The organism is Flavobacterium ginsenosidimutans (assembly GCF_003254625.1).
Classification (GTDB): domain Bacteria; phylum Bacteroidota; class Bacteroidia; order Flavobacteriales; family Flavobacteriaceae; genus Flavobacterium; species Flavobacterium ginsenosidimutans.
This window is the reverse complement of sequence record NZ_QJRJ01000073.1, coordinates 115343-173013: the sequence shown is the minus strand read 5'-3', so window position 1 is coordinate 173013 and position 57671 is coordinate 115343. Positions and strand designations below refer to the sequence as shown.

The 57671-nt window shown below is 34.4% G+C and carries 48 protein-coding genes (2 of these 48 running past the window's edge); 21 read left to right on the top strand and 27 right to left on the bottom strand.

The annotated features are described in order from the left end of the window. Nucleotides 1-433: the 5' portion of an Lrp/AsnC family transcriptional regulator gene (locus DM444_RS08145; protein WP_111285467.1), read on the bottom strand. It extends 20 nt beyond the left edge of the window; 433 of the gene's 453 nt are visible here — the first part of the coding sequence; the start codon lies at nt 431-433; its stop codon lies off the left edge, out of view. A gap of 224 nt (nt 434-657) precedes the next feature. Here DM444_RS08145 and rocD point away from each other — a divergent pair, with 224 nt between their 5' ends. Next, entirely contained in the window at nt 658-1911 is a 1254-nt protein-coding gene (gene rocD, locus DM444_RS08140; protein WP_111285465.1) for an ornithine--oxo-acid transaminase, read from the top strand. A 136-nt stretch (nt 1912-2047) separates the two neighbouring features. Here rocD and DM444_RS08135 read toward each other — a convergent pair whose 3' ends face one another. The 14 genes from DM444_RS08135 to DM444_RS08070 all read right to left on the bottom strand — a co-directional run bounded on the left by DM444_RS08135 (nt 2048) and on the right by DM444_RS08070 (nt 23302). After that, nucleotides 2048-3988 (bottom strand): family 2A encapsulin nanocompartment cargo protein cysteine desulfurase, encoded by a 1941-nt coding sequence (locus DM444_RS08135; RefSeq protein ID WP_111285463.1) that lies wholly within the window; start codon nt 3986-3988, stop codon nt 2048-2050. Further along, complete coding sequence (locus DM444_RS08130; RefSeq protein ID WP_111285461.1) at nt 3972-4892, bottom strand: family 2A encapsulin nanocompartment shell protein; 921 nt, start codon at nt 4890-4892, stop codon at nt 3972-3974. The genes DM444_RS08135 and DM444_RS08130 overlap by 17 nt, the downstream gene beginning before the upstream one ends. Before the next feature lie 64 nt (nt 4893-4956). Then, a complete protein-coding gene (locus tag DM444_RS08125) occupies nt 4957-5841 on the bottom strand; it encodes a serine O-acetyltransferase (RefSeq protein ID WP_111285459.1) in 885 nt (294 codons plus the stop codon). Nucleotides 5842-6376: 535 nt separating this feature from the next. Further along, on the bottom strand, nt 6377-8059 hold the full coding sequence (locus DM444_RS08120) for an arylsulfatase (RefSeq protein WP_239455623.1): 1683 nt from the start codon (nt 8057-8059) through the stop codon (nt 6377-6379). A gap of 6 nt (nt 8060-8065) precedes the next feature. After that, nucleotides 8066-9502, bottom strand: coding sequence for a YeiH family protein (locus DM444_RS08115; protein WP_239455622.1), 1437 nt, complete (start codon nt 9500-9502; stop codon nt 8066-8068). A 28-nt stretch (nt 9503-9530) separates the two neighbouring features. Then, nucleotides 9531-11147 (bottom strand): sulfatase-like hydrolase/transferase, encoded by a 1617-nt coding sequence (locus DM444_RS08110; RefSeq protein WP_111285457.1) that lies wholly within the window; start codon nt 11145-11147, stop codon nt 9531-9533. A 203-nt stretch (nt 11148-11350) separates the two neighbouring features. Next, a complete protein-coding gene (locus tag DM444_RS08105; protein WP_111285455.1) occupies nt 11351-12064 on the bottom strand; it encodes a rhodanese-like domain-containing protein in 714 nt (237 codons plus the stop codon). Between the two features lie 83 nt (nt 12065-12147). Beyond that, nucleotides 12148-13215 (bottom strand): sterol desaturase family protein, encoded by a 1068-nt coding sequence (locus tag DM444_RS08100; RefSeq protein ID WP_111285426.1) that lies wholly within the window; start codon nt 13213-13215, stop codon nt 12148-12150. A gap of 241 nt (nt 13216-13456) precedes the next feature. Then, nucleotides 13457-14050 (bottom strand): DUF1214 domain-containing protein, encoded by a 594-nt coding sequence (locus DM444_RS08095; protein ID WP_111285424.1) that lies wholly within the window; start codon nt 14048-14050, stop codon nt 13457-13459. An 18-nt stretch (nt 14051-14068) separates the two neighbouring features. Then, the gene (locus tag DM444_RS08090) at nt 14069-14620 is read right to left on the bottom strand and encodes a DUF1254 domain-containing protein (protein WP_111285422.1); all 552 of its coding nucleotides are present in this window, start codon (nt 14618-14620) and stop codon (nt 14069-14071) included. 55 nt (nt 14621-14675) lie between these two features. After that, nucleotides 14676-16601, bottom strand: coding sequence for an arylsulfatase (locus DM444_RS08085; protein ID WP_111285420.1), 1926 nt, complete (start codon nt 16599-16601; stop codon nt 14676-14678). Between the two features lie 135 nt (nt 16602-16736). After that, nucleotides 16737-18659 carry an arylsulfatase gene (locus DM444_RS08080; protein ID WP_111285418.1) on the bottom strand — a complete coding sequence of 641 codons (1923 nt, stop codon included), beginning with the start codon at nt 18657-18659 and terminating at the stop codon, nt 16737-16739. A gap of 31 nt (nt 18660-18690) precedes the next feature. Beyond that, complete coding sequence (locus DM444_RS08075; RefSeq protein ID WP_111285416.1) at nt 18691-20163, bottom strand: RagB/SusD family nutrient uptake outer membrane protein; 1473 nt, start codon at nt 20161-20163, stop codon at nt 18691-18693. Nucleotides 20164-20179: 16 nt separating this feature from the next. Beyond that, entirely contained in the window at nt 20180-23302 is a 3123-nt protein-coding gene (locus DM444_RS08070) for a SusC/RagA family TonB-linked outer membrane protein (protein ID WP_111285414.1), read from the bottom strand. Nucleotides 23303-24263: 961 nt separating this feature from the next. Between DM444_RS08070 and DM444_RS23865 the strand changes: the two genes are divergently transcribed. The 19 genes from DM444_RS23865 (at nt 24264) to moaA (ending at nt 41760) form a co-directional block, all read left to right on the top strand. Next, complete coding sequence (locus DM444_RS23865) at nt 24264-24854, top strand: MFS transporter (RefSeq protein ID WP_239455621.1); 591 nt, start codon at nt 24264-24266, stop codon at nt 24852-24854. After that, nucleotides 24751-25746, top strand: coding sequence for an MFS transporter (locus DM444_RS08065; RefSeq protein ID WP_239455620.1), 996 nt, complete (start codon nt 24751-24753; stop codon nt 25744-25746). The genes DM444_RS23865 and DM444_RS08065 overlap by 104 nt, the downstream gene beginning before the upstream one ends. 217 nt (nt 25747-25963) lie before the next feature. Then, nucleotides 25964-27442 (top strand): MFS transporter, encoded by a 1479-nt coding sequence (locus tag DM444_RS08060; RefSeq protein ID WP_111285412.1) that lies wholly within the window; start codon nt 25964-25966, stop codon nt 27440-27442. 19 nt (nt 27443-27461) lie between these two features. Beyond that, a complete protein-coding gene (locus DM444_RS08055; RefSeq protein WP_111285410.1) occupies nt 27462-29054 on the top strand; it encodes a magnesium transporter MgtE N-terminal domain-containing protein in 1593 nt (530 codons plus the stop codon). A gap of 29 nt (nt 29055-29083) precedes the next feature. Further along, nucleotides 29084-30133 (top strand): MFS transporter, encoded by a 1050-nt coding sequence (locus DM444_RS08050; RefSeq protein ID WP_111285408.1) that lies wholly within the window; start codon nt 29084-29086, stop codon nt 30131-30133. Nucleotides 30134-30283: 150 nt separating this feature from the next. Further along, nucleotides 30284-32500 carry a molybdopterin oxidoreductase family protein gene (locus tag DM444_RS08045; protein WP_111285406.1) on the top strand — a complete coding sequence of 739 codons (2217 nt, stop codon included), beginning with the start codon at nt 30284-30286 and terminating at the stop codon, nt 32498-32500. 17 nt (nt 32501-32517) lie between these two features. Further along, entirely contained in the window at nt 32518-33087 is a 570-nt protein-coding gene (locus tag DM444_RS08040; protein WP_111285404.1) for a 4Fe-4S dicluster domain-containing protein, read from the top strand. A 10-nt stretch (nt 33088-33097) separates the two neighbouring features. Continuing rightward, entirely contained in the window at nt 33098-33610 is a 513-nt protein-coding gene (locus tag DM444_RS08035; RefSeq protein WP_111285402.1) for a QcrA and Rieske domain-containing protein, read from the top strand. A 15-nt stretch (nt 33611-33625) separates the two neighbouring features. Continuing rightward, nucleotides 33626-33874 carry a DUF6755 family protein gene (locus DM444_RS08030; protein WP_089059585.1) on the top strand — a complete coding sequence of 83 codons (249 nt, stop codon included), beginning with the start codon at nt 33626-33628 and terminating at the stop codon, nt 33872-33874. A 170-nt stretch (nt 33875-34044) separates the two neighbouring features. Then, nucleotides 34045-35217 (top strand): molybdopterin molybdotransferase MoeA, encoded by a 1173-nt coding sequence (locus tag DM444_RS08025; protein ID WP_111285400.1) that lies wholly within the window; start codon nt 34045-34047, stop codon nt 35215-35217. A gap of 127 nt (nt 35218-35344) precedes the next feature. Further along, on the top strand, nt 35345-36091 hold the full coding sequence (locus DM444_RS08020) for a sulfite exporter TauE/SafE family protein (protein WP_111285398.1): 747 nt from the start codon (nt 35345-35347) through the stop codon (nt 36089-36091). Nucleotides 36092-36261: 170 nt separating this feature from the next. Further along, a complete protein-coding gene (locus tag DM444_RS08015; RefSeq protein WP_111285396.1) occupies nt 36262-36834 on the top strand; it encodes a molybdenum cofactor guanylyltransferase in 573 nt (190 codons plus the stop codon). Nucleotides 36835-36840: 6 nt separating this feature from the next. After that, on the top strand, nt 36841-37629 hold the full coding sequence (gene cobA, locus DM444_RS08010; RefSeq protein WP_111285394.1) for a uroporphyrinogen-III C-methyltransferase: 789 nt from the start codon (nt 36841-36843) through the stop codon (nt 37627-37629). Nucleotides 37630-37631: 2 nt separating this feature from the next. Further along, a complete protein-coding gene (locus DM444_RS08005) occupies nt 37632-37871 on the top strand; it encodes a MoaD/ThiS family protein (RefSeq protein ID WP_111285392.1) in 240 nt (79 codons plus the stop codon). A gap of 10 nt (nt 37872-37881) precedes the next feature. Further along, nucleotides 37882-38967, top strand: coding sequence for a HesA/MoeB/ThiF family protein (gene moeB, locus DM444_RS08000; RefSeq protein WP_111285391.1), 1086 nt, complete (start codon nt 37882-37884; stop codon nt 38965-38967). A gap of 1 nt (nt 38968) precedes the next feature. Further along, complete coding sequence (locus tag DM444_RS07995) at nt 38969-39262, top strand: DUF7677 family protein (RefSeq protein WP_111285389.1); 294 nt, start codon at nt 38969-38971, stop codon at nt 39260-39262. A gap of 148 nt (nt 39263-39410) precedes the next feature. Further along, nucleotides 39411-39842 carry a molybdenum cofactor biosynthesis protein MoaE gene (locus tag DM444_RS07990; RefSeq protein WP_111285387.1) on the top strand — a complete coding sequence of 144 codons (432 nt, stop codon included), beginning with the start codon at nt 39411-39413 and terminating at the stop codon, nt 39840-39842. Between the two features lie 9 nt (nt 39843-39851). Continuing rightward, on the top strand, nt 39852-40766 hold the full coding sequence (gene moaCB, locus DM444_RS07985; protein WP_111285385.1) for a bifunctional molybdenum cofactor biosynthesis protein MoaC/MoaB: 915 nt from the start codon (nt 39852-39854) through the stop codon (nt 40764-40766). Next, nucleotides 40753-41760 (top strand): GTP 3',8-cyclase MoaA, encoded by a 1008-nt coding sequence (gene moaA, locus DM444_RS07980; RefSeq protein WP_111285383.1) that lies wholly within the window; start codon nt 40753-40755, stop codon nt 41758-41760. Before moaCB ends, moaA begins: the two co-directional genes overlap by 14 nt. Before the next feature lie 212 nt (nt 41761-41972). Here the strand turns inward: moaA and DM444_RS23595 are convergent, their stop codons facing one another. The 3 genes from DM444_RS23595 to DM444_RS07965 form a co-directional block, all read right to left on the bottom strand. Further along, entirely contained in the window at nt 41973-42593 is a 621-nt protein-coding gene (locus DM444_RS23595; RefSeq protein WP_162614939.1) for a hypothetical protein, read from the bottom strand. A 140-nt stretch (nt 42594-42733) separates the two neighbouring features. After that, nucleotides 42734-44164: a rubredoxin gene (locus tag DM444_RS07970; RefSeq protein WP_111285379.1), complete on the bottom strand. Its 1431-nt coding sequence runs from the start codon at nt 44162-44164 to the stop codon at nt 42734-42736. Between the two features lie 93 nt (nt 44165-44257). Beyond that, the gene (locus DM444_RS07965) at nt 44258-47773 is read right to left on the bottom strand and encodes a nitrate reductase (RefSeq protein WP_111285377.1); all 3516 of its coding nucleotides are present in this window, start codon (nt 47771-47773) and stop codon (nt 44258-44260) included. Nucleotides 47774-47950: 177 nt separating this feature from the next. Here DM444_RS07965 and DM444_RS07960 point away from each other — a divergent pair, with 177 nt between their 5' ends. After that, nucleotides 47951-48655 carry a Crp/Fnr family transcriptional regulator gene (locus DM444_RS07960; protein WP_111285375.1) on the top strand — a complete coding sequence of 235 codons (705 nt, stop codon included), beginning with the start codon at nt 47951-47953 and terminating at the stop codon, nt 48653-48655. Between the two features lie 135 nt (nt 48656-48790). Here DM444_RS07960 and DM444_RS07955 read toward each other — a convergent pair whose 3' ends face one another. From DM444_RS07955 to DM444_RS07915, 9 genes are all read right to left on the bottom strand, one after another. Then, nucleotides 48791-49063 (bottom strand): hypothetical protein, encoded by a 273-nt coding sequence (locus DM444_RS07955; RefSeq protein WP_239455618.1) that lies wholly within the window; start codon nt 49061-49063, stop codon nt 48791-48793. 68 nt (nt 49064-49131) lie between these two features. After that, nucleotides 49132-49752: a class I SAM-dependent methyltransferase gene (locus tag DM444_RS07950; RefSeq protein WP_111285371.1), complete on the bottom strand. Its 621-nt coding sequence runs from the start codon at nt 49750-49752 to the stop codon at nt 49132-49134. Between the two features lie 3 nt (nt 49753-49755). Beyond that, nucleotides 49756-50469: an exonuclease/endonuclease/phosphatase family protein gene (locus DM444_RS07945; RefSeq protein ID WP_111285370.1), complete on the bottom strand. Its 714-nt coding sequence runs from the start codon at nt 50467-50469 to the stop codon at nt 49756-49758. A 121-nt stretch (nt 50470-50590) separates the two neighbouring features. Beyond that, nucleotides 50591-50956 (bottom strand): hypothetical protein, encoded by a 366-nt coding sequence (locus tag DM444_RS07940; RefSeq protein WP_111285368.1) that lies wholly within the window; start codon nt 50954-50956, stop codon nt 50591-50593. A 137-nt stretch (nt 50957-51093) separates the two neighbouring features. Then, complete coding sequence (locus tag DM444_RS07935) at nt 51094-52368, bottom strand: alginate export family protein (protein WP_111285366.1); 1275 nt, start codon at nt 52366-52368, stop codon at nt 51094-51096. A 95-nt stretch (nt 52369-52463) separates the two neighbouring features. Continuing rightward, nucleotides 52464-53948, bottom strand: a complete 1485-nt coding sequence (locus DM444_RS07930) for an MFS transporter (protein WP_111285364.1) — start codon at nt 53946-53948, stop codon at nt 52464-52466. A 98-nt stretch (nt 53949-54046) separates the two neighbouring features. Then, a complete protein-coding gene (locus DM444_RS07925; RefSeq protein ID WP_111285362.1) occupies nt 54047-54706 on the bottom strand; it encodes a response regulator transcription factor in 660 nt (219 codons plus the stop codon). 689 nt (nt 54707-55395) lie between these two features. Further along, nucleotides 55396-57207, bottom strand: coding sequence for a PAS domain-containing sensor histidine kinase (locus tag DM444_RS07920; RefSeq protein ID WP_111285360.1), 1812 nt, complete (start codon nt 57205-57207; stop codon nt 55396-55398). Nucleotides 57208-57214: 7 nt separating this feature from the next. Next, a protein-coding gene (locus DM444_RS07915; protein WP_111285358.1) for a DUF4202 domain-containing protein crosses the window boundary here: on the bottom strand, nt 57215-57671 show its 3' portion. The gene runs 128 nt beyond the window's last position; 457 of the gene's 585 nt are visible here — the last part of the coding sequence; its start codon lies beyond the right edge, outside the window; it ends in the stop codon at nt 57215-57217.

The following is a 57671-nucleotide window of genomic DNA, read 5'->3' as shown; positions in this document are numbered from 1 at the left end:
TAAAAGCACAGCCTAATTCTACAATCGAATCGGTTTTTGCAATTCCAGGTATTCCATCAATTTTTTCATAAAGAATACGGCGCATATGTTCGTGATTTTTAGCTATTATTTTGATGTAAAGCGTAAAAGAACCTGTTACATAATAACATTCTGTGATTTCAGGAATTTCTTTAAGCGCTTCAATAATACGGTCAGAATCAGAATCTTTGTTTAATGTAATTCCAGTAAAAGAAGCCCAATCGTAACCAATATTCTTTTCTTGAATAATAGGTTTTATCCCACCAATTACACCTTGTTCAATCATTCTGTTAATACGCTGATGCACCATCGTATTTGATATTTTCAGATTAGCAGCGATTGCAGAAAAAGCCATTCTTCCGTCTTTTTCTAATTCTTTAAGGATGCTAATATCAAATTCGTCTAATAATTCCATTCAGTAAAAATCGTTTAAAATTGAGTTTTTTGCGATTTATAAAAGTAATTCTTTTTTTTAAAAAACAGACATGAATTTAAAATTCTCAAAAAAATAAAAATGCCTTTTTTATGGATTTAAAATTTAAGTTTTGACTTTGATTTTGTTATTTTTAAGTCAAAACTTTATTTTTTGAATTGTTATTTGTTTAATTTTAATATTTTTGTGGAAATAAAAAGCATATTATGATAAGTACAGAAAAAACACTTTCGTCAAAATCAGAAGTTTTGATTGAAAAAGAGAATAAATATGGAGCTCATAATTATCATCCGCTTCCAGTTGTTTTAGAACGAGGAGAAGGAGTATATGTTTGGGATGTTGATGGAAAGAAATATTACGATTTTTTATCTGCTTATTCTGCAGTAAATCAAGGGCACTGTCACCCGAAAATTGTAAATGCAATGGTAGAACAGGCTCAAAAACTGACTTTGACTTCTCGCGCTTTTTACAATGATAAATTAGGAAACTACGAAGAATACGTAACCAAATATTTTGGTTTTGATAAAGTTCTTCCAATGAATACTGGTGCTGAAGCGGTAGAAACAGCTTTGAAAATTTCTAGAAAATGGGCTTATGAAGTAAAAGGAATTCCAGAAAATCAGGCGCAGATTATTGTTTGCGAAAATAATTTTCACGGAAGAACTACTACAATCATTTCATTTTCAAATGATGAAACGGCACGAAAAAACTTTGGACCTTTTACAGATGGTTTCATTAAAATTGAATACGACAATTTAGAGGCTTTAGAAAATGCTTTAAATTCATCAAAAAATATCGCTGGATTTTTGGTTGAACCAATTCAAGGCGAAGCGGGAGTATATGTTCCTTCTGAAGGTTATTTAGCGAAAGCGAAAGCGCTTTGCGAAAAGCACAATGTACTTTTTATTGCAGATGAGGTTCAAACAGGAATTGCCCGTACAGGGAAATTATTAGCCGTTCATCACGAAAATGTACAGCCAGATGTTCTGATTTTAGGAAAAGCAATTTCTGGCGGTGTTTATCCAGTTTCTGCGGTTTTATGTAATGATGAAATCATGAACGTAATTAAACCTGGACAACACGGATCTACTTTTGGAGGAAATCCTGTTGCGGCAGCTGTTGCGATTGCAGCTCTTGATGTTATTAAAGACGAAAAATTGGCTGAAAACGCAGAACGTCTTGGAGTAATTTTAAGAAAAGGATTAAACGATATTGCGGCTAAAAATGATCTAATCACTTTAGTTCGCGGAAAAGGTTTATTGAACGCAATTGTAATCAATACAGATGAAGATTCTGATTTAGCTTGGGAAATTTGCCTGAAATTTAGAGACAACGGATTATTGGCAAAACCAACTCACGGAAATAAAATCAGATTGGCACCGCCTTTGGTAATGACTGAAGAGCAAATTCAAGAATGTCTTGAGATTATCGAGAAATCTTTGAATGAGTTTAAAAATTAATTATTTCTCCGTAACTTTAATCATATAAAAAGGCGATTGCATAAACAACCGCCTTCTGGTTATAATTACTTAAAATATCAAAAAAAGTAACTATTTCTTTGAGTCAATGTTTTTCTAAGCATTGACTCATTTTATTTTAGAATCTAACTTTTTTCAATTCCCACAATGTTTTGATAAAAGTATCAACATCTTGCGTAGTGTTGTAAAAAGCTAAAGAGGGACGAACTGTTGTTTCAACTCCCATTCTTCGCAAAATGGGTTGTGCGCAATGATGTCCTGTTCGCACTGCAACACCTTCTTTGTTCAATGCTTGCCCAACTTGATCGTTAGTATAGCCTTGCAGTGTAAATGATAAAACGCTGGCTTTATCTTTGGCAGTCCCAATCAAACGAACGCCAGGGATTTCCTTTAAAAGACTTGTAGCATATTCTAATAAATAATGCTCATATTGTCCAATAGCTTCGATTCCTAGTTTGGTTACATAATCAATTGCTGCTCCAAGTCCGATAGCGTCTGCAATGTTTCCTGTTCCAGCTTCAAAACGATTCGGAGCTTTGTGGTATTTTATTTCCTCAAAAGTCACATCCTGAATCATGTTTCCGCCAGATTGATAAGGCTCCATTTCATTCAGTAATTCTTCTTTACCGTATAAAGCACCAATTCCTGTTGGTCCAAAAAGTTTATGCCCAGAAAAAACAAGCCAGTCTGGATTTAAATGCTGAACATCTACTTTCATGTGTGAAACAGATTGTGCGCCATCTATCAAAACTTTAGCTCCAGCTGAGTGTGCCAGTTCTACTATTTTTTTAGCAGGCGTAATTGTTCCAAGAGCATTCGAAACTTGTGTAAAAGCAACCAAACGTGTTTTTGGATTTAGCAGTTTTACATATTCATCTAACAAAATTTGACCGTCATCATCAACTGGAATAACGCGAAGTTTTAAACCTTTTCGATCTGCCAGACGTTTCCAAGGAACAATATTCGCATGATGTTCCAGATTACTCACAATGATTTCATCGCCAGCAACTAAATTATTTTCTCCCCAGCTTTGTGCAACGAGATTGATTCCTTCAGTGGCTCCGCGCACAAAAACAATTTCGTTTACCGATTTGGCATTCAAAAATGCTTTTACTTTTTCACGCGCAGCTTCATAAGCATCAGATGCTCTTGCAGCCAATTCATGTGCGGCACGGTGAATGTTCGAATTTTCATGTTCGTAGAAATACGCAATTCTATCAATAACCGATTGCGGTTTTTGAGTCGTTGCGGCATTATCAAACCAAACTAAAGGTTTTCCGTTTACAGTTTCTCTTAAAATCGGAAAATCTTTTTTCACTAAATCTGCATTAAAATGTGGTCCTGAAGTGCCGTAAATTCCTTTAGGATTAAAAGAGTTTCCAACAATTGGACTGCTATTTTTTTGATCTAAAGCAAACGGATTCTGTTCTAAAAAATAATAAGAGTTTTGAAGATCACTTCCGCTTGACGGAAAATCAATTCGTTTTTTAAAATGAGTATCAACACTTTCTAATGCGGCTTTAAGTTCTGCTTCAAAAGAAGAATTTCCGCCTTGAAAAGGGAGATAATTATTATTTAAAAAGAATTGTGAAAAGAAAGTCTCTTCATTAAGCTGTGGTACACTATTGTTTTTTAAATTAATATCATGAAAACCTGTATGCGGATCATCGATGTTGAGTGTCTCTTCTTTTGGAACTTCGTATGAAAACTTTTCATTTTGCGGAGAAAATCCTGCGCCAGCATTTGGATACAAAGCTGAAGATGAAGCTGTATTTCCATAATTAGCAGCACTTGGAGATGCTCCGAAACCACTAAATGAAGATTGCGGAACGGATAATACCTGTAACGGACTTTGCTCAGAAAATGAAGATAAAGGTTCTGCATTTCCGGCATTCAACAGCGTTTCTGCAATTTTAGTCGCACGAGGATGTTCGCTTTTGTCTGGACTCAACGAAATTTCTTTTGGAAATTCATTGGGCAAGGCACTAAACAGTTCGTTTGCTAAATTTTGCAAATCTTCTATGTTTGGTAAACCGTTTATGTTAGTATTTATACTCATGATACTTTCCTATTTCTACGTCTTCTAAAACTGCTATTGCATCATCAACTAAAATAGCCAATGAGCAATAAAGTGAAACTAAATAAGAGGCAATTGCTTTTTCGTTAATTCCCATAAAACGAACAGATAATCCTGGTGATTGTTCGCCTTGTAATCCTGGCTGAATCAATCCAATTACACCTTGGCGGCTTTCGCCTGTGCGTAATAAGATGATTTTTGATTTTCCGTTTTTAATTGGTAGTTTATCTGATGGAATAAGCGGAATTCCTCTCCAAGTTAAAAACTGAGATCCGAATAAAGAGGTTGTAGGAGGAGGAACGCCACGACGTGTACATTCGCGTCCAAAAGCAGCAATTGCTAAAGGATGCAGTAAAAAGAATCCAGGTTCTTTCCAAACTTTAGTCAATAACTCATCTAAATCGTCTGGAGTTGGAGCGCCAGTTCTTGTTTTTATAATTTGCGATGGCACAACATTGCTTAATAAACCATAATCTTTGTTGTTAATTAATTCGCTTTCTTGGCGTTCTTTAATAGTTTCAATAGCCAGTCGCAGCTGTTCCGAAATTTGATTGTAAGGTTTGCTATATAAGTCAGAAACACGAGTATGAACGTCAACAATAGTTTGCACGGCAGCAAGATTATATTCTCTTGGATTATCAATATAATCGACAAAAGTGTTAGGTAAAACTCTTTCGTCACGAGCAGAACAATCTACTTCGATATGGTTGGCGTTTTTTACTTTATTTAAACGAAATACACCCGATTCTACTGGTGTCCAATGTAATAGATGCGTTAACCATCTTGGGGTTACAGTTCCAATTTGTGGAACGGTACGAGTTGCTATTGCGAGCTGTCTTGCGGCAACATCGCCTAATGCGGTCTGTTGTGGTTTTGTTTCTGCCATTTTTTTGGTTTTTAAATTGATTTAATAATTTACTTTTTTGATACCTTAAAGTTATTCATAAATTTTAATCAAATGACTCGTTTATAGATAAATATCTTTCTGTCGTTCCATAATTAAGAGTTAGAATTGCTGTGTTTTTAGGTATTTCTTTTAGTTTTTTTGATAAAGTTTTAATTTTAATTTCGTTTTTATTGTAAACAACAGAATTAGGAGGAATACTGTATGTCAGGCAGACATTTCCGCCAATTATGGAATCTTTTCCAACTATTGTTTGACCGCCAAGAATGGTGCTATTGGCATAAATTATTACGTTGTCTTCAATTGAAGGATGCCTTTTGGTAAATGCGTCTTCTTTTTTCACAGTTAATGCACCGAGGGTAACACCATGATAAATTTGTACATTATTGCCAATAATTGTGGTTTCTCCAATTACAACTCCTGTTCCGTGGTCAATTGCAAAGTCATTTCCTATTTGAGCTCCAGGATGAATATCTATGCTTGTTTTGATATGAGCATATTCTGAAAGTGTTCTTGCTAATATTCTTAGGTTTTGTTTCCATAACTGATTTGAAAATCGGTACATCGAAATAGCAAAAAATCCTGGATAAGAATACAATACTTCTTCTATTGATTTTGCAGCAGGATCTTTGGCAAAAATGGTCTGTGCGTCACTTAAGGCTGTATGATGTAAATGCGGAATGGCGTTAAAAAATATTTTTGTCTGCTGTTTTTGATCTTTTTTGGATGAAAAATTCGAAACCAATTCGTCAAACTGTTTTTCGAGCTCATTGAATTTAAATTTGATTGTTTCTTCAAATTCAAATGATTTTGACGTATTTGAAAACAATATCGCAAACAGATTATCTATAAACTCATATATTAATTTTTTCTCAGGAAGAATCGCTAATTCTTGATGCTGCTTTGCTATTTTCTGGTAAAATAAATTCATGTCAGAATGTTTTTGGTTGGTAATTAAATCTCAGGGAGATCAACTTAAAATCTTTCTGACAAGATGCTATCATTTTGACGCAGAAATGCCTCAAAACAATTTATAATGTTCAGTAAGAAAATGTTTGAATGAAAGAAATTCGTTTTGCAATCCGATTTTATGAAATGGATAATCGGCTACACGAAGGTTTGGAAGTATTAACAACAGAAACACATATAACAAAACGTGCTATATGTATAGTTTTTAGGAAAAATGTGAGATGATATTTTTTCTGCTGTTTTCAAAATGTAGTTCTTTAATTGTTTAAACTCTACTAATTCTATAGGCAAAGTTAAATTTATTATGTTAAAAACCAAACGAAATGATATTTTTATTTAAAACAGAAATAAGAATTTTTGTTTTATTGTTTTTAAATGTTTGATTATTAGTTGTTTATTTGTTTTTTTTGAAATTAAAAAAGACAGAGAAACAAGTGTGATTATTTTTTAACACTTATTTTTCTGTCTTTTAAAATTCGAATTACAGGAAATTTATATTACTTTTTTAAAGCTGCTCCACCAGGCATTGTTTCAGGTTTTAATTTGAATTTGCTGTATTCTACAACTCCTGTTTTATCTGCCCAATCAAAATATTTCGCAGAAAGCTCATTTACAATTCCAGGATTTTGAGCTGCCACATTTGTAGTTTCTCCTCGGTCTGTTTCAAGATTGTAAAGTTCCCATTCATAAGAAGGATAAATAGAAACCAGTTTCCATTTTCCTTCACGAACGGCTCTGTTTCCAGCTCTTTCCCAAAATAAAGGCGCGCCACGGTTTACTTCGGAAGCATTGTCGAATAAAACAGGCAATAAACTTTTACCAGGAAGCGGATTAGAATTTATGCCATTCAAATTTTTAGGATATTCAATTCCGGCCAATTCGTAAAAAGTAGGAGCAAGGTCTATAATATGTCCAGTTCCTTTATCGATTCTTCCCGCTTTAATTTTGGATGGAAACCAAGCAATAAACGGAGAACTGAATCCGCCTTCGTGCATATTATTTTTGTATTGCTGTAAAGGGGTATTCGATAAATAAGCCCAGTTTTGCTCCTGATAATCAAATGATCCAGAAGTTCCTACGGGGCCGTCATTTCGAACCAAACCTCTTCCTAAGGGATTGTAAGTATTAAATCCGCCTTGAGCACCATTATCAGATATAAAAATAATTAGTGTGTTTTTATCTTTTTTAAGCGCCTTTAATTTATCTAAAACTTTACCCACGTTCTGATCCATATTGTCTACCATTGCAGCATAGACTTCCATTTTTGCTTTCCAGAATTGTTTTTCATCATAGGTCAGTTTGCTCCATTCTGGAACTTCAGGATCTCTTGCCGAAACTGTTTGATTTGCTGGCAAGATGCCATTAGCTTTTAATTTCTCAATTCGTTTTTCTCTTAAAACATCCCAGCCTTCGTCAAATTTGCCTCTGTATTTTGCAATATCAACATGTTTTGCCTGCAATGGCCAATGTGGTGCTGTAAATGCCAAATACAAAAAGAAAGGTTTGTTTTCTTTGTTTTGCTCGTCTAAGAAAGTCACGGCATTATTTCCGATTTCATCTGTAAAATAATAAGAATCATCTTTTGGGTGTAACTCTTCATTATTGCGAATTAATTTTACTGGATAAGGCGTTTTTCCAAAAGGCAAAGGCTTGGTGTCAAAATAATTAGAAGCTCCTTTTAAGATGCCATAAAATTTATCAAAACCTCTTTGGTTAGGCCATTGCGCTTGATCTTCAGAACCAACGTGCCATTTCCCTGATAAAAGCGTGCTGTATCCGCCTGAACGAAAAACTTCACCTAAAGTTAGAGATTCTTTATTTAAATAACCTTGATAAGCTGGCAAACCCAGATTGACATCAAAAAAGCCAACGCCAGCTTTATGCTGATATTGTCCAGTTAATAAAGAAGCTCTTGTGGGCGCACAGATGGAATTATTGTAAAATTCGCGAAGACGTGTTCCTTCTTTCGCCAATCGATCTAGATTTGGAGTACTAATTTCTGAGCCGTAATTTCCTAAATCTGAATATCCCATATCGTCCACCATAATCAAAATGATATTTGGTTTTGATGAATTATTCTGTGCATTCGATTGGTAAAAACCAACCGTTCCAGATACAAGAAAAGACAGTAAAATGTTTTTTAGTTTGGTATTCATGGTATTTTTGATGTTAATTTTCATTGGTCTTTATTTATTGAAAAGTAAAAAAGCAATGAAAAGGGTAATAATAATATTGAATAATTGTGCAATTAAGAAGGCAAATAAAGGTTTCTTGCTATTATTTTGAAGTAAATCTTTAAAATTGGTTTCTAAGCCTATACTTGTAAAAGCTAGTGCAAACCAAACTCCCTGTAGATTTTTCAAATTGTCTTTGACGGTGTCTCGAACTTCTGGATTTATAAAAAACGAAAACACGACAGAGGCTAATATAAAACCGATAACAAATTTTGGAAAACGTTCCCAAATGACTTTTAAAGTCGGTTTAGATACTACTTCTGACGAATTGTTATGCGTATAAGTCCAATAAATTGAAATAACAAAAGCGGCTAATCCTAATAGTACATTTTGCGAAAATTTTACAATTGTACTAATTTTTAATGCTGTTTCTCCAACCAAAGTTCCAGATGCAACAACTGCTCCAGAAGTATCAATGCTTCCTCCGAGCCAAGCACCAGTTACTTCTTCAGGGAAATTAAAATATTTAGCAATAATAGGCATAAAAATCATCATTGGAATTGCAGTGACCAAAACGATCGAAATTACATAAGATAATTTTTTGGAGTCGCCTTTAATCGCTCCCGAAGTTGCAATTGCAGCCGAAACGCCACAGATAGAAACAGCACTTGAAATCATCATCGTTAATTCGTCGTCGACTTTTAATTTCTTGCAAAGCCAGAAGGCAAAATACCAAACTGACAAAACCACTATTAAAGCCTGAATTAAACCTAATGAACCTGCTTTTAGAATATCAGAGAAAATAACACTGGTTCCCAATAAAACTAATCCGATTTTGACAAATAATTCGGTTGATAAAGCAGCACGAAACCATTCTGGAAGTTTAAAGAAATTACCAATTGCTAAACCAATTGTCAAACTGAAAATTACGGCTTCTAAATTGATGGATTTTATTGCCGAATTTCCTGCCAGAATAAGTGCAATCAATGTTAATAGATAAACAATTGGAAAAGTAAGCAGAAAATATTTGATTGATTTTCCAATTAAAAAAACACCAAAAGTCCCGATAGCAATCAGATATAAAAATTGTGTAAAAAGGATTTTTAGATTATTGAAATCAAATATATTTTTCAATAAATCAGAAGTATTTGACCAATTGAAAACGGGTACTTCTGGAAGAAATATAAAAAGAGAAATTCCGATGATCAGAAATCCTAGAATAACAACTGTCCAATCTTCGTGAATATTAAATTTTATTGAGGTTGACATTAAGGGGTGAATTAATTCTTTTTCAAGAATGTTAGTTGAATTGCCTCCAGCTTTAGCTGGAGATAAAAAAATGTGAGCAAGTAAATAGGCTTTAGCCGAATAAAAAGTTTGGCTAAAGCCTTTTTCTATTTTGAATTTTAAACCTCCAGCTAAAGCTGGAGGCAATTGATTCTCAAACATAAACCTGTCAGGTTTGTGCGATGTTTAATTACAAATCAACAAAGTACTTTTGTTTCCCAAAATCGAATTCATAATAGGTTAAATTTGGCCAAAGCGGTTTGATTAAACCTTTTTCCCAAGTTTGTAAAGCAGTTTCTAATTCTTTTACTTTTTCAGGATTTTTAGACGCCAGATCTGTAGTTTCCGATTTATCTTGAGCAAGATTATAAAGCCATTTTTCATGCGTTTTTCCGCTAATGATTAATTTCCAGTCACCGCTTCGAACTGCTTTTGCATCTCCAGAACGCCAGTATAAATCTTTATGGGCGACTTTATTTTCATTTACTGTTTTAACCAAATCAACACCATCATAAATTCTATCTTTTGGTAAATCAGAACCAATCGCCGCTGCAATGGTTGTAAAAAAATCTAAAGTACTTACAGGCTGTTTATAAACCGTGTGAGGTTTAATTTTTCCTTTCCACGAAAGTGCAAAAGGAACATTGATTCCGCCTTCGAAATGAGAAAATTTCCCGCCTTTAAGTGGAGCATTTGTTGTAGCAAAAGTATAATCGGCACCGCCATTATCACTTGCAAAAATGATTAAAGTATTGGCTTCTAATCCTTCTTTTTTGACTTTTTCGCGAATTCTTCCAATAGCATCATCCAATGCACTAATCATAGCAAAATAAACACGCTTGTTTTCGTCTTTAACCTTTGGGAAACGATCGTAATATTTTTTGCGAACCTGAAACGGCGTGTGAGGCGCATTGAACGGAATATAAAGTAAAAAAGGCTTGTTTTTATTTTTATCAATAAAAGCCTCAGCTTCTTCAGCGAATTTTTCTGTTAAATAGGCTTTTTCATCAATAATTGTGGTATCTCGGCGAATTTGTCCAATTCCAACTCGACCTTTCCCCCAAATGGTTTTGTCGGTAAAATCTTTATGATGATGATTGATAATATCTGGATTATCATCTTCTGGAGTATAAAGCGAGAAAGCCTGATAAAATCCGTAATGATAATCGAAACCGCGATCTAAAGGAAAAAATCCTTTGTTATGGCCCAAATGCCATTTTCCAATTATTCCCGTGCTGTAACCTTGTCTTTTTGCCAAATCTGCAAAAGTGATTTCTGATTTTGGAAGTCCTTGCGTTGCAATAGAAGCATCATTTGGATAATCGATTTTGTCGTTCAATCTCCAATTATCTGTTTCAATTAAATAATTAAAAGCATAATATTCCAGATTGTTTTTAGGATAGCGATCGCCTGGCTGATATTCATGTCCAAAACGTTCCTGATATCTTCCTGTAATTAATCCCGCTCTAGATGGCGAACAAATTGATGCCGAAGCGTAACCGTCTGTAAAAGTTGCACCTGATGCCGCCAATGAATCGATTTGTGGAGTTGGAGTCGATTTTCCGCCGTAGAGCGAAATATCATATTTTCCTAAATCATCTGCCAGAAGGATAATGATATTGGTCTTTTTTCCATAAATAGAATCTTTAGGTTTTGAAGCTAAAAATTCTTTTTTTCCTTCTGCTAATTTTGGATCTTCTTTGATTAAGATTCCATAGGTATTAATCGGCCAGAATAAAAAAGCCGCAATCAGAAAAAGCAGGAGAATAGGAATTATAAATTTTTTATTGAATTTGAAGTTTGCCATATTTTGGTAAGTTATTTTTTGAATTTTGGTTTTGCGTTGTTTAATTTTTTCATGTACGGTTTGTCAGGCTGAGCGAAGTCGAAGCCCACACAAGTAGCTCCGTCACGAAAAAAAAAAATCAATCTTTGTGGAGTTTTTAGCGCGGGCTTCGACTTCGCTCAGCCTGACAAAATTGTATCCAACTTTGCTCTCAAATTAGATTATCATTTCGAAGCCAAAGCCAAATCAACATCATTTTTAAGATCTCCTAATCCATCTTTTTTGAAAACGATTTTGCCATTTTCATAAAGAATTAGAGTAGGGAAGACTTTTACTGTTTTTAGATCGGCAATTACCTGCGGACTTTCTTCTAATTCTATTTCAATGATTTTTAATTTTTCTCCATATTGAGATCTGATCGATTCCAAAATAGGTTTTACTGTTTTGCAAGTAGCGCAGTATTTTGAACCAATATCTACTAATACATAATTATTGTCCGCTAGGATTTTTTTGTATTCTGGCAATGATAATTTACTTTTTAAATTGCTGTAAAAAGGTTTTCCTCCACCAATCCAGCTTGCAATTCCACCTTCTAGAATATATACTTCAGAGAATCCTCTTTTAGCTAAATCGGTTGATAAAAGCCCGCTTCGATAAGCTGCAATGGAGTAAATAAATACAGGTTTTGACGGATTTAAAGCAGCAACGTGTTTTTCGTAATCTTCAGATTTCAGATTAAAATTTAGAGCACCTTCAATATGGTTTAACGCAAATTCATCTGCACCTCTGGCATCAATTATCTGCGGATTTTTTTGGCTTTTGATTTTAGAATAAAAAGCATCCAGCAATATATTTGCACTTTTTCCCTGTGAAAAATTTACAATCGTAAAAAGCAGAAATACAGCTGTAAAAGTCTTTTTAAGTATTTTATTTTTCATATAAATTTATTTAAAAAGCCAGCTTACATTCAATTAAGTTAGATTAAATGTAAGTTGGCTTAATTTCTATTTTTGATTTAAAATTAAACCTGCTCCAAAACTGGAGTTGGTTCTTCCGTTTGTACTGTGTTTTCTACAGGTCTGGCTTTTAAAGGAAATGCTAATACGCCTTCGGCAAGAGAACTTCCTTCTTTTTTAGATTTAAAAATTGGCCAAAGAAACTGTGCGTACCATTCTTCTTGTTTGTATGATTTTGTACCAAATGATTTTGGATATTTTCGAGTAATCAATCCTGTTCCAAAAATGACATCCCAGATAAAAAACATATTTCCGAAGTTTCCTTTAAAATGTCCAACACCATCTCCGCTTGTGTCTGCGTGATGCGCATGATGCGTTGCTGGAGTAGAAATCAATCTTTCTAAAACCCATGCAATTGGATGTAAAACTTTGTATTTGTAAAACGGTTTATCCCATGGAATACTTGAGTGAGCGCCTAAAGTGATGATACTTTTAATTACTAAAACAAATAAAGCAGGTAATCCTAGACCTAAATAAGTTAAAGTTGCTGTCAAATAAATTTGCGAAAAGAAAACCGTATAAATAAAGTTTTGTCTAGATGCCATTGCCATTCCCATGTAAGGAGCAGAGTGGTGCGTTCTGTGAAAACGCCATAAAAATGGAACTTGATGGTGTAATCTGTGGTACCAATATTGCGTTAAATCATCAGCAATTGCGATAAGGAAAAAACCTCCCCAAAACGGAACCCATGATAAAACATTAGCAGAATTTGGTAATAAATATGGTAAAGCATTTAAGCTGAAAAATGCAATGATTGGAGGTAAAAGTAATTTTGGCGCTAAGAAACAAACAATGTCAATTTTACGTTCTTCGCCTGTCCATTCATCGTCATAAAGACCTGCTGCAAATTCTATAACTCCCAAAACAAGCATGAAAACTGTTAATCCCCAAGTGCGGATGTTTTCAAAAGCTGGTTTTGCAAATTCCAAAAACGAAGGTAATGTAAGATGAGATTCACTTACAGCTCCACCGCTTAATTTAAAGTAAAGGTAAATTGCCAATACGGGCAATGAATAAATAAAGAAGCTTATTGTTAAGTCTCTTACTAATTTTTCTTTTTGAACTATTGCCATGATTTCTTATTTTAAAAATTGATTAATTATTGTTAGTCCTGCAGCTAAAATTGCTAGCGGAACTAAAAACAAGATTATCCCAACGACAATCTTTTTTCCTATGATTTCATAATCTACTCGTTTCATATCTTTTTGTATTTGAATAGTTTAATGTAAAAATAAATAATTTAACTTCTAATTCTATGGATGTAGTAGAGTTTTATTTTGTAAATTTTCATTAATTTGTTAGAATCCTTTAATTTTATTTTACTTTTTGAATGGTTGGAAGCGTCTCAACCGTTAAATTTTCTCTCAATTTTTCAGAAGGCAAGTACAAACGAATGATCAAACTTGTTTTTTGAACATTAGTGATCGGAAGCCAGTTTTCTTTCTTTTCTGTACCCGAAAGGTTGATTTTATAAGAAGTGCTGTCGGCTTCATATTTTACATCTTCCAAATTGTAACTGTATTTATTGATTGGGTTTTTAATTAAAAAACCGCTTTCATCATAAGCTGTAATGCTCCAGTATTTTGCATCAAGTTTTTTTCCGTTAATGATATAATCCGACTTTGGATCTAATTCATTTCCTTCACTGTCAGTACTTGTACTTAAGTAAATAACTTCTTTTTTAGTTAAAGCATACGGGCCGTATACTGCTACTTGAGCAATTGTCAGTAAATCGGCTGTGTTGAGGTCTTTGTCTTTATCAACCGTTTTCCAATTCCCAATGGTACGCTGTGAATCGCTTTTTCCTGATTTGATATTGTAAATACCAACGCCGCTTCCTAAAACTACAGCCAAAAGGACTAATCCTAACCCGATTGCTATTTTCTTAATTTTTTGATTTAAAGCCATTTTGATTTGATTTTAAAATTAATTCGCTAATTTTTCAACCGTAACACCATGCTGTAATTCTTCCAGTTTTTTTACAGGATATGCTTTTGAAACCAAATAGCGGAAAAGAATTAAGCCTTTTGTAGTCGGACTGTAAATGATTTTTTCTTTTGGAACATTCTTTAAAACTTCAGAAGTGCTTCCTTCTGGAGCTAAATAATATTCGAATTTTGCTTTTACTTTTTCTTCATTTTCCACAAAAAAGTTAGTGGTATTTTCCTGATAAGCAGAGATAGACCAATAGGTTGAATCAGGAACAATTCCAGAGATTTTCAATACATTCTCTTTCAAATCATAATTGATGGTAGAATACAAAAAATCAGGATTTGGAAGCGGAATGACTCTGCTGTTCTCCGCGTTAGGCTGTTCTCCAAATCTTGGTGTATTTACATAGCCTGCACTTTTTTCGGCAAATTTATTTTGCACATAATACGGAACTGCCCAGATCGTTAAGTAGTAAAAAGTCACTGCAATTACTACAAGCACTAAAGCAAAAATGCTTTTTTTGATAAGTGGTTTTGTTGCTGCCATAGTTTGCTTTTTTAATATCAGAGCTATTAATTAGTTAACAGCTCTGATAACATTATTATTTATTTTTCTTGTGAATGCGCTGTCTCAAAACATCTTGCCAATCGATTAGCGGATAAAGATTATTTTTCTTCGCTTGATTGTCAAATTCTGCCTGAAGCTCTTTTAATTTTTCTGGGTATTTTTTAGCTAAATCGACTCTTTCATTAAAATCCGTATTTAGATTATATAATTCCCAAACGTCATTATCAAAATTACTTGGCTCGTCTTTTTTAGATAAAGCATCATTTTGAGTAATGTCAATATAATCAGGATGATGCGGCGCCGAAGCTTTCCAACCGTCTTTATATAATGATCTTGAACCAAAAATATAGTAATGTTGAATTTTATGTCTTGAAGGTGCTTTAGCGTCAGCATAAGAATAGGCTAGAGAAGTTCCTTGAATAGAATCCTGAGCAATTCCTCTGATGGTTTCTGGCGCTTTGATTCCAACAGTTTCTAAAGTTGTTGGCAGAATATCAATTACATGTCCATATTGGTTACGAATCCCTGGCGTTTTAATTCCTTTTGGATAATAAACAATCAACGGATTTCGTGTTCCTCCTTCAGAATGTGCGTCTTGTTTTAAATTTCTAAACGGAGTATTTGCTGCCAACGCCCATCCGTGCGGGTAGTTTTCTTTTGTTGCCGCTGGAGTTCCTAATAAAGCAGTTTTTGCCAAATTAGATTTCAATGATTCTTCTTTAATCTTAGGATCAGAAAGTTTTCTAAAAGATTCGTCAATTAAACCAATTGAACTTCCTTCTTTACTTGCTCCGTTATCTCCCAAAACGATATAGAAAATAGTATTATCAAGTTGATTGATCGATTTTAGATGATCTACAATTCGGCTTACTTCATAATCTGTATATTCTAAATATCCAGCGTATATTTCCATAAACTGAGCATATAGTTTTTTCTCATCTGGAGATAAAGTATTCCATGCAGGTACATAAGAATCACGAATTGTTAGTTTTGCATCAGAAGGAATTAAACCTAATTTTTTCTGATTGGCGATTACTTTGTCGCGATAAGCATCCCAGCCATCATCAAATTTTCCTTTGTATTTATCGCTCCATTGTTTTTCTACTTGGTGCGGAGAATGTGTTGCTCCCGGCGCATAGTATAAAAAGAACGGTTTGTTTGGTGCGGCATGTTTCTGACGATCAATGTATGTGATTGCTTTATCAGTAATCAATTCGCTTAAATGTTTTCCTTTAAGATCGGTCGTAAACTCATTTTTAGATCTGTCTTTTTCGGCACCGTTTAGTTTTGTGCTTCCATTTAACCAAGTCTGATCTTCAACCAAATCAGGATTGTATTGATCGGTTTGAGAACCTAAGAATCCGTAAAAATGTTCGAAGCCTTTTCCAGTTGGCCATCTGTCAAACGGGCCAGCATCTGTTGCATCTTCGTCGGGAGTAACACCATATTTTCCAACTGCAAAAGTGTTGTAACCGTTGTCACGCAAAATCTCAGCAATTGTTCCCGCCGAAGAAGGAAGTCTTCCATCCCAGCCAGGAAATCCTGCTGACATAGAAGTATGAGAAAATCCGCCAACATGTACAGCGTGGGAATTACGCCCAGTTAACAAAGCAGAACGTGTTGGTGCACAAATGGCTGTGGTGTGAAAGTTGGTATAACGCAAACCGTTATTAGCCAGTTTTTCAAAAGTTGGTGTATTGATTAATCCTCCAAAAGCACTTGTTGCTCCAAAGCCAACATCATCTAATAAAATCCAAACCACATTTGGTGCGCCTTCTGGTGCTTTAACAGGCTCAATCCAATATTCTTTAGAATCGGCTAAAGTTTTACCCACAACTCCTTTGTAATTTGGATCAGGTTTTGATTGCCCAAAACCAAATTGAGCAAAAACCAAAGCTGTCAACAAAAGACCTTTTTGTGGAGTTTTGAGATTTATTATGTTATTTTTTATTTTTTTCATCTCTATAAATTTATCCTGCAAGGTTTCCAAAACCGTGTAGGTATGATTTTCAAACCGAGGAAATCATTAAAGATTTTTCTGGTTTGGATATTTGAAACCTACAAGGTTTTTAAAACCTTGCAGGTTATGTAATCATTATTTTGTAGTTTCTGTATCTGCAGGTTTAGTTACTTGTTTTACTAAATCTTGCAGTGTTTTTCCTTTATCAGCTGCGGTGTTATGAATTCTTCTGTTGTAAACATCTTGCCAGTCAATCAAAGGATAAACATTGTTTTCCTTTGCTTGTTCGTCAAATAACTTTTGAAGTTCAGCTAGTTTTTCAGGATATTTTTTTGCCAAATTATTACGTTCGTTAAAGTCTTCGTTTAGGTTATATAATTCCCAAACATCAGTATCAAAGTTACTTGCCGCTGGTTTTTCACTTTTTCCTAAAGATTGTTTTACAGCAAATGAATCTGGTAAATGTGCAGCCGAAGCTTTCCATCCGTCTTTATAGATTGCTCTGTTTCCAAAAATGTAGTAATACTGTACTTTGTGCAATGATTCTGCTTTCGGATTATCTAAAGAAGCTTGGAATGAAGATCCTTGAATAATATCTTGTTTGATTCCTTTGATATATTCTGGAGCTTTAATTCCTGCAATAGCTAAAGTTGTAGGAAGCAAATCTGTAACATGGCTGTATTGATTTCTGATACCGCCTTTGTCTTTAATTCCGTTTGGATAAAAAACAATCAACGGATTTCTTGTTCCACCTTCTGAATGTGCATCTTGTTTCCAGTTTTTGAAAGGAGCATTCGTTGCCTGCGCCCATCCTAAAGGATAATTCGTATTTAAACCTTTTGCAGTTCCGATTTCACCAATGTTATTTAAGTTGCTTTGAAGATTTTCTTCATCCGATTTTCCTTGAGAAAACAAACTTTGATTGATTGTTCCTTGTAAAGTTCCTTCTTTACTAGCTCCATTGTCACCAATTGCAACAAAGATTAAAGTGTTGTCAAGCTGTCCGCTTTGTTTTAAGTAATCTACAACTCTTCCAATTTCATAATCGGTATAAGTCAAGAATCCAGCGTAAACTTCCATGAATCTTGCATAGACTTTCTTTTGGTCTGGAGTTAATTTTTTCCATTCTGTGATTAAAGCGTTACGATCTGGCAACCCAGCATTTTGAGGAAAGATTCCCAATTTCTTTTGGTTAGCCAATACTTTTTCACGGTAAACATCCCAGCCTTCGTCAAATTTTCCTTTGTATGGTTCAACCCATTTTTCAGCCACTTGATGAGGTGCATGAACAGCTCCTGGCGCATAGTACAAGAAGAATGGTTTTCCAGGCGCTGCTTTTTGCTGTTTCTGAATATAACTGATTGCTTTGTCTGTAATCAATTCATTTAAGTGACGTCCGTCTGGTTTAATATGAACTTGATCTTCCACTAAATCAGGATTGTATTGATCGGTTTGCGAGCCTAAGAATCCGTAGAAATGATCGAAACCTTTTCCAGTTGGCCATCTGTCAAACGGACCAGCATCTGTAGCATCTTCATCTGGTGTAACACCATATTTTCCAACTGCAAAAGTGTTGTAGCCGTTGTCACTTAAAATCTCTGCAATTGTTCCTTTATCAGAAGGAATTTTTCCGTCCCAACCTGGGAAACCAGCTGATAGAATGGTATGAGAAAATCCGCTAACGTGAACTCTTCCAGAATTTCTTCCAGTTAATAAAGCGGCGCGGGTAGGAGCACAAATCGCTGTGGTGTGAAAGTTGGTATAACGAAGTCCGTTGTTTGCCAGATTATCAAAAGTTGGTGTATTGATTAAACCTCCAAAAGTGCTTGAAGCTCCAAATCCAACATCATCCAATAAAATCCAAACAATATTCGGAGCGCCTTTTGGAGCCGTTACAGGCTCTGGCCAATATTCTTTAGAATCGGCAAGAGTTTTTCCTATTGTTCCTTTAAACTCTTGTTGTTCTTGTGCAAAGCCAAATTGTGCAACCAGCAATGCCGTAATCAAAAGCCCTTTTCCAGAGCTTTTGATTATTGTGGTATTTTTAAAATTTTTCATCTTTTAATATTTTTTTGGTTTTTGGTTCTAATTAATATCCAGGATTTTGAGGTAAACCATCTGGGTTAATATTTCTTTCGCTTTGCGGAATTGGGTAAAGATTATTTCTTTCTGAAACTGAGTTTTTAGCCGTTACTTTTTTCACTTCAGTAACCAATGTTCCCCATCTTACCAAATCGTACCAGCGCTGTCCTTCTTGAACAAACTCTTTTTTGCGTTCTTCCTGAATTGCAGCTCTAAAAGAAGTTTGGTCTAATCCAACTAAATCTACTTCTGCATCAGGCGTTGTAATCGCTTTTCCGAAAGCTCTTCTTCTCACTTGATTAATCAATTCGTAAGCTTCAGCAGTTGGTCCGCCTTGTTCATTTATCGCTTCCGCTAAAGACAAAAGGATGTCTGCGTAACGAATAACCGGAAAGTTGATCGCAACATTTGATGGAGTTGCCAGATTGGTTAAATCCAGATATTTTTTGAAAATTGGCTTAGGAAAAGTATAAAGCGTTCCCGTTGATGGATTAAGCAATTGTTTCGCATAACTCACATCTCTTCTTTTATCTCCAGGTGCATAGATATCATAAAACAATGCAACGTCTGAGATAATATCTGCTGGTTCTGTTGCTGTAAATCCTGTAAAAGATGTTGCTTGAAAAGTACTTCCGCTAGAACCATTTCCTGCTTGATTTGGTTCGAATTGAACAGAGAAAATATGCTCTTTTCCGTTCTTTTTTGTTTTAGTGAAAATATCTTGAAAATCTTCAAACAAAGCATATCCGTAACCGCCGTCAATAACTTCTCTTGCTTTTGAAATAGCATTTGGCCAGTCTTTTCTAGTCAAATAAACTTTAGCTAAAATTGCTTTTGCAGCACCAGAAGTTGCGCGTCCAGCATCTGCTGCTGTATACGTTTTTGGTAAAGCTTCAGCATCAGTTAAATCTTTAACGATTTGAGCGTACACTTCGTCAACTGTAGAACGATTTGTTTTTAAATCTCCTAAATTGATAGAAGTTGCTTCATGTAAAACAATCGGAACTCCACCCCAAAGGCGAACTGCTTGAAAGTACAATAAACCTCTAATAAATTTAGCTTCGTTAATCAATCTTGTTTTGATTACTTCAGAACCAGACACTTTCGGAATATTGTCAATAGAAACATTGGCTCTATTAATTCCGTTATAAATTTGTCTCCATGCCACCTGAACGCGGTCATTAGTAGCATCGTGCGTTAAACTGCTCATTGCTCTAACTTGCGGGTTTGTCGCAGAAACTCCTGCAGCTGCGTAATCAGACCCCATATCAGTTAGGAAATAAAGGTTTCTTCCAAACAAACTTTGTTCACCTGGATCAAGGCTCAGCGAAGCGTAAACAGCAGTTACACTTGCAACAGCATCATCTTGAGTGATAAAATAATTGTCTTCGGTTACAAAAGAGTTTGGAGTTACCTCAAGCTCCGTGCACGATACAAATAGGCCGGCACTTAAAAGGAATGTTATAATGATCTTTTTCATTTTGATGTTTTTTTACTTAGAATGTTACGTTCAAGCCCGAGATGAATGTTTTTGAGTTTGGATAAGAACCAAAGTCAATTCCCGGATATAAGTTGTTTTGTTCGTATGAACTTACCTCTGGATCATAGCCAGTGTATTTCGTCCATGTAATTAAGTTTTCTGCAGAGATGTAAACTTTTACGCTTTTCGTTCCCAGTTTTTTTGAAATGCTTTTAGGTAAAGTATATCCTAAAGTGATTAATTTCAATCTTAAGAAAGAAGCATCTTCAACATAGCGCTCAGAAACAATTCCTAATGGTGAACTAGAAGCTCTCGGAATTTCATTACTCGGATTTGTTGTTGTCCAACGGTCATTTAAAGTTGACGCAGCATTAGTTCCAAGCGTAGAAATTTCTAACTGCTGATTTAAAGCATTGAAGATTTTTCCGCCGTATGCTCCTTGGAAAGAGAAATTCAAATCAAAATCATTGTATGAAACTGTATTGCTGAAACTTCCAACAAATTTTGGTTGAGAAGTACCTAAATTTCCTTTATCAAGGGCTGTAATAACGCCATCTCCATTTGTGTCAACATATTTTCTGTCACCAACTTTTGTATTTGCTAAACTGTTGATTTTTGGCTGAGTATTAACTTCTTCCTGAGTTTGAAAAATTCCGTTGGTTTTATATCCCCAGAAAGTTCCTAATGGCAGACCTACTTTTACAGTAACTGGTTGCTGCTGTAATAAAGAACCGTTTGGCACTACAGGGAAAAACTGATCTACACCGTTTCCAATCTCTGTAACTTTATTTCTGTTTAAAGAAAATACGATGTTCGAATTCCAAGCGAAGTTTTCTGTTTTTACGTTTTCGGTTGTTAAACCAACTTCAAAACCTTTATTTTCAACTCCTCCAATGTTTTGAAGCACAGTCGCATAACCAGAACTCAACGGAACTGGAACACTAATTAAAAGATCTTTTGTCTTTTTGTAATACACATCAAAAACAAAATTGATTTTTCGGTCTAATAATGATAAATCCAATCCAACATTATATTGATTTGTTTTTTCCCATCTCAAATCTGGATTTGCCAATCGAGTAGGAGCGATTCCTGTGTATAAAGTTCCGCCAAAAGAATAATTTACAGAACCCATTGAAGCAAGAGAAAGGTAATTTCCAATTTCTTGATTTCCTGTTGTTCCTGCTGTAATTCTAAGTTTAGCTTCCGTTACACCTTTGATATTGTTTGCAAATTCTTCGTCAGTAATATTCCAAGAAAACCCAGCAGAAGGGAAGTAACCCCAAAGTGATTCAGCACCAAATCTAGAAGAACCGTCTGCACGCCCTGAAACGGTAAAGTTGTATTTTCCTTTATAAGAATAATTAACTCTCGCCAACCAAGATTTTAAGACGCTTTCGTATGCTTCACTATATGGTTTTACAGCAACACCATCTTGAAGTGCATTGTAAGTATTGGCATCATTTACAAAAGTTTGAGCTCCAGCATTTACAACTTCACCTTTTGTATATTGAAGTGTATAACCTCCTAAAGCTGAGAATTTATTATTTTCACCGAAATTAGTGTTATAAGTAAGTGTGTTTTCATTTAAAACAGAACTTACTAATCTTTCTCCGACAGAAGCCAATCCTTTTGTTCCAGCGCCTGTAGTTGTGTTTGACGGAGCATAATAATTTTGTTTTGTATTTAAAACGTCACCACTTACAGCAACTTTTGCAGTTAATTCTTTGTTGAATTTATATTCACCAAATAAACTGGTTAGAATTCTATTTAGATTAGTTTGGTTTGTTGTGTTTTCCAAATCGTTAATCGGGTTTGGAACGTAACCATTTACAGAAGTTGCGTATGGATTATTAGTCACATTATAACTTCCATTTTCATTTTTAATTGGAACTACTGGTGCAGTTAATACAGCTGCTACTAAAGGGTTTGGAGTTCTACCGCTTCCAGAAGTTCCTACACCATTAGCAAGAGAATAAGTGTAATTTGCATTCACACCAAATTTGAATTTCTGAGAATAATTTCTTTCATAGTTTGCACGAAGAGAAATACGTTTAAAATCAGATCCTAAAACGATACCATCTTGATCAAAATATCCTGCAGAGACAGCATATCTAGATCTTTCGTCTCCACCAGAAAAAGATAAATTATGATTTTGAATAGGTGCCGCAGTTACAAATGCAGCCGACTGCCAATCGTAATTTCCAGAAGTTTTTAAAGCTTCAATTTGTTCAGCAGAGAAAGAAGGTGCTTGACCAATGCTTGCCTGAACGTCGTTTCTTAAACTTGCCCATTCGCTCGCATTCATTAATTTCAATTTCTTTGAGATATTCTGAAATCCGAAATAACCTTGGTACGAAATATTATCTTGTCCTTTTGTTCCTTTTTTAGTTGTAATAATAACAACTCCATTAGCACCACGCGAGCCATAAATTGCTGTTGCAGAAGCATCTTTAAGAACCTCTATAGATTCAATATCAGCTGGATTTATTGTGGATAAAACGTTTACGCTTGCTCCCGCATAAGTAACTCCTGCCGAGCTATTTGCGTTATCATTATAAATTAAAATTCCATCAACAACATAAAGCGGTTCGTTACCAGCGGTAATAGAGTTTCCTCCACGAATACGAACACTTGAAGATGCGCCAGGACGTCCTGAACTTTGTGTAACTACAACTCCAGCCACAGCACCTCTTAAAAGATTATCTGCTGATGAAGTTACCTGAGATAAATTGGCTTTTGGAACCGAAGCTACAGATCCTGTAATGTCTTTTCTCTTCTGAGTTCCGTAACCTACAACTACCAATTCGTCTAGTTCTTGGCGTTCTTCTTTAAGATTAATAATTACTGGATTTTTCTCAACAATGACTTCCAATTTTTTATATCCAATGTAGCTTACAATCAATGTGTAGGGAAATTTCTGTCCCGTCTGAAAATAAAATTTTCCTTCTGCATCTGTCACAACACCGTGAGTTGTTCCTTTAATGGTTACTGATGCACCTATAATGGGCTGATTTGTAATAGCGTCTACTACAGTTCCGTCTAGTTTGGATTGAATAAGAGGTGTGGTATTCTGGGCTTGTATTCCTGCCGTTATCAAGAGTAGAAACAGCAGTATGTGTATGTTTAACTTTTTTTTCATTTCTTTGTGTTGGTTTTAAGTAATTAACAAGACGCCCTGAGCACTGTTTATACAGCACTCTAAAAGTGTTCTTGATTTAGTGATAAATGTTCTTTAAGCCTTGCCATTTCTGTTGCCGCAGAAATGGCTTTTTTTATTTACAGCAACAGCTTTGCATTGTTTTCATTTTTGTCTTTTTAGTTGTTAGTTATTTAATTTGTTGAATAATAGATATGGTTTCAAGAATCTGATCCAATACATCTGAATGCATTGGAGAGATTTCTTGGTTAAAATTCATTAAATATTTTTGGTGATGTTTTTTATGTTTTGCTTCGATATGAATTATAAAGGCAAACAAAATGAAAGTAGATTATTAACAACAGATACACATATAACAAATAGTGCTATAAGTGTATTTTTTAGGAAGAATGTAACGCGATATGCTTTCTGTTGTTTTCACAATAATAGTTTTTTATAGTTGGAAATATTATTTTAAACTCTACTAATCCTATAGACAAAGTTAAATTTTATATAATAAAAACCAAAAGTTTAGACGATTTTTTTTGAAAAAAGTCTTTTTTAGAATTGGAAATCACTTAAAAAACAATTCTTAATGCCTTGTTTTTTAAGTGATTGTATGTGTTGTTTGATTTAAAAAAAATGTTAATTTATTTTTTAATTGAAGTGCAAAATTGTAGTATTTTACATTTAAAATGCTTGTTTTTAATACTTTGTAAGATATGTAAAAGCTCTAAAAACGTCTTGTAAATGTTTCAGAATGAGTTGATACACAATTTAAGGCAAACGATAGTAAGTTATTTAGCAATAATTTTAAATTTTGTTATATTGTTTATTATTAGTGTTTTAACTGTTTTTTTTCTAATTTTAATACATTCTTATTTTTAGCAGGAAAATTGAAATATTTCTGCAATATTGATTTATAGGTTAAATTTTTCAGTAATAATTCTAACACTATTTTTCTATGTCTGATCTTTCCCAATCACATCGCATTCTTTTTTTCAATACGTTAGCATTTATAATTTGTTTTGCCTGCTGGACGTTAAATGGAGTATTAGTAACTTTTTTAAACGATCGTGGTATTTTTGAATGGAGTGTCGTCGAGATAGGGTGGCTTCTCGGGATTCCGATTTTAACAGGTTCGGTAATGCGTTTGCCAATGGGAATTCTCACAGATAAATTTGGAGGGAAACCGGTTTTTTCTTGTTTATTAATCTTGAGTTCAATTCCATTATTTCTTTTACCTTTTGCTTATAATTTCTGGACGTTTGCGATTTTGAGTTTTTTATTCGGAATGGTAGGAACTAGTTTTGCCATTGGCGTAGGCTATACTTCAGTTTATTATCCAAAAGAATGGCAAGGAAGAGCCTTAGGTATTTTCGGAATGGGAAATTCTGGCGCTGCACTGACTACTTTTCTAGCGCCGACATTACTGACAAAATTCTCGGAAAATGATCCAGAAAATGGCTGGAAATGGCTGGAAATGGCTTCCAATTATTTATGCAAGTGTTTTGCTTGCTATGGGAATTGTTTTTTTGATTTTTACAAAAAATAAAAAAATTGAAGCAGCACCTAAAACAATAAATCAAGTTTTTACACCGCTTAAAAGTATCCGAGTTTGGCGTTTTGGATTATATTATTTTCTTGTTTTTGGTTCATTTGTAACATTTTCGCAATGGTTGCTTCCCAATTTTTTAAACGTATATCATACGACTTTGGTTATGGGTGGAATTTTTGCTGCCATATTTAGTTTGCCATCTGGAGTTATTAGAGCTTATGGCGGATTTTTATCTGATCGTTTTGGTGCGAGAAAAGTAATGTATTGGGTTTTGAGTTCTTCAGTTGTTTTAAGTTTTCTGCTGATGTTTCCAAAAATGGATATTACAACATCTGGTTCTGGTATTACAGCAGCAAAAGCGGGAACAGTTACCGAAGTTTCAAACGATAAAATTGTTATTGGCGATAAAACCTATCCGATAATTCAAGAAGATAAAAATGCTGCACACAGCAAATTTTTCCCATCAAAAAAGTCTTGGCAACAAGTTGTAGTAGAGCAGAATCAGCAAGTTCAAAAGAAAGATTTATTGGCAGAAGGAATTACCCAAATTCATTTTGAAGCCAATATTTGGATTTATTTAGTTTTAGTAATTCTGATTGGTTCTGCGTGGGGAATTGGCTCTGCAGCGGTGTATAAACATATTCCGGATTATTTTCCAAATGAAGTTGGCGTTGTAGGTGGAATGGTTGGCTTACTCGGCGGTTTAGGTGGATTTGTTGGACCAATTATCTTCGGTTATCTTTTAAGTACAACTGGTTTCTGGACAAGTTCATGGATGTTTATTTTGGCAGTTTCTCTTATTTGTTTAATATGGATGCATCGTGTTGTTGTGAATTTGATGAAAGAGAAATCACCAGAATTTGCTAAAGATATGGATCGAAAACATTAAAATAGATTTATAAAAACAGAAAAAGCCTTTTCTAAATACAGAAAAGGCTTTTTCTATTTTAAAAGGTATTCATTTTCTGTTATTTAGGATGTTTTAAAATAAGATAAAAATATCTTTTATATGATATATGTCATATAAATTATCAGATTGAGACTATAATTTTGCTTGCATAATTGATGATAATCACTCGATTATATTCAGGTAATCTACATAGTTTATGAATAATTTGTCTCAATCTCACCGAATTTTATTTCTTAATACCTTAGCTTTTACCGTATGTTTTGCATGTTGGACATTAAATGGCGTTTTGATCACTTTTTTGGCTGATAAAGGAATATTCAATTTTACTGTAGTAGAAATTGGTTGGCTTCTCGGAATTCCTATTCTTTCAGGTTCTGTTTTCAGACTGCCAATAGGAATTTTAACAGATAAGTATGGTGGCAAATATGTTTTTTCGGTTTTACTACTCCTATGTTCTGTGCCGCTTTTTTTACTTCCTTTTGCAAATTCCTTTTGGAGTTTTGCAGTTCTAAGTTTTTTCTTCGGATTAGTTGGAACCAGTTTCGCCGTTGGGATAGGATACACTTCAATTTGGTATCCAAAAGAATGGCAAGGAAGAGCCTTAGGAATCTTCGGAATGGGAAATGCCGGTGCAGCCATTACCACTTTTATTGCGCCTACCTTATTAAATAATTTATCTGAAAGTGACCCACTTAACGGCTGGAAAATGCTTCCAGTTATATACGCATCCATACTAGTAATTATCGGAATTCTTTTTATTGTTTTTGCTAAAAACAAAACCAATCATGGTATTTCAAAAACTATGGGAGAACTTATGTCTCCGCTTAAAAAGGTCAGAGTGTGGCGCTTTGGTGCGTATTACTTTTTAGTTTTCGGATTTTTTGTAGCCTACTCGCAGTGGCTTCTTCCAAATTTCATGAATGTCTACAATACCACTTTAGTAATGGGCGGTATGTTTGCTACAATGTTCAGTCTTCCATCAGGAGTTATAAGGGCTTTTGGAGGTTATCTCTCAGATAAATTTGGAGCGAGAAAAGTGATGTATTGGGTTTTGGGCTCATCAATCGTAATCAGTTTTTTATTGATGTTTCCAAAAATGGAAATCTTCACTGCGGGCCCTGGAGTTATGTCTTTAAGTAATGGGACGGTAACAGAAATTTCGGCAGATAAAATAATAGTCAACGGAAAATCACATCAAATCAACACTAAAAAAGATCTGGAAATAAATAGCGAATCTTCTGTTTTCCCTGTAAAAAAATCTTGGCAGGAAATCATTGTAAAACAAAATCAGGAAGTAAAAAAGAAAGAATTATTAGCAAAAGGAATTACCCAAATCAACTTCAGCGCCAATCTTTGGGTGTACGTTGTTTTGGTAACGCTGATAGGAATTTCTTGGGGTATTGGAAAAGCGGCTGTTTACAAACACATTCCAGAATATTTTCCTAATGAAGTTGGAGTAGTGGGCGGAATGGTTGGTTTGATTGGTGGATTAGGAGGTTTCTTCGGTCCAATAATCTTTGGCTATCTTCTCACTTATACTGGACTCTGGACAAGCTCATGGATATTCATATTTCTGGTTTCTGTTCTTTGTTTAGTATGGATGCACAGAACAATCATAAATGCGATGCGAAGTAAATCACCCGATTTTACAAGAGAAATAGAAGACAATCATTAAAAATTAAATTGAAATAGAGATGAAAACTTGGTTAGACAAATGGAACCCCGAAGATGAAGCATATTGGAATTCTGACGGAAGTAAAATTGCATGGAGAACTTTAACAATTACAACAATTACATTAGTATTATCATTTGCCTCATGGTTCATGATGAGTGTTATAGCAGTAAAACTGCCTGGATTAGGATTTAATTTTTCTAAAGATCAGCTTTTTTGGTTAACTGCAATACCGGGATTAGCTGCCGGATTATTGCGAATTATTCACACATTTCTGCTTCCTATTTTTGGAACGCGACATATTATTTCTTTGGCGACAGCAATTAAATTAATTCCCGTAATCGGAATTGGTTTTGCAATTATGAATGTAAATACGCCTTTCTGGGTTTTTGCAGTTTTGGCTTTTACAACTGGTTTTGGCGGTGGAGATTTTTCTTCTTATATGCCAAGTACAAGTTTGTTTTTTCCTCAAAGATTAAAAGGAACTGCATTAGGAATTCAGGCAGGAATTGGAAATTTTGGTGTTTCAATAGCACAATTCGTTACGCCATTAGTAATAAGCGTCGGAATTTTTGGAGCTTCGACCGTTTTTACAAGCATCGATCCGAAAGAAACGTTAACTGTTTTCCAAAATTCTTCAATTGAAAAACAAAAAGAAGTTTTTGTTGCTTTAGATAGTCAAGTACAAACGAAAATTCTTTCTAATGTAAAGAAAAACATTGTTGATTCTGTAAGTACGGCCGTGAACTCGCAAGACAATGCGGTTGTTTTTGCTTCACTTCCTGTTAAGGCAAAAGCAAAAGCGATTGCAAATGCAAATCCAAAATTAGCAGAGAAAATAATAAACAACATTAGCGCCGAAAATACAGCGGTAAAAAACAAACCAATTTATTTGCAATCTGCAGCATTTTGGTACGCGCCATTTCTAATAATTATGGCATTTATAAGCTGGTTTTATTTAAGAAGTATACCGATGAAGGCTTCTGTAAAAGAGCAATTGGATATTTTCTCAAATAAACATACTTGGTATTGTACAATTACATACGTAATGACTTTTGGAACTTTTGCAGGTTTATCTGCCGCTTTTCCATTAATGATTAAATTTTTATATGGAGATTTTCCAAATGCGCCAGATCCTTTAGTATATGCTTTTTATGGACCGTTAATAGGTTCTGCCAGCCGAATTGCTTTTGGATTTGTTGCAGATAAAGTAGGAGGAGCCGTATTGACAACCATAACAGGTTTAGGAATTTTGGCAGGAGCTATTATTTTAGTAACTCAAGGATTAGTTGCACCGACAAGTATGGATAAGTTTCCTCTTTTTGTAGCAGTAATTTTAGCAATGTTCTTTTTTACCGGAATTGGAAATGCTGGAACCTTCAGACAATATCCAATTATTTTTAAAGAGAATCCTCGTCAGGCAGCAGGAGTTATTGGTTGGACAGCTGCAATTGCGGCATTTGGGCCATTTATCTTTTCTAAATTAATAGGAAATAATATTTCGGCTAATGGTACTGTAAATCAATTCTTTATTGGTGTTTCTTTTTTTACTATATTAGCTACAGGTATCAATTGGTGGTTTTACAATCGTAAGAATTGCGAGAAACCAAGTTAAAGAAGTAATCATTAAAATAAAAATTAAGGATGAAAAAGAAAACGTTTAATACCAAAGCTTTACTGGTTGCATCACTGGTTTCTATACTTACAATTATACTAGTATTTTACGGTTCAAGGCAGTTGCAAAATTTTGATGCTGCTCTCGTAACATACCTCTTCGGAACTGTATTTGCATTCTTTGGAATCGTTTATCGATACACAGTTTGGCTTCAAAGACCTCCAACTTGGATGTACTTTAAAAGGAGTCTTAAATTTCTTTTTACCGGAAAAGTGTTTTCACATTTATGGTTTTTAGGAAAAGAATCGGTACAGAATATTTTAGTTCAGAGATTTATTTATCCGAGAAGCAAATGGCGCTGGTTTGCCCATTTTTGTATTGCCATAGGATGTTTATCCGCTTTTGCGATTACAATTCCGCTAACATTTGGATGGATTCATTTTACATTAGCACCCAATTCCATTTCCATTTACGAAGCACATTTCTTCGGATTCAAAATGATGGATTTTCAAATAAATTCATTTTTAGCATTTCTGATTTTTCATGCATTAAACTGGTCTTCATGGCTTGTTATAATTGGTTCAGTTTATTATTTAAGAAGAAGATTAACCAATCCTGGACTTATTGCAACACAAACATTTGAGGGTGATTTATTGCCTCTTATTTTATTAATAGCGATTTCCGTTACTGGATTGTGTTTGACTTATTCGTATCAATTCATGAAAGGTTTCGCTTATGATTTTCTCGCTGTAATTCATTGTGTAACAGTAATTATGTTTTTGCTTTGGATTCCGTTTGGGAAATTCTTCCACATCATTCAGCGTCCCGCGCAAATTGGAGCACATATTTATAAGCAAGAGGGAATTAAAAAAGGAATGGCTGTTTGCCCTCATACAGGCGATGAATTTGCAACTCAACTTCATATCGAAGATTTAAAAATTGTAACCAAACAATTAGGTTTCGATTTTACTCATGAAGATGGAACTTCTCATCTTGATTTAAGTCCTGAGGGAAAAAGATCGCGCTTAGCACAAGCACATTTAAAAGCCAGATTAGAAGGCGGTAATTTATTTGGATAATTTATTTAAAAAGTATTCAGTAGCAGTATTCAGTTTACAGATTAAATTGAGGCCGAGACTGAAAACTGAAAACTAATAAAAAGTATGCAGTCACATTTAGCGGTTTACAATTTAAACTGACACTGGGACTGAGACTGAAAACTAAAAAAAATGGCAAAACTACCAGTATCAATAGAGAAAATAATAGATGACTTTGGACCGCATTTAAACTACGCGCCAGTAGACGGTTATGCAGGAAGAGATGAACCAGATGAAGTTGTAAAAACGCATTGCTGTTTCTGTGGTATGCAATGCGGCATTCAATTAATGGTGAAAGAAAACAAAGTTGTAGGTTTTGAGCCATGGATGGAATTTCCTTTTAATGAAGGTCGTTTATGCCCAAAAGGAGTACAGCGTTATCTTCAAAATAATCATCCAGATCGTCTTTTGCATCCAATACAAAGAGTAGAAGGAAAAGGTTTTGAGAAAGTTTCCTGGGATGACGCGATGGACAAAACGGTTTCTGAAATAAAAAGAATTCAGGAGAAATACGGAAAACACGCATTCTCAATGCTTTCTGGCGTTTCATTAACCAATGAAAAAAGTTATTTAGTTGGAAAGTTTGCCCGCGTTGCCTTAAAAACAAGAAATCTGGATTATAACGGCAGACTTTGTATGGTAAGCGCTGGTGCAGGAAATAAAAAAGCATTTGGTTTAGACCGAGCTTCAAACAATTATTCTGATTTAGAATATGCTGAAGTCATTATTGTAACAGGCGCCAATATCAGTGAAACATTTCCAACTCTTACTCATTGGATTTGGAAAGCCAGAGATCGTGGCGCAAAATTGATTGTTATAGATCCAAGAATGATTCCGCTGGCTAGAACTGCCGATATTCATCTTGATGTAAAACCCGGAACAGATTCGGCTTTATATGGCGCAATGTTGAAATATTTGGTAGATCACGATATGCTCGATCATGATTTTATCGATAATTATACATCTGGATTTCAAGAAACAATTGATGCCGTAAAAGATTATACTTTAGAATGGGCAGAAGAAGTAACTGGAATTGACAAGGAAAAAATAAAAGCTGCTGCCGAATTATGGGGAAAAGCAAAAACTAGCTTTTTATTGCATGCAAGAGGAATTGAGCACCATTCAAAAGGCGTAGATAATGTTGTAGGCTGTATCAATTTGGTTTTAGCAACTGGAAGAATCGGAAAACCGTATTGTGGTTACGGAACAATTACAGGACAAGGAAATGGTCAGGGTGGCAGGGAGCACGGACATAAATGCGATCAATTGCCAGGAAACAGAGATATTGAAAATCCAGAACATAGAAAATATATTTCTGAAGTTTGGGGAATTGATGAAAAAGATTTACCAGGAAAAGGACTCACAGCTTACGAAATTATCGAAGCAATTCATAGAGATGAAATAAAAGGCTTAATTTCTATTTGTTTTAATCCGTTGGTTTCGCTTCCAAACAATAATTATGTGCGATCAGCTTTAGAAAAATTAGAGTTTTATGTATGTATTGATTTCTTCTTGAATGAAACTGCAAGACATGCGGATATTGTTTTAGCAGGCTCTTTACAGGAAGAAGAAGAAGGAACAACAACTTCTGCAGAAGGACGCGTTATTCGAATCAGGCAAGCCGTTACGCCACCGGGTGAAGCAAGAACAGACACTTCGATTTTATTAGAAATTGCTGAACGTTTGGGCGAAAAAGATAAATTTACTTACAATAATAGCGAAGAAATTTTCAATGAATTACGTGTAGCTTCAAAAGGAGGTACAGCAGATTATTTCGGAATCACATATAAAAAAGTAGAAGATAATATGGGCGTTTTCTGGCCTTGTCCAACTGAAGATCATCCAGGAACACCAAGACTTTGGGAAGATAAAAAGTTTAAAACACCTGACGGGAAAGCGCATTTTAATCCCGCGCCATATAAACTTCCGGGTGAAGTTACCGATGATGAATATCCAATAACACTGACAACTGGACGTGTAGTTTCGCAATATTTGAGTGGAACGCAAACCCGAAGAATTGGAAAATTAGTGGATCAGTTTCCGGAACCAATGGTCGAAATCCATCCAGAAATGGCCACAAAATATAATATTAAACAACGTGAATTAGTTCGAGTAGTAACGCGTAGAGGCGAAGGGATTTTTCCAGCAAATATTGTAGAAACTATTAGAAAAGATACTGTTTTCATTCCGTATCACTGGCCGGGACACAAATCTGCAAATCAGCTAACACCAGGAACTTTGGATCCAATTTCTAAAATTCCTGAGTTTAAAGTCTGTGCCTGCCAATTATTTCCGCAAGGGGCAATTGCCCCGCCAGCAAAAGAATCTGAAGCTTATGCAAGTGTTTAATCTATAAAAAGAATAGTATGAATTTAACGAATTTTAATACCAGCGAAGAATTTTTTGTAGATATGCAACGCTGCATTGGCTGTAAAGCTTGCGAGATGGCTTGCGCTGAGTGTGAAACCAATGGGCAGCAAACTTTAATCAGTGTAAATTATGTAGATCGCGCGGCAACTATTCAGACTACAGTTCAAGTTTGTATGCATTGCGAAGATCCAGTTTGTGCCAATGTTTGTCCCGCAGACGCTATTTCACAAGATGAATTTGGCGTAGTTCACACGGCAAGCACAGAAAGATGTATTGGTTGTTCAAATTGCGTAATGGCATGTCCGTTTGGCGTACCGAAAAAAGTCGAAGAATACGATTTGATGATGAAATGCACCATGTGTTATGATAGAACTAGCGTAGGGAAAAAACCAATGTGTGCAACAGTTTGCCCTAGCGGTGCTTTGTTTTATGGCACCAGAGAACAAATTGAAGAAATGAGACCAAACAGCACACCAATTAATAATTTCATTTTTGGAAAAGAAAAAGTGAAAACCAAAGTCAATATTATGATGCCAAAAGGCAGTACAGAATTACGAATTTATTAAATGACAAATCATGTCTAAAGAAGATAATTTAAATGAAAACTGGAAAAAAGATTTTCCAATAAAAAAACAAGAATCAACCCAGGTCAGTCGACGCGATTTTGCCAAATTCTTAACTTTTGTTTCTGGAGGCTTAATGGTGGGAACTGGATTTGTGACTGCAAAAGCTTTTTTATTGCCAAAGGAAGAAGTGCAAGGCGAGCATTTTATTTGTAATAAAGAAGATGTTCCTGTTGGAGGAACGAGAGGTTTTGTTTTAGAAGGAAGTACAATTCCGTATATTTTAATTCATTTAGAAAGTGGTGAATTTAGAGCTTACGAACAAAAATGTACGCATCTTTCGTGTTCTGTTTTTTATAAACCAGGAACAGGAATTATACATTGCCCATGTCACGAAGGATCGTTTGATGCCATGACGGGAGATGTAATTGCTGGGCCTCCACCGAGAGCTTTACCACAATTGGAGGTAGTTTTTAAAGAAAATGCTGTTTTTGTAAAAGCATTAATTGAGAAAAAAGAAAGCTAATTTAAATTTTGAATTATGAGCACATTTAGAAGAAGCCAAAACAGAGCGAATCCGAATAAATTGAACAACATACTTTCGACACTTATCTTTATTCTGATTTTAAATGTAAGCATTCAAATTTGGCTTTTGTATGCATCATTAAACAATGCATTAGATAATAATAAAGAGATTTTAATTCCCGCTTTTATAGCTTCTGCGATCTTATTTTTAATTGGGTTTGCTTGGCTTTATTATCTTCCAAAGGGAAATTTCAGAAACAAATAAAATGAAATTCTTAATTTCAAAAAGCTATTTTGGTTTTTTATGAATCTATTTGCATTAATTACGCTAAATTTATATTTTTTAAAGAATTAAGGTTTTTTAATGATTTTAACTAAGTAAAAATACTTATATTTGTAATAAGTATTTTTTGCTTTTAAATATACACCAGCATAATGATTAAAGTTGAAGAAGCCATAGCAATTATTGAAGCGAATAGTACTAAAATGCCAACAAAGAATATTTCGGTACGCAAAGCTTTAGGATATGTTTTAGCGGAAAAAGTGATTTCGCCAATCAATATGCCTCCATTTCGCCAATCAGCGATGGACGGATATGCGTTTACACACAGTATTCGCCATCAATATGATGTTGTTGGAATTTCTCAGGCTGGAGATCATTCAAATATAAAACTGAAAGCAACTGAAGCAATTAGAATATTTACAGGAGCTTATGTTCCAGATGATGCTGATACAGTGGTAATGCAGGAACATGTGATGGCAAATAAAGATTCGATTTTAATTGCTACAATGCCAGAGAAATTGTCAAATGTTCGTCCAAAAGGAGAACAGATTGCTAAAGATGAGGTTGTTTTTGAAGCCAATACTTTGATTACACCTGCAGCAATTGGTTTTTTGGCTTGTCTGGGAATTACAGAAGTTGAGGTTTATAAGAAACCGAAATTAGCGATTTTAGTAACAGGAAATGAACTAGTTCAGGCAGGTGAGAAGCTAAAAAAAGGGAAAATATACGAAAGCAATTCAGTTATGTTAGAAGCAGCGCTTCAAACTATCGGAATTGAAAAAACGAAAGTTTACAGAGTAAAAGATAATCTGAAAGCAACAAAAAAAGCGTTGCAAGGGATTTTAAAAAAATATGATATCGTTCTTATTTCTGGCGGAATTTCAGTTGGAGATTATGATTTTGTAAAAGAAGCATTATTGCAAAACGATGTAAAAGAACTTTTTTATAAAATCAATCAAAAGCCAGGAAAGCCAATGTTTTTTGGATCTAAAAATGAAACTTTAGTCTTTGCGCTTCCGGGAAATCCGGCGTCATCATTGACTAATTTTTATATTTATGTTGCTCCGGCGGTGAAAAACAGAATTGGATATTCGGAAATTCACAAACCGAAAGTAGTTCGAAAATTAAACTCAGAAATAAAAAACAATACTGGAAAAACATTGTTTTTAAAAGCAAAATACGACGAAACAAGCGTAACGGTTTTAGATGGACAAAGTTCTGCAATGCTAAACACATTTGCAGTTGCAAACAGTTTATTAATTGTTCCAGAAGATATTGAAAATTATAAAAAAGGGCAATTGGTAACATTATTGCCAATTGATTAGATTTTAAGAAAATAGAATAAAGCGCTAAGAAAAAAGATTTTAGTTATTAAAGATGAAAAGCAGTATGTAAATAAAAACATATAGCTGAATGACTTGAAACTTTAAACCTGAAACAAACAAATACCAAATGAACCTCCTAAATTCCGAAAATATACTATTATTCAGTTTCGCCTTAATTGTAATTGCATTTTTATATTCAAGCGTTGGGCATGGCGGAGCTTCGGGATATTTAGCATTGATGAGCATTTTTGCTTTCCCGGTTTCGATTATGAAACCATCGGCTTTGCTGTTGAATTTGTTCGTTTCGAGTATTTCGTTTTTGTTCTATTATAAGAATAATTATTTCAAGCCAAAGCTCTTTTATCCGTTTGCGATTGCATCAATTCCAGCAGCGTTTATTGGAGGTTTTATCACTTTAGATAATGCGATTTATAAAATTGTTTTAGGAATTGTATTAGTTTTTGCAGCGTTGAGGTTGTTCGGAGTATTTAACTTTAAAGAAAAAGAAGAAGTAAAAATCAATCTTCCCTTTGCTTTAACAATTGGTTTTGCCATCGGATTATTATCTGGAATGTTAGGAATTGGTGGCGGAATTATTTTAAGTCCGATTCTATTATTTTTAGGATGGGCATCAGTAAAAGAATCAGCAGCGGTTTCGAGTCTATTCATTTTTGTGAATTCAACAGCCGGAATGTTAGGATTCTTTTTAGGAGGAAAAACAATTCCGATGGAAAGTTTTTACTTAGTTCCAATTGCAGTTGTCGGAGGAATGTTAGGAGGTTTTTACGGAAGCGGTTCTTTTTCGAATAGAACATTAAAAATGGTATTAGGAACAGTGATTTTAATGGCAAGTGTTAAATTGATTTTTCCTTGAAAATAAATTGAATTTTAACCGCAAAACACGCAAAGTTTTATAAAAGCGGTTTTGAGAATAGTAAAGCACGCAAAGCTTTGCGAACTTAATTTAAAAGTTAAGTAAAAAAAACTTAGCGCACTTTGCGGTAAAAAAACGCATTTCAACTTTAAACCTGAAATACAAAGACAATGGAAACACTAACAGTATTTATTCTTTGCGGAGGAAAAAGCACCAGAATGCAGTCAGAAAAAGGACTGGTTTTGTTTCAAGATAAGCCATTTATTGAGCACATCATTCAGGCGATTTTACCAATAACGGATCAAATTAAGCTGATTACAGCATCAAAAGAATACGACTATTTGGAATACGAAAAAATTCCAGATTTAATCGTAGATAAAGGCCCATTAGGCGGAATTTACACGGCATTATCGCATTCTGAAACCGAATTCAATCTGATTTTGAGCTGTGATATTCCGTTAATTTCAACCGAATTACTGCAGGAATTAATTTCAAAACATACACAAGAAGCAGGAATTACAGTTTTTGCATCAGAAAGTAAAACACATCCTTTAATAGGGATTTATTCAAAAAGTATTGTCCCAGTTATTAAAGAAGCAATTGATTCGAATGAATTAAAAATGATGGATCTGCTAGCGAAATTACCGCATCAGATTATCAACATAGAAGAAAGCGAGAACTTTCATTTAACCAATATTAATTCGGCTGACGAGTTAAACGACCTGAATATCAATTTAACTTAAAAGACTATGCGAAATTTAAAAACACCAAAATTGACGATTGTAGGCGCAGGTCCAGGCGACGTTGAATTGATTACTATAAAAGCAATTAAAGCTTTAAAAAGTGCCGATGTGGTTTTGTACGATGCTTTAGTAAACGAAGAATTACTAGAATATGCATCAAATGCAGAAATTGTTTTTGTTGGAAAACGTTTAGGCTGTCATGCTTACACACAAGATCAAATTAACGATTTAATTGTTTCGATGGCAAAAACTCACGGACACGTGGTTCGTTTAAAAGGTGGCGATCCGTTTGTTTTTGGAAGAGGAAGCGAAGAAATTGAATTTGCAGAAGATTTCGGAATAGAAACTGCTATTGTTCCTGGAATTTCATCTGCTTTAGGAGTTCCTGCTTCGGTCGGAATTAGTTTGACGCAGCGAAAAGTGGCTGAAAGTTTCTGGGTTATCACAGGAACAACTTCATCTCATGAATTATCGAAAGACGTTCATTTGGCTTCAAAGTCGGCTGCAACTGTGGTTATTTTAATGGGAATGCATAAATTGAATGAAATTATTTCAATCTATCAGGAAAATAGAAATGATGATCTGCCAATTGCTATTATCCAAAACGGAACGAAAAATTCAGAACAAAAGGTAATCGGAACTATCAATACAATTACTAAATTGGTAGCTGAAAAAAATATATCATCGCCGGCAATTATCGTTATTGGCGAAGTTGTTAGAAACACATCAAGTTGGATTTCATATTTTCAGGAGCACTTTGATGACGAATTTATTTTTCAAAATTTAAATTTATAAAAATGATTGAGGTTAAATATTTTGGAGCTGTCGCTGAAAAAACGAAATGTGAATTCGAAAAATTATCTTTTTCAGAAGAATTGTCATTGCAAAAACTATTGAAGGATCTGAACCAAAAATACGAGTTTGAATCATTGACTTTTAGTGTTGCAGTAAATCAGAAAATAGTTTCAAAAGCAGCTGATTACACTTTACAAACTAGCGATATTGTAGCATTATTGCCACCATTTGCTGGCGGATAAAAATAAAATTATGAATGGAGCCGCGAGATATAACAGACAAATCATACTTCCTGAAATTGGAGATGTTGGTCAGTACAAATTATTGAAAGCTAAAGTTTTGGTAATTGGTGCTGGAGGTTTGGGTGTTGCTATTTTACCTTATTTGGCTGCGGCGGGAGTTGGCGAAATCGGAATTGTAGATGATGATTTTATTGAGATTTCGAATCTTCATAGACAAGTAATTTACAAAAGTTCAGCGGTTGGAAAAGGAAAAGCGACTGAAGCAAAAGCAATGATTTCAGAACTGAATCCGCAGATTAAAGTGAATGTTTTTGCGGAGAAATTGTCTGGAAAAAATGCACTTTCCTTATTTGAAAAATACGATATTATTGTTGACGCAACAGACAATATTTCGATTAAATATTTAATCAATGATGCTTGTCTTGTAACCAATAAACCAATGGTTTACGGATCTATTTTTAGATTTCAAGGGCAAGTTTCAGTTTTCAATTATCAAAACGGACCTACTTACAGATGTTTGTATCCAGATGAAAATTCGAATGCAGCAAATTGCGAAGACGCTGGCGTAATAGGAGTTTCGGTCGGAATTATCGGAATGTTTCAGGCCAATGAAGTTCTAAAAATTATTCTCGGAATTGGAGAAGTTTTAAGCGGAAAAATATTGGTTTATAATATTTTAAATAATGAACAGCAGAAATACGATTTTGAAAAGAATTCAAATCTTGAAATAGCAAAAGAAGATTTTGAACGAAAATATAATGCAACTGAAAATCAAATTGAAGAAATAAAAATGGAACTTCTTTTGGATGAAATAGAAAACAATGACGTTCTTTTTTTAGATGTTCGAAATGAAGATGAATTGCCAAAAATCAAATTAAAAAACAGCATTCAAATTCCGTTGATGCATTTAGAAAATGAAATGAAAAAGTTAGATTCAAATAAAACTATTTACGTTTTCTGTCAATCAGGAATTAGAAGCAAAATTGCAGTTGAATTGCTTCAAAAGCATCAATTTAAAAATATTAAAAGTATTGCTGGCGGTGCTTTGGCAATGAAACAATTATTAAAAGAGGATAAATTAAAGTTAAAAATATAATATGAAGTTAAGCAATTCAGTTAGTGGAGCGCTAAGAACATTCAGTTATTTCATGGCAAGTGGGACTCATTATAATTTGAAAGGTATAGATTATATATCTCTTTATGGAGAAGAACCAAGTGCGATTGAACAGGTATTTGCTATCTATGCTAATGTTATTGAAATGGATGAAAATGGAGTGGTTCTTAATGATCAATATGCACAATTGAGAGCAACAGATTATCTAAAACAATATTGTACCTCAAATTTTGTAGTTAATCCGCCTTATGAAGATTGGGAGATAGAATTATATTAAAAAGATTATAGAATTTGCTTTGTCAGGCTGAGCGGAGTCGAAGCCCTAGTCCAATTGGAGCGCCCTTCGACTTCGCTCAGGGTGACAAATGAGGCAAAACAAAAAATCCAAATGATCCTTTTAATCTGTGGCAAAAAAATAAAAATAAATGAGTAAAAATGTATTTGTAGAAGGACCGATTTCTCCAGAATTTATTGCTGAATCGATCGCTAAACATCAATCAAAACATACGATTGGAGCGCATAATATTTTTCTAGGACAAGTCCGCGCCGATGTTATTCACGACAATACCGTCGTAGCAATCGATTATTCGGCGTATACAGACATGGCAAATGAAGCTTTGTATGCAATCCGCGAAAAAGCTTTTGCTAAATTCGATTTAACCTGCATGCACATTTACCATAGTTTAGGCGTTGTAAAAGCAGGCGAAATCTGTCTGTTTGTTTTTGTTTCGGCAACGCGTCGCAAACAAGTTTATGAAGCTACAGAAGCCATTGTAAATTGGATTAAAACTGATGTGCCGATTTTTGGTAAAGAAATGTTTGAAAACGATACATTCACTTGGAAACAAAATACCTAAGAAATTATAATGGTAGATATTACGCATAAAATAAGCACTTTAAGAGTCGCAACAGCAACAGCAATTGTCAAAGTAAGCAAGCAGGAAACTATTGATGCTGTTGTGAATAATCTAGTGCCAAAAGGAAACGTATTTGAAATGGCAAAAACGGCTGGACTGTTTGCGGTAAAAAACACACATTTGTCTATTCCAGATTGTCATCCTCTTCCAATTGAATTTACTTCTGTAGAGTACAATATCGAAGATTTAAATATTCATATTATTTTCAAAGTAAAGACCGTTTACAAAACTGGAGTTGAGGTTGAAGCGATGCACGGCGCATCAATTGTAGCATTGACAATGTACGATATGCTAAAACCAATTGATAAAGAAATCGAAATTTCGACTATCAGATTAATTAATAAAGAAGGCGGAAAATCGTCTTTCAAAAATAAATTCCCGAATGTAATTAAAGCTGCAGTTTTCGTTTGTTCCGATTCGATTTTTGCGGGCGAAAAAGAAGATCGTTCAGGAAAAACAATTGTAGAAAAACTGGATTCATACGGAGTTGAAACGTCTCATTACGAAATCATTCCAGATGAATTAGATATTATTCAGGAAAAAACCAAAGCTTTCGCTAAAGAAAATCAATTGGTAATTTTTACTGGTGGAACAGGTTTGTCTCCAAGAGATGTAACACCAGAAGCTTTAGAACCATTATTGGAAAGCAGAATTCCTGGAATCGAAGAAGCTATTCGCAGTTACGGTCAGCAAAGAATGCCGTACGCGATGCTTTCTAGAAGTGTTGCGGGAACTTTAGGTAAAACTTTGGTTTTGGCTTTGCCAGGTTCAACAAACGGAGTAAGAGAATCGATGGATGCTGTTTTCCCTCATTTGCTGCACGTTTTTCATATTTTAAAAGGAAAAAATCATGACAGCCTCTAACACTATTTTGACGGATGGTTTTGGGCGCAAACATAATTATTTGCGTATTTCGCTGCTGGAAAAATGCAACCTGCGTTGTACGTACTGCATGCCAGCGGATGGAATCGCATTATCTCCAAAAGCTAGTTTAATGACGGCTGATGAGATTTTTGCAATTGCTGAAACTTTCGTAAAAAATGGTGTTGACAAAATAAGATTAACTGGGGGTGAACCTTTGCTAAGAAAAGATTTTCCTGAAATAGTTTCTAAACTGTCAGATTTAAATATTTCACTTTCCATTACCACAAATGGAATTTTAGTTGATCGTCATATTGAGGTATTAAAGCAATTTAATGTCAAAAAAATCAATTTGAGTTTAGATACTTTGGTTTCTTCTAAATTCGCTTCAATAACGCTTAGAAATCAGTTTGAAAAAGTAATTGATAATTTGCATTTGCTTTTGAATAATGATTTTCATGTAAAAGTAAATGTCGTTTTGATGAAAGGTTTTAATGATAACGAAATTGTTGATTTTGTAAAACTGACGCAGTTTCTTCCTATTTCAGTTCGTTTCATCGAATTCATGCCTTTTGCTGGAAATGAGTGGGACAGAAGCAAAATGGTTTCGCAGCAAGAAATTTTATCTCTAGTTGGAACTCAATTTTCTTCAGAAGAAATACTGAAATTAGAAGACGAAAAAAACTTCACTTCGAGAAACTATAAAATAAAAGGTTTTCAAGGCGATTTCGGAATCATCAGTTCGATTACAAATCCGTTTTGTGACAGCTGCAATCGCATCCGCTTGACGGCTGACGGAAAAATAAAAAACTGTCTTTTCTCCAATTCAGAAACTGATTTATTAACTGCTTTTAGAAACGGAGAATCCATTACTGATTTGATTTCAGAATCTATTCAAAATAAAAAGAAAGTAAGAGCAGGAATGGTTACGATGGATGAAATGGACGATCCTAAAAAACATTTTGATAATCGTAGTATGATTGCGATTGGGGGGTAATATTAATTATGAATGGTTAATTGTAAATTGTAAATTGTCAGGCTGAGCGAAGTCGAAGTCTTAACCGCGTAGTTTGTCATTGCGAGGAAAGAAGCATCACACGACTAATTGCAACGTAGCTTTTGTTAGCGTGATTGCTTCGTTCCTCGCAATGACTCACTGGAGTGAATAAAAAAAGGTTCAACTAGTAAAGTCAAACCTTTCTCAGAATACTATTTTTTCTTTTTAGCTTTTGCCTTTTTTTGAGCTTTAGCTTTCTTTTCAAGTTTCTTAGCTTTAGCTTTTTCTTTCGTTTTTTTCGCTTTTTCTTTTTTCTTTTCAGCCGCTTTTAGTTTTGCTTTTTTAGCTTTTTCTAATTTTTTGATAACGGCTTTAATTGCTTTTTCTCTTTTCTTTTCTTTCTCTTTTTTTGCTTTAAGTTTAGCTTTTAGCTTAGATTTTATATCGTTTTTCTCTTTACCAATTTTTTCAACAGTTACAACAGGTTTGTTTTCTGCAGCATCATTGGTTTTAATTTCTACAATTTCAGAAACGATAGGTTCTGTTTTTGCAGATGTTGCTGCAGGTTTTTTCACCGTAGCTCTCGGTGCCGTTTTAGAAGCAGCTCTTACGGGAGTTTTTGCTGCAGGTTTGACAGTGGCAGCAGGCGCTTTAGTGGTCGCTGTTCTTGTAGTTGCCGTTTTTGTAGCGGGTGATTTTGCAGCAGTTCTAGTAGTAGTTCTTCTAATTGTTGTCTTTGTTTCTGGTTGTTTTTCTGTAGTACTTTCTACAGTTGTTTCTGCTGCAACATCGGTGGTTTTTTCAGCAGAAGGTGGTGGTGTTCTTTTTATCATAACTGTATTTTTTATTGAGTAAAATAGATTTTAACTAAGCAGATTAAAGCTTTCGAAGTATAGTGCTTTAATGTAAAATCTTAGTTAAGTTAAATATACGCAATTTTTGAATACAAAATAGTCCGCTTTTTTAGAACCCATTAATTTTCAACTGCTTCCAAGATTCTGAAATTGCTTTTTGGTGCTTCACAAAGTGAACAGCAATAATTTTCAGGTAGATTTTCAAATAAAATACCTTTTGGAACTCCTTGGGTTTCATCTCCGTATTCCGAATTATAAAGCGTTAAACATTCCTGACATTGATAAATGTCTAACTGTGGTTTTTCTTTTTTCTGAGGATTTTCAGTTGTCTCTGAAGTCGAATTTCCGAGTTCATCAAAGTATTTTCGGCTTAACTCAATTAAAATTGTCGGAAGTTCTAGTTTATCAATATCTTGTGAATGCACGATATATTCGCGAGTATTTGGGTCGAAATTCTTGGCGAACAATACATTATAAGTATCCCTGATTTTGATCGATTCTAAAGCTACTGGAAGTTCATTTTTTTCGATGACAATCGAAGTAAAATAATGCCCATCGCGATTGTATTCTGAAATTCCGAAATTCAATCCGTAAGTACTGATATCAAATTGATCTAATGTTCTAACTAGAAAAGTTTTTAAGTTCAAAGCCCATTCCATTGCAACGGGTAAATGCCAGTTTAATTCTAATAGCGAATGGCGAACGTTAATACCTCGTTTTCCAAGGAATTTTTCCCATTCCAGTTTTCGGTCTTTCGGGATTCCTTTGATTATGAAAGATTTCCAAGGCGTGATACAGATCTTTCCAATTTTGCATTCAAAACACAAATCGCACATTTCTTTCAGGAAATCCAAATCGTATAAATTGTTTCTCCAATATAATCCTAGCCAATATTGATCAATTCCCATTCGGTTCATTCCTTCATAATAAGGAAATGGATAAAATGGTATATTTAATGGTTTGTCGATTGTTCGATTATTAGTATCTAAAGCTTCACTTACCAAAGCAAAAAGTGTTTCAATATCAACCGAATCTTCTTCAGATATTTTTTCGATTTCGTAATAAATCTTAGCCAAATCCCAGCTGTAAATCAAAACAGGATAGACTTCCATTTTTTCCCATTTTGGAAGACGAATGTATAAATACCAATAATCTTCATGTTCTGAAGCAATAAAATTCAAATGTCCTGTAAACAAAGGAACCAATTGCTGCTTCGGATCGGTTATGTTGACTTTAAGTTTTGGTTGTTCTTTAAATTCTTCCAAAACATATAAAAAACGGTTTCCAGTAAGCCAGTTTGTGTTTCTAAAAATATCAGTCGAAACATAAGAAGAAACAATATTGTTGCCACTTTTTTGATCTGGATAAACAAAATGATGTTTTCCTAAAGTGGTTTTGTCCAAAGATTTAAATCCTTTCGGAAAAATAATATCCTGTCTAGAACCAAACGAAATCGAATCCAAGCCTTCTTCCAAAGCGATGTTTACAACTTCTCTAAGTTCCCCTGGCGAAATAACGCCTCCTTTTACTATTAATCTTGTTAGTTCCATTTTTTTTCAGTTTTCAGTCTCAGTTTTCAGTCTCAGTCTTGGTCACGGTTTTCGGTCACAGCATAAACTGAAAACTGCGACTGCGACTGAAAACTATTTACACTTCGCCAATATCTCCTTTACCTCCGTTTTGCAGCTTCCGCATCCTAAACCTGCTCCTGTGTTTTTGCATAAATCAGTAAAATCGCTTACACCGCTTTTAATCGTTTCTTCAATGTTTCCAGCTCCGACTTGGCTGCAGGAACAAACCAATTTTCCTAAAACTGGTTTTGCGTTTGAGCTTCCTCTCAACAGTGTATTTCGTTTGTCTGATAATTCGATTTTGCTTTCGATCATCGTTTTGAATTCGGCAAACTCATTTTTATCGCCCATTAAAATGGCTCCAACCAAAAGATCGTCTTTTACGATACACTTTTTGTAATAGCGTTTTTTCAAATCGGTAAAAACAATTTCTTCGTATGAATCGTCATTTTCTGGAATTGTAAGATCGCCAATACTGCAAAGATTAATGTCTTCTAATTTTAGAATATTCATTAAAATCGAGCCTTTGTAATAACTGCTAATATCGCCCGCAAGGAAATTAGCCAGAATATCAGCTTGTTCTTCAGCGGCAGAAGTGATTCCGAATAACTTGTTATCGAATTCTGCTATTTCTCCAATGGCAAAAATATCAGGATTTGAAGTCTGTAAATACTGATTTACCTTTACACCGCGTCCGCAGGCTAAACCGCTTTCGCGAGCAATTTCGATATTCGGAATAGTTCCAATTGTATACACAATCGCATTTGCCATTATAATTTTTCCACTTTTTAAAGCAATTTCGATTTCATTCGGATTATCGGTTTCAAAAACGGTGCTGACTTCATTATCAAAATAAATCTGAATATCACGAAGCTGTACTTCTTCAGCCAATAATTTACTTGAAATTCGGTCTAACTGACGCTCCATCAAACGAGAAGCACGCTGAACAATCGTAGTTTTTACTTTTTTATGCTTTAAAGCTGCAGCCAATTCTAAACCTAATAATCCACCGCCGATAATGACAACGTGCTGTTCTTCTGGCGGAAGATTAGTATTGTCTAAGTGTTTTTTCAAACGATCCGCATCTTCTTTTCTTCTAACGGTGAAACGCCCAGGAAGATGAAGCTGTGCATTTTCTGGAACGAAAGGGCGGCTTCCTGTTGCCATAATCAACGAATCGAAAGTGTGAATTTCGCCTTGACTGTCAACAATTGTTTTTTGTTTTGGATCTAATTTTTCAATTGCCACTCCAGCTTTCATGGTAATTTTCAACTTACTGAAAGCTTCGCCATCTTTAACTTTTAAAAGTTGTTCCCAAGTAAATTCTCCCGTCATATATTCGGGAAGTAAAACACGATTGTAAAACGGATTTACTTCATTCGAAAAAACAATAATTTCATCGGTTGAATTGAATTCACGATAGTTTTGAATGAATCGGAAAGAAGCAGCACCCGCGCCAACAATGGCAATTTTCTGGAATGGTTTTACGTATTTTTTAATCGAAACGGTTGTGAACTTAAAATCAGGTTCTTTTGAAATTGGATCGACAACAGTATTCGTTAAATTATTCGTTCTGTTTAAATCATTTTCAAGTTGTTTTCCCCAGTGCATTGGCAAGAAAACGACTTTTTCTTTGATCGAATCTGTAACTTTTGCTTTAACACGAACTTCTCCATTTTTGCTTGAAACCACCACAATATCACCATTTTTGATATCGTTTTTAAAAGCATCAATCGGGTTAATTTCTAAAACTGGACTTGGAATATGCGTTAACAAACGAGAGACTTTTCCAGTCTTTGTCATCGTATGCCATTGATCACGAATTCTTCCAGTTGTCAAAATAAAAGGGAATTCGTCGTTTGGCTGAACCGATGTATTTTCGATAGAAACGGGAAGATTAAAAATCGCTTTTCCAGAAGGCGTATAGAATTTTTTATCCGTAAATAATCTTGGAGTTCCTGGGTGATTATAATCAGGAACTGGCCACTGAAAAGTACCTTCAGTTTTTAAACGATTATAATTTAAGAACGAAATATCAATATTAGTGTTTTTGGTAAGCGCACAATGTTCTTTGTAAATTTCTTCGGCACTATTAAAATTGAATCCGTTGAAATTCATTTTTTTCGCAAAGCGAATTAAGATTTCAATATCTGGAAGTGCTTCTCCAGGCGCATTGATTCCTTTTGGCAGATAAGAAATACGACGCTCTGAATTGGTCATCGTTCCTTCTTTTTCTAACCAACCCGCAGCAGGCAATAATAAATCGGCAAATTTGGCTGTATCGGAATTATGCGAAATATCTTGAACAACTACGAATTTTGCGTTTTGAAGCGCTTTTTCGGCTCTTCTAGAATCGGGTAGACTAACTAAAGGATTCGTACAAATAATCCAAACAGCTTTCATTTTTCCAGATTCTAAGGCTTCAAACATTTCTGTTGCCGTTAAACCTGGTTTATCTGAAATTTCGTCAACGCCCCAAAAATCAGCAACTTCTTTACGATGTGTTGGATTGGCAATGTCTTTATGCGCTGCCAAAAGTGTTGCCATTCCGCCAACTTCGCGTCCGCCCATAGCGTTAGGCTGACCCGTTAATGAAAAAGGTCCAGAACCTGGTTTTCCAACTTGTCCAGTTAATAAAGATAAATTCAGTAATGCTGTATTTTTATCAACGCCAACAGCACTTTGATTTAATCCCATTGCCCAAAGCGAAATAAAACCTTTAGCTTTCCCGATAATATCGGCGGCAAGCTTAATATCATTTACAGAAATTCCGCAAAGTTTAGAAGCTTTTTCAAGAGATGTACCTAAAACTAAGTCTTTATATTGTTTGAAATTTTCCGCGTGATTTTTAACGAAATCATGATCGACATAACCTTTTTCGATAATACGTCTGGCAATGGCATGATATAAAATAATATCTGAACCTGGAATAATCTGCAAATGTAAATCAGCAAAAGCCGCAGTATCTGTTCGTCTTGGATCGATACAAATTATTTTTGTTTTCGGATTTTTCTCTTTGTGTTTCTCTAATCTTCTGAAAAGAATAGGGTGGCACCAAGCAGGATTTGCGCCTGTAATTAAAAAAGTGTCCGCCAATTCAATATCATCATAAGCAATTGGCACAGAATCTTCCCCAAAAGTTTTTTTATAACCCACAACCGCAGAACTCATACAAAGTCTGGAATTGGTATCTATATTATTGGTTTTCAGAAAACCTTTTACGAGTTTGTTTACCAGATAGTATTCCTCTGTTAAACATTGTCCAGAAATATAAAATCCAACGCTATCTGGTCCATGTTTTTTTATGATAGAAGAAAAAACAGCAGCGGCGCGGTCAAGAGCCGTATCCCAACTAACGCGTTCTAATGGATAATTTTTGCTTCCGCGCATTTCTGGATATAAAATTCTGTCTGAAGTATCATTTACTACGTAATGTAGGTTCATTCCTTTAGAACACAGCATTCCTTTGTTTACAGGATGATCTTTATCGCCTTCGACCATTACGCCATTTTTAGCATCGTTGGTCACGATTATGCCGCAGCCAACGCCGCAGTAGGAACAGGTAGTTTTGATCTTCGTAGTTTGCATTGGAGTTCTATTTAGAGATACTACTTTTATTGAATGTTCTGACTTTAGATAAGTACTTATGCAAAAATAAGTACTTTTTAAGTATTAATACTTAATTTTTGAATTTATTTTTTTATTTTTGATGAAAATAAATGATAAACAACAAATTAGTTTTTAATCTGCTAAAAATTAGAACTCATGAAAGAAGAGCAAACTGTATGTTATTCCTGTACAAATGAGAATTGTTTTATCAAGAAACACCTGCATTTAGAGCAGATGACGAATTATATTTCTAAAAAACAGAATATAATCTGTAAAAAATCGGATCAATTTATTACGGAAGGTGCGCCTTTGCAAGGACTTTATTTTATTTGCAAGGGAAAAGCCAAAACGGTAAAAACAGGAATTAACGGCCGTGAACAAATCGTTCGTTTAACCACAAACGGAGATATTATTGGTTTCCGTGGATTTGGAACGAGCAAACGCTATTTAATTGGGGCTTATGCGCTGGAAGATACTGTTTTGTGTAATTTTAGCAACGAAATCATGCAGGAAATTTTACAGCACGTTCCTGAATTTACATATGCTTTAATGTTATTTTATGCTGAAGAATTGAATAAAAGCGAAAACAATATTCGCAAGATTGCGCACATGAATGTTCGTGAACGTGTAATTGATTTGCTGCTTTATATTCATCGCAAATTCGGACAGACAAATGGTTTGATTGATATTGAGCTTTCGCGAAAAGAAATTGCTGATTTTGCAGGAACTACTGAAGAACAGGCGATTCGTATTTTATCAAGTCTTAAAAAAGAATCGTTGATTAAAACGGAAGGGAAACGTGTTGGGATTTTAGAAGTTTCAGAGTTAAGATCTGAAATTATGGAGCATAAGTATTTTTAAGGTTCTTAGTTGCTAAGATTCTAAGATGCTAAGGTTTTTTACAATAGTGTGTTAATGACTTATTGCGGGGTTTATTTGGGACGCTTAAGTTTTACAGGGTTTTGTTTTATCAAAACAAGACAATTTTTAATTTCATCACTTGTATTTTTCTAAAAGCTGAGAAGTCGTTTTATATCTTCCATTTTTAAAATCATCTTCAGATTGATCTATTCTACTACTAAATTCTTCGATAGACATTGGATTTAAAAAATCATTATCATCAGCAATGTCTTTGTTTTTTAATAAATTTTCGAGCTGAGATATTAATTCCTGGCTTTGAATTTTTAAAAACTCTTGTACAAATTCTATTTTTCTAGTTTTTAAATCCATGACATTGAATATTTTTTCAAATTTACGAATTTCTTCCAAGGGAATATTTTTTGTAGAGACGCATTGCAGTGCGTCTTTAGCGCATGTGTCTCTACGTCGAATATAATTTATTTTTTTCTTCCCACAAATCGAATTACAGAACCCATTCCGTTATGGAATAAGCCTTCGTTTAGTTCAATTTCTTTTTCTTCTAATTCAATGATTTCATAATTAGGGAAATCTGCTTTTATTTCTTCTATTGAAAATAAAGATTCGATGTCTTTTGGTCCGCCGACTTTTTCATTTTTGGTAACGTATTCTAAATGTTTTTTACTGAAAGCTTCAAAAATTATAATACCATCTTTTCGTAAAAGTTGATTCAGCTGTTTGTGAATCTCCGATTTTATCGCAGCTGGAAAATGTGCATAAATTAAAGCAATCGCATCAAATTGTTGTTCTTGAAAATCTAAAGTTTCTAATTCGCCAACTTGATAATCAATTGAAACATCATTTGCTTCTGCAAGTTTTAAAGCTTTATTTCTGCCTTCTTCACTAATATCAAAAGCCGAAACGCTCCAGCCTAATTTTGCTGCGAAAATGGCATTTCTTCCTTCACCTTCAGCAGGAAAAAGAATCGTCCCAGTTTTTAGTTTTTCAATTTGTTCTTTAAGGTAATTGTTGGGTTCTTCGCCGTATGCGAATTCTTCGGTTTTATAACGGTCGTCCCAACGCTGAGTCCAGTTGTTCATGGTTTATATATTGAATTTAATTATTAAAGGTTTGTGGTCGCTATGCATTGTCCAATCTTGATAACTTCCGATTTCTACATTTTCTAAAGCCTCGATAAAATCATTTGAAGCAAAACAATAATCAAGATGATAAGGTTTGTTTTCATGACGATAGAGATACCAAGTAGGATGCTCTTCTTTGCCTTGAATTTGATTGAAGTATTTATGATAGGTGCTGAAAATATTCTTTTTAGCCAATTGATTTACTACTGTTGTATGATTTCCTTCTCTTCGTGGTTTGTCCCAAATGGCATTGCTATTAAAATCTCCAATTAAAATGGTTTTAGTTTCTTTGATCAAATCTTCATAATAATTAATCGCTTTCCAAATTTGAGTTACATAAGCACCATCTTTATCTGTCGGATTATTTGCCCAAATAGCAAATAGGGTGAAGTCAACTTTTCCACCAGTTACAGCAATTGGAAGTATATTTTTAAAATCAGGATTATGGCAATCTAAAAGCCGAAATCGATGATCGCCATAAGAAAAAACGCCAATTCCTTTATTCAGATTCGCGCCGTACCAAAGAATATCTGAAGGTAATTTTGTGCCATCTGGAAATTTGAGTTTTTCAGGACTTTCACACTCAGAAATTACAGCAATATCAGGATTGAAAGCTTGAATATATTGAGCTTTTTTTCTGAATGCCATATTGCAATTCCAAGCGATGAGTTTCATTTTAAATATAATTAGATTTAAAATTTAATCCAAATATACCCAAATAAAACTCAAAAAAATACCCTTTTCCAAAACTGAAAAAGGGTAAGTCATAATATATTTTAAGTAATGTTTTATGAGATTAACCAACAAGTCTTGTTAAGCCACTATCAACATCAATTTCTGCAAAATGATGTTTTCCCATCACGATAAGTAATTTGTCTGTATTATATCCAATATATCTTATTTCAGGATTTCCATTTTTAGGTTTTCCACAAACAGAAATGACATTGGTTTGCCATTTCAATTTCTTCCTTTTGTAGGCAGATATTGTTTGTAAATCATTTTCAACATAGTAAACAATGTTGTTTTTCTTAATGCCTCTTTTTTGCGTTTTAGCAAAATTTATTTCTGAGCCTTTTGAAATCAAGGCATCATTAAATTTTTGGGCAATACCAGTTTGGGTAACCAAAAAGGTTAACATAGATAATTTTAGAAATGGTTTCATTAGGATAGAATTTGGGGTTCTTAATCGATTCAAATATAGATAATTAATTCATTATAAAGTATTTTTATATGACAAAAAAAATACCCTTTTCCGAAATAGGAAAAGGGTAAAATTTATAAGTTAATTTTGAAGAAAAATTATTTTTTCCAGCTAAAAATTCTTGGATTCACAGAAATCATTAACCAAGCCCAATTGTTGGTATGGTTTGCGTCTCCGTTTTTAATAAATTCTAAAGTACTAGAACCAAACATTTGAGAGTAACCTCCTGTTACTGTAATGTCTTTTTTGAAATTGTATCCAAAAGTTGCATCAACCTCAGTTCCTAAATAAGAATCCATTTTTTCGTTAAGAGGAACATTCACTACATCAGCAGCAGATAAGAATACGTGCGGAATCAAAGCAAATTGCCATTTGTTTACATTGTAATTCAATTTTAAGAAAGCGTCTTGCAAACCAACATTGTTTAAGTGATTTCCAACATAAAAATAATCCATGTAACCGTTGAATCCGTGATTGGTTCCAAAAATAGGGTTGAACGATTTGATTACTGTACTTCCATCATTTGAAGCTTTTCCTGATAAAAATTCATAACCTAAACCAGCTTTAAAAGCTTCCGTTATTTGATATCCGAAATTTGCTGCGGCATTCCAAGCGCTTACTTCTTGATTAGCACTTTTTCCAGTCTGGCCATAGAACCAGAAATTCGTATCAATTTTATTTTTTTTGTAAGTTACATATGTACCGAAAGTCTGTTTATAGTCAACTTTTAAATCTTTCGTTGGATCAGTAGTATTAGTAGAATATTCGTAACCAGTATTTAGAAATAATAAACTTGCCCCTAAGTCAGTGCTAAATTGGTTATGGTACCAAGCGTATTGCATTGCTTTATAATTGGCAACTGTATATGGTGTTTGAAAAACATTTTCGGCAGTTGAATTATAAGCACCTCCAAAATCTAATTTTTGAGTTTCGTCATGATAAGAAACCGTTAAGGCATCATGACTTTGTGCTTGTTGAGCCCAATCCATTTCACCTAAAATACGCTGATTATCATAAGAAAGTACTTGACGCCCCATTCTTGCGCTCCATTTTTCAGTGAAATTATATTGTGCCCAAGCCTCAAAAACAGCAACTCCATTTGCATCTTTTGTTGTTGCAGGAGCAACATCTCCCCATGTTCTTGTGTTTTGAAAAGTTAATTTCACAATTAAATCTTCTTGTTTGAAATTAATATTTAAACGAGAACGCTGAGAAATTTGCGAGGTTCCTTTTTGTCCTTCAGGAAGAAGGGTTTTGTAACCGTTACGATATTCAAAACGTGGTCTAATTTGAAGATTAACATCTAATTCCTGTGCTTGGATTTCGAAACTTAATCCTACGATAAGTATTAAAATTAGTTTAAGTTTTTTCATAAAATTCTTGTGTTTTTATCGGAGGTAAATTTATAAGAAAATGCCGTCGTATACTATGATCACGGTCATATTTCTAATTTTTTTTTAATCTAAGTCTAATATGCAGGCTCTAATTTTGCTTTACTTACTTTAACTTCTTTTTTCTTAGATAGTTGTGTAATAGTGTAATGCATCCAAACTAAGCAGACAGTTGAAAAGATTAAAATAAAAATCCATGAACTTGACCAGATTCCGGTTGCAGTTAATAAATATCCGAATATAATTGGTCCAAAGAATCCTCCTAAACCGCCAATCATTCCGACCATTCCGCCAACAACACCAACTTCATTTGGAAAGTATTCGGGAATATGTTTGTAAACCGCAGCTTTCCCGATTCCCCAAGAAATTCCGATTAGAATTACTAAAACCAGAAACACCCACATATTGGCATCAAACTTAATAACTGTAACACCTTTGGCGATCAATTCTTTTTTGGCTACGCTTTGATTGTGTGCTACAACCACATCCTGCCAGCTTGTAGAAGTTGGAAAAATAGCGTTTTCATTTGTATTGGCAGTTTTTTGCGTAATTGGATATTCTTTATCTCCAATTTTCACGGTTTTGTCATTGATTTCGTTTACGACACCTTTTTTAGCAGCTAAGATTCCTGGGCCAGAAGTCGTAATTTCCATTTTTGGGATTGATAATAAAGCACTTAAAATTACTGAAGAACTCAAAACCCAATACATTACTTTTCTCGCTCCAAATTTATCAGACAAATAACCTCCAAAAGCTCTAATAACACCAGAAGGTAAACTAAACATAGTGGCAAATAAACCTCCCATAACTAAACTTGTTTGGTAGACGTTCATGAAATTTGGCAGTAGCCATTGAGAATAAGCTACAAAACATCCGAAAACTAAGAAGTAATAAGCTCCAAAACGCCAAACTCTTTCTGATTTTAAAGGTGTAAGCATTTGTGAAATGGTTTTGCCATTGCTTTCTAATTTTTTGTTTTGAGCGAAAATTAAAAAGGCAACTCCAATTACGACTAATGAAATAGCGTAAATAACAGGAAGAATTTTCCAGCCATTTTGCGGATCATCAATTGAAAAATGGTTTAGTAATGAAGGGGCTAAAAAGGTTGTGATAGCTGCGCCGGCATTTCCCATTCCGAAGATTCCCAAAGCGCGTCCTTGCCATTCTTTTGGGTACCAGATTGAGGTATAACCAATTCCAACAGCAAAACTAGTTCCGACCATTCCAAATAAAAAGCTCAATAAAGCAAACATGGCGAAACTGTCAGCGTAGGGAAGAAGGAACAAAGGAATTGAACAGAGTAACAATAAAAGTGAAAAAACATATTTTCCGCCAAATTTATCCGTCAAGATCCCGATTGGAAGACGCATGATTGATCCAGTTAAAATTGGAATACCTAAAAGCCATCCGACTTGAATAACGTCCCAATGGAAAATTCCATTATCAACTAAAAAGGTTACTAAAACCCCGTTTAATGTCCAGCAGGCAAAACACACTGTAAATGCTAATGTGTTCAAAAATAAAATTTTGTGTGATTGCGATAGTGAGTTTGTATTTTTCATAGTACTTATTATTTTTTGTAAAAGTAAGTACTACAACTTAGTTAAAACCTGCTAAAACGCAGTTTTTCAAAAATAATTACGTATTTATACGTATTTTTTTAGATTAAAGAATACTCGGCCGCTTTATTAGAAAGTTCCATAAGGTTTTTTACTTTCAGCTTTTTCATTAAGTTGAAACGGTGTACTTCGGCAGTTCGTTTACTAATATCCAAGGCTTCAGCGATTTCTTTGTTTCCTTTACCAGATAAAAGAAGTGTAAGTATTTCTTTTTCTCTTTTGGTAATCATCATTTCTTCGCCTAAAGTTTGTTTAGGTTCTAATGATGCTGAAGAACTTGTCAATTGACTGATTAAAATAGAAGAAATATCACCACTGAAATATTTCCCGCCAGAAGAAACATTATGTAATGCTTTTAAGAATTCTTCTTTGCTTGAACCTTTTAGTAAATAACCGTCGGCTCCCGCTTTTATAGATTTCAATACATATTCTTCCGATTCGTGCATCGAAAGCATAATGATTTTTACATTGTTATTCTCGCTTCTAAGTTTTTCTACTACCTCGATGCCTGTTAAGTTAGGCATACGAATATCTACTATAAGTAAGTCAGGTTTTGTTGATGCAACGACTTCAAGCGCATCTGCACCATCAATTGCTTCTCCTACAACCTCGATGTTTGCTTCGTTTTCCAGTAATGATTTGATTCCGTCCCTAACAAAAACATGGTCATCTGCCAGCACTACACGAATGATACTACTCATAATTTACTTAATTTAGATTCTAGATTTTTACGTATATTCATCTATAAAGAAGATGCTAATATACGTACTTTTTTTAAAAGTAAATTTCAATATTAAAATTTCTAATGTTAGGAATTCTAAATTATACAATTGTCAGGCTGAGCGAAGTCGAAGCCCACGCAATCTAAATCGACAATCTTTGCAGAACTACTTACGTGGGGCTTCGACTTCGCTCAGCCTAACAAGATTGTGTTAAGCTGGAGGTTTTTGTAGATAAAATTAGGGGCTTTAGCCAAATGTGTAAGTTTGGCTAAAGCCTTTTTGTTACTTGTTTCTTTACCTCCAGCTAAAGCTGGAGGCAATTGATTTGTTTTACTTTAAATCCTAAATGAAATTAAAATTTCTTTTGAAAACCGTTTGCCCGCGAGAGGGATAGGAGCAAGCTACCGAAGTAGCGCGGATAGTCCGACAGTATTAGGAAAAGTGGGCGAATATAGACAAAGTTTGTTTGCCCACTTTTTCTAATACTGGCTCGCCCAAATAAATTACATAATTTGAAAATGAGATAATTAGATAATAATTTTGTCGATTTACTTTGCGGGGCTTCGACTTCGCTCAGCCTGACAATATTGTTGTCAACTTTGTCAAAGTTTTAAACTTTGACAAAGTGAATGCGCGCAAAGAGTTTGGAATTTAAATATTTGGAATTTCTACTTAAGAATCGGGATGTTGAACGTAATCCTCGTTCCTTCGCCTGGAATCGAGTTCATGAAAACGCGTCCGTTGATGTATTGGATTCTTTCTTTCATGAATAAAAGTCCCATCCCGGATTCGCTGTTGCGTTTTTTGTCGACTGAATTCACGTCGAAACCTTTTCCGTTATCGTCAACAATAATGCTTAGAAGTGTTTCGCTGTGCGAAAGCTGTACAATAATATGTGACGATTCAGCATATTTAATGGCGTTGTTGATCGCTTCTTGCGTAAGGCGATAAATGTTGATTTCGATTAACGAATCTAAACGTTGGTCAAAATCGGTTTTGTTGTAAAACAGGATTTCTTTTCCAGTTAATTTCGAAAGTTCCTGAGTGAGTTTTGAAAGTGACGAAACGATTCCGTGATCGCTTAATTCTGGTGGCATTAAGTTGAAAGTGGCTGTGCGGACACCTTTTATAATGTCTAAAGAAAGTTTCTTTAAATACTCAATTTTTTGTTCTGATTTTTCGCGGTCATCGAGATTGATGCTTTCTAAACTGAATTTTAAACCCGTAAGCATTTGTCCGATTCCGTCATGAATTTCTTTTGCGATTCGGTTTTGTTCGTTTTCCTGATTTTCGACAATTTTGCTCGAAATAATCTTTTGCTGATTGATTTTTTCAGTTGTATTTTCAAGGTTCAAACGTTCAACTTCGCGTTGCGCTTTTTTGCGTTCGGTGATGTTGAAACAAACGATCAAAAGTTCCAGTTCGTCTTTTTTGATCATTACGGGAACCATCGACAAATCGAGCCAGATTTCTTTTTCGTCTTTATTTATAATTTTGATTTCGCCTTGCCAGCCGCTACGCTGTTTTTCAAAAATTAGACGGTCAAAATTTACTTTTTCTTTTTCGTCTTCAGTCAAGACTTCAGAGAATTTTTTGTTTGATGAAAATTTGGTGTAATTTAAAAGTTTGGCGAATTTTTCTCCAATATGAATGATCGAACCATCTGGCGAAATTCGGCAGTACAATAAAGTGTTTTCCATCGCATAATTAAGCGATTTCAATTCTTTTACTGAATTTTCTTTGATTTCACTGATAATTTCGGTGTCGTATGCGAGTTTTAAAGCTTTCTTTTCAGAAGATAAAAGCTGGGCAATTAACCTTTCGATTTTTTTGTTTGTTGGTTTGAAAATGAAGAAGAATTCTAAAAGCAGAACGAGCAATGTAAAACCAAAAATCCAATATTCGATTTTGCGTTGTTCGGTTACTTTTTCGTGTGCTTCAAGATCGTATTGGGTTACAATCTGATTCATTTTCGAAAGGAAAATCCCTTCATTTTCCAAAATAATCTGAACCAGTTTTTGATTCTCAGAAGCCGATTTTTTCTGCTGTAAATTCAACAAAAAAGAATCTGTAGTTTGTGCAATTTTATTGAAAATCGGATTGATTTCAAGGTATAATTTAGAAAGTGTTTCTGATTTTTCTTTTGGAAAAGCCAAGCTGTCACTTCCGTTTTCAAGTGCATTTTGATTTTTCTTCCAAAGTTCTAGAACTTCTTTTAAATGCGAAGTTTTTTTGGCTGTAGCCGAATCAGAAACATAATGTAAAATCAGAACTTCTTTGACAATTTTCTGACTCAGCATTCTTTGCTTTCCAGAGAAATTAATGATTTTAGAATCGCTTAATTGCTGATTCAGATTGTATTGAACTAAAAACTGACTAACAATTATAGTTAAGGCAATAGTAAGAAGCGCAAAAAAATACAGACGGCGTAAATTTTTGAAAGTAATTTTTTCTGCAGCTTCGTGATTGCTTTTCTTCATATCTTTTTTACAATCCTAAAGAAGCTTTTATTAGGTTTAAGTTTTCTTCAGAATAATTGATTTTTAAAGCTTCCTGATGTCCTTTGTCCGACATTTTATCCCAAGTTTTCTTGATGATGTTTTTCAGCTTTTCTTCATCATGTTTGTGAACGAAAGGTTCTAAGTAATAATCTAAAAATACCAAACAAATTACATCTTCTAGTAATTGAGTTTCAGCGTCTTTTTTAAGTAGTTTTTTCTCGATTAAAAATGAAACGCGATCGATGAAAGTTTGATCGTATCCAGCTTTTTCTAATATACCTGCGGTAGTTTTTGCGTGGAATTTTTTCAATTCTTCTCTCCATTTCAAATAACCAACACGATCCATTGGATACGATTCGCGAGCGACTTTCCAACGGCAGATATGTTGGGCTTTTGAAGCGATTTGAACTTCTTCTGAAGCGTTTGGTTCAAACTGCATCAGT

Coding starts and splice junctions, on each gene's coding strand:
- DM444_RS07965 (WP_111285377.1), bottom strand. CDS start 47,773: ATGCAAACTACGAAGATCAAAACTACCTGTTCCTACTGCGGCGTTGGC.
- DM444_RS07930 (WP_111285364.1), bottom strand. CDS start 53,948: ATGAAAAATACAAACTCACTATCGCAATCACACAAAATTTTATTTTTG.
- DM444_RS08085 (WP_111285420.1), bottom strand. CDS start 16,601: ATGAAAAAAATAAAAAATAACATAATAAATCTCAAAACTCCACAAAAA.
- DM444_RS08060 (WP_111285412.1), top strand. CDS start 25,964: ATGAATAATTTGTCTCAATCTCACCGAATTTTATTTCTTAATACCTTA.
- DM444_RS07945 (WP_111285370.1), bottom strand. CDS start 50,469: ATGAAACTCATCGCTTGGAATTGCAATATGGCATTCAGAAAAAAAGCT.
- DM444_RS08025 (WP_111285400.1), top strand. CDS start 34,045: ATGATTAAAGTTGAAGAAGCCATAGCAATTATTGAAGCGAATAGTACT.
- DM444_RS07935 (WP_111285366.1), bottom strand. CDS start 52,368: ATGAAAAAACTTAAACTAATTTTAATACTTATCGTAGGATTAAGTTTC.
- DM444_RS08135 (WP_111285463.1), bottom strand. CDS start 3,988: ATGAGTATAAATACTAACATAAACGGTTTACCAAACATAGAAGATTTG.
- DM444_RS08015 (WP_111285396.1), top strand. CDS start 36,262: ATGGAAACACTAACAGTATTTATTCTTTGCGGAGGAAAAAGCACCAGA.
- DM444_RS08050 (WP_111285408.1), top strand. CDS start 29,084: ATGAAAAAGAAAACGTTTAATACCAAAGCTTTACTGGTTGCATCACTG.
- DM444_RS07960 (WP_111285375.1), top strand. CDS start 47,951: ATGAAAGAAGAGCAAACTGTATGTTATTCCTGTACAAATGAGAATTGT.
- DM444_RS07995 (WP_111285389.1), top strand. CDS start 38,969: ATGAAGTTAAGCAATTCAGTTAGTGGAGCGCTAAGAACATTCAGTTAT.
- DM444_RS08030 (WP_089059585.1), top strand. CDS start 33,626: ATGAGCACATTTAGAAGAAGCCAAAACAGAGCGAATCCGAATAAATTG.
- DM444_RS07990 (WP_111285387.1), top strand. CDS start 39,411: ATGAGTAAAAATGTATTTGTAGAAGGACCGATTTCTCCAGAATTTATT.
- DM444_RS08110 (WP_111285457.1), bottom strand. CDS start 11,147: ATGGCAAACTTCAAATTCAATAAAAAATTTATAATTCCTATTCTCCTG.
- DM444_RS07940 (WP_111285368.1), bottom strand. CDS start 50,956: ATGAAACCATTTCTAAAATTATCTATGTTAACCTTTTTGGTTACCCAA.
- DM444_RS08125 (WP_111285459.1), bottom strand. CDS start 5,841: ATGAATTTATTTTACCAGAAAATAGCAAAGCAGCATCAAGAATTAGCG.
- DM444_RS07970 (WP_111285379.1), bottom strand. CDS start 44,164: ATGGAACTAACAAGATTAATAGTAAAAGGAGGCGTTATTTCGCCAGGG.
- DM444_RS08020 (WP_111285398.1), top strand. CDS start 35,345: ATGAACCTCCTAAATTCCGAAAATATACTATTATTCAGTTTCGCCTTA.
- DM444_RS07950 (WP_111285371.1), bottom strand. CDS start 49,752: ATGAACAACTGGACTCAGCGTTGGGACGACCGTTATAAAACCGAAGAA.
- rocD (WP_111285465.1), top strand. CDS start 658: ATGATAAGTACAGAAAAAACACTTTCGTCAAAATCAGAAGTTTTGATT.
- moaA (WP_111285383.1), top strand. CDS start 40,753: ATGACAGCCTCTAACACTATTTTGACGGATGGTTTTGGGCGCAAACAT.
- DM444_RS23595 (WP_162614939.1), bottom strand. CDS start 42,593: ATGATAAAAAGAACACCACCACCTTCTGCTGAAAAAACCACCGATGTT.
- DM444_RS08095 (WP_111285424.1), bottom strand. CDS start 14,050: ATGGCTTTAAATCAAAAAATTAAGAAAATAGCAATCGGGTTAGGATTA.
- DM444_RS08130 (WP_111285461.1), bottom strand. CDS start 4,892: ATGGCAGAAACAAAACCACAACAGACCGCATTAGGCGATGTTGCCGCA.
- DM444_RS08105 (WP_111285455.1), bottom strand. CDS start 12,064: ATGAAAAATAAAATACTTAAAAAGACTTTTACAGCTGTATTTCTGCTT.
- DM444_RS08045 (WP_111285406.1), top strand. CDS start 30,284: ATGGCAAAACTACCAGTATCAATAGAGAAAATAATAGATGACTTTGGA.
- DM444_RS08005 (WP_111285392.1), top strand. CDS start 37,632: ATGATTGAGGTTAAATATTTTGGAGCTGTCGCTGAAAAAACGAAATGT.
- DM444_RS07925 (WP_111285362.1), bottom strand. CDS start 54,706: ATGAGTAGTATCATTCGTGTAGTGCTGGCAGATGACCATGTTTTTGTT.
- DM444_RS08055 (WP_111285410.1), top strand. CDS start 27,462: ATGAAAACTTGGTTAGACAAATGGAACCCCGAAGATGAAGCATATTGG.
- moaCB (WP_111285385.1), top strand. CDS start 39,852: ATGGTAGATATTACGCATAAAATAAGCACTTTAAGAGTCGCAACAGCA.
- DM444_RS08075 (WP_111285416.1), bottom strand. CDS start 20,163: ATGAAAAAGATCATTATAACATTCCTTTTAAGTGCCGGCCTATTTGTA.
- cobA (WP_111285394.1), top strand. CDS start 36,841: ATGCGAAATTTAAAAACACCAAAATTGACGATTGTAGGCGCAGGTCCA.
- DM444_RS08070 (WP_111285414.1), bottom strand. CDS start 23,302: ATGAAAAAAAAGTTAAACATACACATACTGCTGTTTCTACTCTTGATA.
- DM444_RS23865 (WP_239455621.1), top strand. CDS start 24,264: ATGTCTGATCTTTCCCAATCACATCGCATTCTTTTTTTCAATACGTTA.
- DM444_RS08090 (WP_111285422.1), bottom strand. CDS start 14,620: ATGGCAGCAACAAAACCACTTATCAAAAAAAGCATTTTTGCTTTAGTG.
- DM444_RS08120 (WP_239455623.1), bottom strand. CDS start 8,059: ATGAAAATTAACATCAAAAATACCATGAATACCAAACTAAAAAACATT.
- DM444_RS08100 (WP_111285426.1), bottom strand. CDS start 13,215: ATGGCAATAGTTCAAAAAGAAAAATTAGTAAGAGACTTAACAATAAGC.
- DM444_RS08115 (WP_239455622.1), bottom strand. CDS start 9,502: ATGTTTGAGAATCAATTGCCTCCAGCTTTAGCTGGAGGTTTAAAATTC.
- DM444_RS07920 (WP_111285360.1), bottom strand. CDS start 57,207: ATGAAGAAAAGCAATCACGAAGCTGCAGAAAAAATTACTTTCAAAAAT.
- DM444_RS08065 (WP_239455620.1), top strand. CDS start 24,751: ATGATCCAGAAAATGGCTGGAAATGGCTGGAAATGGCTTCCAATTATT.
- DM444_RS08080 (WP_111285418.1), bottom strand. CDS start 18,659: ATGAAAAATTTTAAAAATACCACAATAATCAAAAGCTCTGGAAAAGGG.
- DM444_RS08035 (WP_111285402.1), top strand. CDS start 33,098: ATGTCTAAAGAAGATAATTTAAATGAAAACTGGAAAAAAGATTTTCCA.
- moeB (WP_111285391.1), top strand. CDS start 37,882: ATGAATGGAGCCGCGAGATATAACAGACAAATCATACTTCCTGAAATT.
- DM444_RS08040 (WP_111285404.1), top strand. CDS start 32,518: ATGAATTTAACGAATTTTAATACCAGCGAAGAATTTTTTGTAGATATG.